Origin of the sequence: Streptomyces sp. NPDC029526, from assembly GCF_040637405.1 — a bacterium.
Taxonomy (GTDB): Bacteria; Actinomycetota; Actinomycetes; order Streptomycetales; family Streptomycetaceae; genus Streptomyces.
In genome coordinates this window covers 273178-330848 of sequence record NZ_JBEZWE010000001.1, presented here as the reverse complement: position 1 = coordinate 330848, position 57671 = coordinate 273178, and the positions used below count along the sequence as shown (strand labels likewise).

The following is a 57671-nucleotide window of genomic DNA, read 5'->3' as shown; positions in this document are numbered from 1 at the left end:
CAGCACCAGCAGCACGGCGACGACGACCGCCATCGGGCCGCGCCGCAGCGCCGGAAGGCGCCGGGGCGACGGCGGAAGGGGAGGCGGTGCCTGGAGCCGGCTGGTGCGGTGGTCGGAGCCGGCCCCGCCGCCCTCGGCCCGCCCGTCGCCGTCGTCACCGTCGACCGGCAGCGGGCGCGGGATCGTCAGCGCGCGCGGGATGACACTCGTACGGTCCTCGGCGTTGTCGTGCTCCGCCGACACGGCCTGCGGGGGCACGGCGTCCAGCTGCTCCCCGGTGAGCGCGGCGCGCGCCTCGCGGGTGCGCGCGAGCAGCGCCACCGCGTCGTGCGGGCGGACGCCGGGGGTGCGGGCGGTCGCCGACGCGACCAGCTCGTCCAGCTCGTAGGCCATGCCGGGGACGGTGGCCGACGGCGGCGGCACGTCCTCGTGCAGGTGCTTGTAGAGGATCGTCGCGGGGGAGTCCCCGTCGTGCGGCTTCTCGCCGGTCAGCATCTCGTACAGCAGGATCCCGCACGCGTAGACGTCGACGCGCGGATCGGCGGTGCCGTGCTCGATCTGCTCCGGGGCCAGGTAGGACACCGTGCCGAGCACCGTGCCGGTGGTGTTGGTGACCGTGTCGACCGCCCGGACCAGCCCGAAGTCGGCGACCTTGACCCGGCCGTCGTCCCCGATCAGCACGTTCTCCGGCTTCATGTCCCGGTGCACGAACCCGGCCCGGTGCGCGGCGCCCAGCGCGGCCAGCACCGGCTCCAGGATGTCCAGCGCCGCCCGGGGCTGGAGCGCCCCGCGCTCGCGCAGCACGTCCCGCAGGGTGCAGCCCGCGATGTACTCCATCGCCAGGTAGACGTAGGCCCCGTCGGTGCCCTGGTCGAAGACCTGCACCACGTTCGGGTGGGCCAGCCGGGCGACGGACTTGGCCTCGCGGATGAACCGCTCGACGAAGGAGGCGTCGGCGGCGAGGGCCGGGTGCATCACCTTGAGCGCGAGGACGCGGTCCAGCCGGGTGTCCACGGCCCGGTAGACCGTGGCCATACCGCCGACCGCGATCCGCGCCTCCACGCGATACCGGCCGTCGAGCACCTGCCCGACCAGAGGGTCCTGAAGGGTCGTGTCCACGCAGGTGAGTCTACGAGCCGCCGCCGACACCCCCGCCCGGTCGGCCCCCGATCGGGGCGGGACTGCAGCCGACCTGTGACGCAACGCACGAGAGGGGGCGCGGGCGGGCGGGACCCGGCCGGCCGGACGGCGCCCGTCCGGCTGCGGATGCGGCTGCGGCTGTGGCTGCGGATGCGACGGATACGACGACGGTGACGGCAGCGGCGACGGTGCGTCGGGGCGGGCCGGTGACGGCGGCGGCGACGGTGCGTCGGGGCGGGCCGGTGACGGCGGCGGCGCGTCGGGGCGGGGCGGTGCCGGACGCGCCGGTCGGAACGCGCCGGTCAGAACGCGGGCCGCTCCGGGTCCAGGGCGGCCCGGCCCTCCGTGGGCGAGGACGCCTCCGCGAAGTGACGCCGCGGGATGCGCCCCGCCAGCCGGGCCAGCCGCCCCGCGTCGACCGCGTACCGCATCGCGGCGGCCATCCGCACCGGCTCCTGCGCGCGGGTCACGGCCGAGGCCAGCATCACCCCCGCGCACCCCAGCTCCATCGCCAGCGCCGCGTCGGAGGCCGTCCCCGCCCCCGCGTCCAGGATCACCGGCACGCCCGCCTGCTCCACGATGAGCTGGAAGTTGTGCGGGTTGCGGATGCCCAGACCGGAGCCGATGGGGGAGCCGAGCGGCATGACCGCCGCACAGCCGACGTCCTCCAGCTTCCGCGCCAGCACGGGGTCGTCGTTGGTGTACGGCAGCACCGTGAAACCGTCGTCGACCAGGATCTCCGCCGCGTCCAGCAGCTCGACCGGGTCCGGCAGCAGGGTCCGCTCGTCGGCGATGACCTCCAGCTTGACCAGGTCGGTGCCCAGCGCCTCCCGCGCGAGCCGCGCCGTCAGCACGGCCTCGCCCGCGGTGAAGCAGCCGGCCGTGTTCGGCAGCACCCGGATGCCGAGGCGCTCCAGGACGGACAGCACCGAGCCGTGCACCGAGGGGTCCACCCGGCGCATCGCCACGGTCGTCAGCTCGGTGCCGGAGGCCGTCAGGGCCCGCTCCAGCACGTCGAGGCTGGGAGCCCCTCCGGTGCCCATGATCAGCCGGGAGGTGAGGGTGAGGTCCCCCAGGACGAACGGGTCGTCGGCCATGCTCAGCCTCCCTGCACCGCGGTGAGGACCTCCACCCGGTCCCCCTCCGCGAGGGGGGTGGACGGCCACTGCGCGCGCGGGACGACGGTCTCGTTGACGGCGGCGGCCACCCCGGAGGGCGCCGCGGTGAGCGACCGCACGACGTGGTCGAGCACCGTACCGGGCTCGACCGCGAGGGGGTCGCCGTTGACCGAGATGGTGAGCGGAGGGTTCATGCGGACTGCTCCAGGAGTGCGCCGGCGGCGAACCGCCGGGGGGTGAACGGACGTGCTTCCTCGGGGAGTTCACCGGTGGTCAGGGCGTGCGCGAGGACGTCGCCGGTGATCGGCGTGAGCAGCACCCCGTTGCGGTGGTGGCCGGTGGCCAGCAGCAGGCCGGCCAGGCCGGTCGGGCCGAGGAGCGGCGCGTTGTCGGGGGAGCCGGGGCGCAGCCCGGCCCGTGTCTCGGTGAGCGGCAACTCGGTGATGCCGGGGACCAGTTCGTGCGCGTCGCGCAGCAACTGGTACACCCCGCCCGCGGTGACCGTGGTGTCCCAGCCCACCTCCTCGCTGGTCGCCCCGATCACCAGCTCACCGCTCTCCCGCGGCACCAGGTAGACGTGGCTGCCGCGCACCACGGCGCGGACCGTCCGGTTCAGGAACGGCATGCGCCGCGCGGGCACCGTCAGCCGCAGCACCTCGCCCTTGACGGGCCGGACGGGGGGCCGCACCTCCTCCGGGACCCCCGCGAGCCGGCCGCTGAGGCTGCCCGCCGCGAGCACCACCTGACCGGCGGTCAGCTCCGTGCCGTCGGCGGTGACCACCCCCGTCGCCCGGTCCCGCACCACGGTCAACCGCTCCGCCCACGCGCGGTGCAGCACCACCCCGGCCCGCTCGCACGCGGTCACCAGGGCCGCCGCCAGCAGCCGCGGGTCGATGCCGTGGTCGCCGTCCACCCGCAGCCCGCCCCGCACCCCGGGTGCGAGCATCGGCTCCAGGCGCCGGCACTCCCGTCCGGTCAGCCACTGCGAGTCCAGGCCCGACCGCTCGTGCAGGGCGTGCAGTTCCCGCAGGTGCGCGCGGTCGTCGGCGTCGAGGGCGACCGCCAGGGTGCCGCACCTGCGGTAGCCGAGGTCCTGGCCGGTGGCCTCGGTGAGCTCGGCCGCGAAGTCGGGGTAGCGGTCCGCCGAGGCGAGGTTCAGCCCGAGCAGGGTCTGCTCGCCGTAGTGGAGTTCGGTGACGGCGGCCAGCATGCCGGCGGCCACCCGGGCCGCGCCGCCGCCGGGTTCGGGGTCCACCACGGTCGTGGTCAGCCCGCGCTGCGCGGCCCGCCAGGCAGTCACCAGGCCGATGATGCCGCCGCCGACGACGAGGACGTCGGAGGCCGGTGGGGTGCCCGAGGCGGTCGGTGCGGTCCCCGGGGTGTGTGTGGGCGGCATGGGCGTCCAGCCCCTCCCTTCGCCGGCATGACCCGGATCAGGTACGTACGGTCGGAGGCCGCCAGCCTCCCTCTCAGCCCGGTGCGTCCGGACTCCCGCGAGTGCTTACGGCGGCCACCCTAGTCCCCGGGCCGGCACACCGGCAGGGGGGCCGGTGCGGCGGGCCCGGCGGACGCACGGTCCGCGCTGTGCGGCGGTTCACGGCGCGACCGGACTGACCCGCGCGCCGACCGGTGCCTAAGGTGATCGGGTGAGCGAGCAGACGCAGGAATCCGCACCGTCCGACGCGCGCCGGGTGGTGGTGGCGGGCGCCGGCATGGCGGGGGTGCAGACCGCGGTCGCCCTGCGCGAGCAGGGCTTCACCGGCCCGGTGACCCTGATCGGCGCCGAACCCCACCAGCCGTACGACCGGCCGCCGTTGTCCAAGGCGGTGCTGCTCGGCAAGGCCGAGGACTCCGCCTTCGACGTCGACTTCGAGGACCTGGACATCGGACTGCGGCTCGGCTGCGAGGTCCTCGGCCTGCGCCCCGCCGACCGGGTGCTCGACACGGAGGCCGGGCCCGTCCCCTACGACGTCCTGGTGGTCGCCACCGGGGCCGAACCGGTCCGGCTGCCCGGCACCGAGGGCGTGCCCGGCGTCCATCTGCTGCGCACCCTGGACGACGCCGCCCGGCTCCGGCCGCTGCTGGCCGAGAAGCACGACGTGGTGGTGGTCGGCGCGGGCTGGATCGGCGCCGAGTTCGCCACCGCCGCCCGTGAGGCGGGCTGCGCGGTCACCGTCGTCGAGGCGGCCGGCCTGCCCCTCGCGGACGCCCTTCCGGCCGAGGTGGCCGCGCCGATGGCCGCCTGGTACGCCGACGCCGGCGTGGAGCTGCGGACGCGCACCCGGGTGCGGGGCGCCGAGCCGGGGGCCGTCCTGCTCGACGACGGCACACGGCTGCCCGCGGGCGCGGTGGTCGTCGGCATCGGCGCCCGCCCGGCCACCGGCTGGCTGACCGGCACGGGGGTCGAACTGGGAGAGCACGGCGAGGTCGTCGCCGACCGCCACCTGCGGACGTCCGCGCCGTCCGTGTACGCCGTCGGGGACTGCGCGTCCTTCCCCTCGGGGCGGTACGGCGGGCGCCTGCTGGTGCACCACTGGGACAACGCCCTCCAGGGGCCGCGCACGGTGGCCGCGAACATCCTCCGGGAGGCGACCGGCGGGGAGCCCGCCGTCTACGACCCGGTGCCGTACTTCTGGTCCGAGCAGTTCGGACGCTTCGTCCAATATGCGGGACACCACGCGGACGCCGACCGGACCGTCTGGCGTGGCGACCCCGCCGACCCGGCCTGGACCGTCTGCTGGCTGCGGGACGGGCGCCTGGTCGCGCTGCTGGCGGTGGGACGCCCGCGCGACCTCGCCCAGGGGCGCAGGCTGATCGAGGCGGGCACCCCGGTCGACCCTGACCTGCTGGCCGACCCGGCGCGCCCGCTGAAGTCGGCGACGCGGTGACGGGAGGGCGCGCGGGGGGCGGGCGGATCCGGGTGCGGGGGAGCGGGCGCCGGGGGCGGTCCGGCCGGGGTGTGACGGTGACGTGACGGACGTTGGACGGCCGCTGGACGGGAGCCGGTGCGGCCGGTGTGGCACGTGCGGCCGGTGTGACACGTGCTGCGGGTGGGGCAGTGGGGCGGGTACTGCGGGCGGGGTGCCCGGGCGGCGTGCGGGGCGGCGCCCGGTTGCCGGTGCGCGCGCCGGTGCCCGTGCCGGGGGCCGTGCCCGGCGGGGTTCCACGCGCCGGGCGGGCGCGCGGGCGGGCCGGGGCGCGACGCGCCCGTCGGCCCAGGTGGGCGGGCCCGGCTTCCGACTGTCGGTGCCGGGTGGCACGCTTGTACCGTGACCGAGATTGACGCAAACATCGATGCTCTCGTCCCCGCCTGGCTCACCCTCCCCGACATCGCCGAGAAGCTCGGCGTCGAGGTGACGCGCGTCCGGCAGCTGGTCAAGGAGGGCCAGCTCATCGCCGTCCGCCGTGGTGAGAACCGCGCGCTGCACGTCCCCGCCGCCTTCATCGACGGGGACAAGGTCGTCAAGGGCCTCGTCGGCACCCTGACGCTCCTGCGGGACGACGGTTTCACGGTCGAAGAGATGCTGGAGTGGCTCTTCACCCCCGACCCCAGCCTGCCGGGCACGCCCGCGCAGGCGCTGAGCGAGAACCGCGGCACGGAGGTGAAGCGCCGCGCCCAGGCGCTCGCCGTCTGACCCACCCGCACCGTCCGCCGGCCGGGCCGTCCCGGCCGGCGCCCGGCGAGCCGCCCGGAGCGGCCCGCCGGGACCCGGCACCGGCCCCGCGCCGGGCGGGCCCCTGCGGCACCGGCCTTCTGCCCCGCACCGGCCCCCCGCCACGCGCCGGGTGACGGGCCCGTACGGCCGCGGCACCGCGCGGCCGGGCCGGCACGCGCCGGGGCGCGGCGCCACGGTGGCGCCGCCGCACCACCACACCGCCACGCCCTGCACCGCCGCCGCACCCGACACCCGCTGATACCGCAGACACCGAGGCCCGCCGCCCGGGCCCTGGGGGGAGCACCACATGCCCGACGCCACCGCCGACTCCGCTCCGGCCGCCGCCGCCACCGCCCGGAGGCGTCTCGCCGACGCCCGCCTGTACCTGTGCACCGACGCCCGCACGCGACAGGGGGACCTCCCGCAGTTCCTGGACGCCGTCCTGGCGGGTGGCGTCGACATCGTGCAGCTGCGGGACAAGGGGATGGAGGCGGCCGAGGAGCTGGAGCACCTCGCCGTCCTCGCCGAGGCGTGCGCGCGGCACGGCAAGCTGCTCGCGGTGAACGACCGCGCCGACGTGGCCCACGCCGCCGGTGCCGACGTCCTCCACCTCGGCCAGGGCGACCTCCCGGTGCCCGCCGCCCGCGCGATCCTCGGGCCGGACACCCTGATCGGCCGCTCCACCCACGCCCCGTCCGAGGCCGCCGCGGCGGCCGTCCAGCAGGGCGTGGACTACTTCTGCACCGGCCCCTGCTGGCCCACCCCGACCAAGCCGGGCCGCCACGCCCCCGGTCTCGACCTGGTCCGCTACGCGGCCGGCCTCGGCGCGGAGCGCCCCTGGTTCGCCATCGGCGGCATCGACCTCGACAACCTCGACGAGGTCCTGGACGCGGGGGCCCGCCGGGTCGTCGTGGTCCGCGCGCTCACCGAGGCGGACGACCCGGGCGCGGCGGCGGCCGAGTTCGCGAAGCGGCTCCGGCAGGCGTCGGCCGGAGACTGAGCGGCGCACCGGGTCGACGTCGGCCGCAACCGGGGGCGGCGGGAACCGCTGGTCGCACACGGCCGATGAGACGGACACGGCGGATGAGACGGACACGGCGGATGAGACGGACACGGCGGATGAGACGGACACGCCGGATGCAGCGGATGCCACGGATGTAGCGGACGTGACGGGCAAGGCGGGCGCAAGGGTGCGAAGCAGGCGGCGCGCACGGCGCGCACGGCGCCGGTCGGCGTGCCGTCCCGGGCGCGGAATGACCCCGTTTCGTCTCAGGGGTGTCCAAAAGGCGGACAGCAAGGCGGCAATTCCGGCAAATCTCCCCCATCCGGTTGGGGGAGAGACGGGCCCTGGCTAACCTGCCGGTATGGCCCTCGGAACCGCATCCACCAGGACCGACCGCGCACGCACCGTGCGTGACATGCTCGCCGGTGGCAAGACCACGTACTCCTTCGAGTTCTCGGCGCCGAAAACCCCCAAGGGCCAGCGGAACCTCTGGAGCGCGCTGCGCCGCGTCGAGGCCGTCGCCCCCGACTTCGTGTCCGTGACCTACGGCGCCGGCGGCTCCACCCGCGCGGGCACCGTGCACGAGACCGAGCAGATCGTCGCCGACACCACCCTCACCCCCGTCGCCCACCTGACCGCCGTCGACCACTCCGTCGCCGAGCTGCGCAACATCATCGGCCAGTACGCCGACGCCGGGATCCGCAACATGCTCGCGGTGCGCGGCGACCCGCCCGGGGATCCGATGGGCGACTGGATCCCGCACCCGCAGGGCCTGACCTACGCCGCCGAACTCGTCCGGCTCATCAAGGAGTCGGGCGACTTCTGCGTGGGCGTCGCCGCCTTCCCGGAGATGCACCCGCGCTCGGCCGACTGGGACACCGACGTCGCGCACTTCGTCGACAAGTGCCGGGCCGGCGCCGACTACGCGATCACGCAGATGTTCTTCCAGCCGGAGTCCTATCTGCGGCTGCGTGACCGAGTCGACGCCGCGGGCTGTGAGACCCCGGTGATTCCCGAGGTCATGCCGGTGACCAGCGTGAAGATGCTGGAACGGTTGCCGAAGCTCAGCAACGCCGTGTTCCCCGAGGCCCTGAAAGAGCGCATCCTCACAGCCAAGGACGATCCGGCGGCGGTACGCTCCATTGGCATCGAGTACGCCACGGAGTTCTGCGCGCGCCTTCTGGCCGAGGGAGTGCCCGGACTGCACTTCATCACGCTCAACAACTCCACGGCGACGCTGGAAATCTACGAGAACCTGGGCCTGCACCACGCACCGCGGGCCTGGACCGGCCGCACCGGTGTACGACACACTGCGTAGCGGCCACTGGGAGAGGGGCGTACATGGGCTGGACGGTCCTCTACATCGCGTTCGGCATCGTCGCGCTGTGGTTGCTCGGCGAGGTGCTGCTGCAGTACAAGGCGCGACTGCGCTGGCGGCTGCTCGCCTTCGGCGGGTTCCTCGGCGTGGTCGTCGGTGTGCTGATCCCGTCGGTGGTCGTCATCGGCCTGGGCGCCGCCGCCTTCGCGATCGGGCAGACCTACGTCACGCTGTCCTTCCGCCGCGGCTTCGCGGAGGGCTGGGCGGTCAACGCGCCGGGGCTGGCCGCCGTCAAGGGCCGCCGCGGTGACCGCGAGGAGCCGACCCTGGAGGTCTCCGACCTCGACGAGACGTCCGAGGCGTCCGAGACCTCCGAGCCGGCGTACCCCGACGCGTCCGCCGACCGCCGCCGGGACGATGCCTACGGTCATGACGACGCCTACGGCCAGGACGACGACTACGGCCGCGACGACGTGTTCACCCCCGCCCGCCCCTCGGCCGCCGAGACCACCACGGTCTACGAGCCGCAGCCCATGCCCGACGACACCGGCTCCTACGGCACCTACGGCGACACCGGCGGGTACGCCGTGCCCCACCAGGACTCCTCCCAGGACCCCTACCAGGACCAGTACGCGACCGCGGCCCAGGGCTACTCCTACGACTACTCGGGCTACGGCCAGCAGCAGGGCTACGACACCACCGGGCAGCAGCAGTACGCCGCCTACTCCGACCCGTACATCGGCAACGCGAGCTACGGCGGGACCTCCTACGACACCGGCTACACCGAGGCCCAGAACTACGGCCAGCAGGGCTACGGCCAGGACGCCTACGCGGCCGGCTACGGCGGCGAGACCCCGGCCGGCGGGCTCTGGGTGCCGCAGCAGCGCACCGACGACACCTACGGCGGCGATCTCCCGCCCGAGCAGTCCTACCCCTACCAGGGCGACCAGCAGGTCCCCGGCAACGGCCAGGGCAACGGCTACGACGAGCAGTATCGTTACTGAGACGAGCAGTATCGTTACCGAGCGGAGGCCCGCGTGACGGCCACCGCATGAGGGCCACCGCGTGACGGGCCCCGCGTGACGGCCTCCCGTGATCAGGCGATCAGGCCCGCATGAGCGCCCGGTCCGCCGCGTGGCGCCCCCGGGCGCGGGCCAGGTGGCACCCCGGGCTCGGCGCCGCCCGGTGCGGGCGGGGCACCCGGAGCCCCGAGCCCGGCGGTCACTGCGATCCGCGGAAGTCCGGGCCCTCCACGATCAGCCCGGCGACCAGGGCGCCCGACATCCCGGCGTGCGGCAGACCGCCCCCCGGGTGGGACCAGCCGCCGACCGTGAACAAGCCCGGCAGACGCGTGGTGTTGGGCGCGTGCAGCAGCCGCCCGCCGGCCGCCGCCAGGGCGGGCACCGGCACCGCTCCGCCCTCCGCCCCTGTCTCCGCCTCGACGTCGGCCGGAGTGCGCACCTCGTGCCACAGCAGGCGGTCGCGGAGCCCGGGAACGGCCCGCTCCGCGGCCTCGATCAGCCGCCCGGCCCCCGCGGCGACGTCCTGCGCGTCCTCTCCGCGCCACCCGTCGGGCGGCACCGGCACGACCGCGGACACCGTGACCGCCTCGTGGTCCGCGTCCGGGACGAGGGCGGGGTCGTCCGGCCGCAGCACGGTGACCGTCGGGCGGGCGGGCAGCCGGGGCCGGTCCCCGAACAGGGCCGCGGCCTCCGCCTCGCGGTCCTCCGCGTGCACGACCGTGCGGTGCGCGGTGCCCTCCGGGCGCCCGCCGCGCAAGGCCAGCAGCACCGTGAGCCGGCTCGCCGCCGTGCGCAGGGCCGGGGGCTCGCCGTCCCCGCGCACCGCGGTGTCCCCGCACAGCCGGTCCAGCACGCCGGGGGCCGTACCGGCGACCACGAACTCCGCGTCCTCGGCGCTGCCGTCGGCGAGCTCCACGCCCGCGGCCCGGCCGTCCTTCTCCCGCACCCGGGCCACCTCGGAGCCGAAGCGGAACTCCACCCCGCGCGCCCGGCACCGTTCGTGCACCGCGCGGGCCAGCTCCCGCAGCCCGCCCCGCACGTACCACATGCCGAAGGCGTGCTCCATGTACGGCAGCACCGCCGCGTTGGCCGGGGTGGTCCGCGGGTCCAGGCCGAGGGCGAGCACATGGCTCTCCAGCAGGGCGACCAGCCGGGGGTCGCGCAGCTCCCAGGCGCCGACCTCGGCGAGGGTGCGCGCGGTGCGGGTGCGCAGCAGCCGGCGGTGCGGCACGGCCGGGTAGGGCTCACGCTCGGCCAGTACCTGCCAGTTCGGCCACAGGGGCTCCTCCAGCAGCGGGCGCCGGGTCCGGTCCCACGCCTCCCGGGCCCGCACCAGGAAGTCGCCCCAGCGCCGGCTCGCGGTCGGGCCGAGGGCGCCGTCCAGAGCGGCGACCACGCCCGCGCGCGAGGCGTTGGGCAGCGCGACGACCGTGCCGTCCGCGAACACGTGCCGGGACGAGGGGTCGACCTGCACCAGTTCGACGCACTCCTCCAACGGCTCCCGGCCCGTCTTCAGGAACAGGTCGCGGTACACCGCGGGCAGCGGGAGCAGACCGGGCCCGGTGTCGAAGCGGAACCCGTCCCGCTCCCGGCTGCGCAGCGCGCCGCCATAGGTCTCCGTCCGCTCGTACACCGTCACCTGGTGGCCCGCCACGGCCAGCCGGGCGGCAGCCCCCATCGCGCCCATCCCGGCGCCGATCACCGCAATCCGTGCCATGGCAGGGACTGTATCCGGCGGCACCGGCCGGGCCCGGCCCGAGTACCGGCACTCCGGGCCACCCGCCACCCGGCGGCCGGCCCGGGGGGTGCGGGCGCGGTGGCCCAGCGGTGAGTACCCGTACTCAGGCGCCCGGATGAGTACCCGCGCGGATGGGCCCGGACCCCCGTGGACGGCAGAGTGGGGGTCACGGAGAGGGGGGCGCGGCTCCGGCACCGGCGACACGGGGCGCCGGAACGGAGGCGGCCCCCGGTCCGCTCCTTCCGCCGGCGGACGTCGGCGGGAGCGAGGCACGGGGGAGCCCGGGGGAGCGCCGCACGGGGCTCCGACGGGGGGACGCACGGGGGAGCAGGGAAGGCGCCGGTCAACGGCGGTGGCCCGCGGGGGACGCGGCCACCGCCGGACCGGCGCCTTCGTTCACGTGCGCCTTCGTTCACGTGCGCCTTCGTTCACGTGCGCCTTCGTTCACGGGCCGCCGCCGGGTCGGCGGCGCCGCTCACCGGCAGCCGCTCACCCGGCCCTGGAGCAGCCGGGACAGCGCGGCGTGCACGTCGTCCAGGGAGCGCTCGGCCTGGAAGGACTTCCAGTCCAGCGCGGCCACCAGCACCATCCCGACCAGTGCCGCCGCCGTCAGCGGGACGTCGATCTCCTCGCTCAGCTCGCCGCGTTCCACGCCCTCCCGCAGCACCCCCTCGACGACCGCGACGGCCTGCTGGCGCACCACCATCAGCGTGGACTGCCACGCCCGGTTGGTGCGCCACAGCTCCGCCACGTACAGCTGGGTGAAGGCCGGGTAGCGGTCGATGAAGACCAGTCCCGCGCGGACCATGGCGTCCAGGGCGTCGACCGCGGAGCCGCCCGCCCCGGCCGTGCGCTCGGCCGCCTCCCTCAGCGAGGCGGTCAGGAGACCCACCCCGTGCCGCAACAGTTCCTCGAACAGGACCGACTTGCTGGCGAAGTTGTAGTACACCGTGCCCTTGGCCACCCCCGCCCGCTCGGCGATCTCGTCCACGGTGGTGGCGGAGAAGCCCTGTTCGGCGATGAGGGTGACGGCCGCCTCGTAGAGTCTCTGCCGGGTGGCCTCGCGCCGGGCGCTGCCGCCCGTCGCGGCGCTGCTGCTTTCCATGGCCCCGATTGTCACAGCACCGCCCGCCCGCCCGGTCACAGGCTCAGCTCCGGGTGCAGCTTGTCCAGGGTCCACACCTGGCGGCGACGGGCCGACAGGGCGGTCAGCGCCAGCGCGCCGAGGGTGAACGCCGCCAGCACCGCGCACGCCTGCCACACCGGCCCGAGACCGCCGCCGGTGATGAGCCGCCGCAGCGCCTCCACGACGTAGCTCATCGGCAGGAACGGGTGCAGCGCCTCGAAGAAGCCGGGACTGGTCTGCACGGGGTACGTGCCGCCCGCCGACGTCAGCTGGAGCATCAGCAGTGCCAGCACCAGGATCCGGCCGGCCGCGCCGAACCGGGCGTTCAGCCACTGCACGATCGCCGCGAAGCACGCCGTCACCAGGCACAGGAAGGCCACCGTCCCGGCCGCCCGGACCATCTGCAGCCCGATCGCCCAGTGCAGCACCGCCATCAGCGCTCCCGTCTGGAGCACCCCGACGGCCACCACCGGCAGCCAGCCCGCCAGCGCGATCCGCCACGCGGAGGCACCCGCCGCCAGCGCCCGCCGGTTCATCGGCGCGATCAGCATGTACGCCACCATCGCGCCCACCCACAGCGACAGCGGGATGAAGTAGGGGGCGAAACCGGTGCCGTAGTTGGGCGCCTTGTGCAGGTCGCGGGAGACCAGCTTCACCGGGTCGGCCATCACCTCGGTGCGCAGGTCGCGCTCCTCGGCGTCGTAGTCCGGGATGCGTTCGGCACCGTCGTGCAGCCCGCCCGCCAGTTCGCCGGAGCCGTCGACCAGCTTGTAGATGCCGCCGTTCAGGTCGTCGGCGCCGGTGCCGAGCTTGCCGATGCCCTTGTCGAGCCCCGTCGCGCCCGTCCCGGCCCGGCCCAGCGCCTCGTGCAGCTTCTTCAGGCCGGACGCCACCTTCCCGGCGCCCTCGTCCAGGGCGTTGACCCGGGTGACCGCGTCGTCCAGGTCCTCGGACAGGTTCGGCGCGCGCTCGGCGAGCGTCCCGGCCTGCTTCTCCAGGGTGCCCAGCTTCGTGTCCAGCTTCTTCAGTTCCTCGCGGTTGCCGGTGACGAGCGCGCCGACGTCCTCGGCGACACCGGCCGCGTCCGCCGCCGCGTCCTTCGCCTTCCCCAGGTCGGCGCAGGCGGCGTCCGGTTCCTCCGCCTCCTCGCAGCGGGTGCGGTGCACGCCGTCGAGGGCGGTGGAGGCGGTGCGGGCCTCCTCGGCGGCCCCCGGGGCGCGCTTCTGGAGGGCGTCGAGGTCGTCCCGGAGCTTGCCGGCCGACTCCGCGACCAGCCGCGCCGTGGCCCCGATGGCCTTCTCGTTCTTCTCCAGGACCGGCCCCACCGTGGTCTCCATCGCGTTCACCCGGTCGGACAGGGCCCCCGTGCCGTCGGCGACCTTGCGGGAGCCGTCCTTGAGGCGGCCCGCGGCCTTGTCGAGGTCCTCCAGGCCCTTGGCCAGCTTGCCGCTGACCCCCTTGGCGTCGGTGAGACCGTCCGCGAGGTCCTTGGAACCCTTCTCCGCCTTGCCGATGCCGCCCTTCAGCTCGTCGGCACCCTTGGCGGCCTCCTCCGTGCGGCCGTGGATGTCGGAGAACGAGACGAAGATCTTGTCCAGGAAGGAGCGGGAGGTCTTCGTCGACGCGGCCTGGCGGACCTCGCCGAACACCGTGCGGGAGATCTGCCCGACGATGTAGTTGTTGGCGTCGTTGGTGCGCACCTGGAGGGCGCCGGTCTCCGGCGTGTCTCCCGAACTGGAGGCGATGCGGCGGCTGAAGTCCGCGGGCATGGTCAACGACAGGTAGTACGTGCCGTCCTCGACACCGCGGCGCGCCTCCTCGGCGCTCACCTCGCGCCAGTCGAAGGTGCCGCTGTCGTGCAGCCCGTCCGCGATGTCGTCGCCCGCGGTGATCCGCTTCCCGTCCGCCGTCGCCCCCTCGTCGTCGTTGACCAGCGCCACCGGGATGCGGTCCAGACGGTCGTACGGGTCCCAGAACGACCACAGGTACAGGGCGCCGTAGAGCAACGGCAGCACCATCAGGGCGACCAGCGCGGCCCGCGGCAGCTTGCCCCGGCCGAACCGCCGGAGCTCAAGAGCGGCCAGTTTCGGCGAACGCATCGGTCGCCCCCTCCTTCGTGTCGTGGTGCGCGGCGGGCGTCTCCCGCGCCGTCCGCGCGCGCTCCGCGGAGCGTCCGTTCCGCGCCCCGGACCGGCGGCCCGGCCGTCCCGCGTCCCGTTCGCGGTCCGGCAGCGCCTCCGCGCGGCCCGTGCCGACCGCGCGGCCCGTACCGACCGTGCGGCTGGCGCGGCCCGCGGGCGCCGCGGGTACGGACCCGTCGTCGCCGGTGACCGGGGCGGAGGCGGAGCCGACCGCGGAACCTTCCTCGTCGGCCGCGGAATCGGCGTCCGCCGCGGAACCTCCCCCGGCGGCCCCGGTGCCGGCCCCGGGCTCGTGGTCCGAAGTGCTCGCGGGCTCGTCCGCAGTGCTCCCGGGCTCGTCGTCCGCGGTGCTCGCGGGCTCGTCGTCCGAAGCGGCCCTCGAACCGTCGTCCGCAGTGGCGTCGGACCCGCCGGCCGGAGTGGACCCCGATCCGGACCCCGACGCGGCCTCGGCCTCGGCTACGGGCTCGTCCTGCGGGACGGCGGCGCCGGACCGTGCGTCGTCCACGGCGGCGCCGGACCCGGTGTCGACGCCGGCGTCCGTCCGGACGCGGACCGCGTCGTCGGGGGACTCGCTGCACACCGCCACGACTGTGGTGCCGGAGGCGGTGAGCGACCTGAACAGGTCCCAGACCTCCGCCCGTTCGGCGGACGACAGCTTCAGGTCGACGTCGTCCACGGCGAGCAGCGCCGGCCCGCCGAGCAGTGCCAGGGCCACGGAGAGGCGCAGCGCCTCCACCCGCTCCAGGTCCCGTACGGCCGTCCGGAGGCCCTTGGGAAGGGCGTCCACGTCCAGCCCGGCCGATTCCAGCGCGGCGGCGACCCGCCGCTTCTCCTCCCCGGCCCGTGCGCCGCGCGGACGCAGCCACGCCGACAGCGCGTCGCCGAAGCGGCGCTGGAGCAGGGCCCGTTCCCGCAGGTGCTCCCCGACGGTCAGCGCCGGGTCGAGGTCCGTCACACCCGTGACGTGCGCGAGCGCGCTGATCCGGCGCACCGCGGCCATCCGCTTCGGCAGGTCGAACCCGCCGACGGCCGCCCGGCCCGCCGAAGGCCGCATCCGCCCGGTGAGCGCCAGCAGCAGGCAGGTGCGCCCCGAACCGGACGGTCCCTCCACCGCGATCAGCGAACCCGGTTCCGCGTCGACCGAGACACCGCGGAACGCCCAGCCCCGCGGTCCCTTCAGGCCGAAGTCGCGGGCCGCCACGGCGGCTCCGCCCTGACCGTCCACTCATGCCCCCACGTTTTGAACTGACTGGTCAGTGCAAAAACTAGCCCGAACGCTCGCTCGAAGCAAAACCGCAGGTCAGAACGGATTGTCAGTGCCATACCTCACGATGTGTCATACGGCGTCCCGTCTCGGGGCGTGCCGTCATGAAGACGACAGGAGGTTCGTCATGGCCCACTCGTCCGCAGCAGCCGCCCGTCGGCGCCGCGCAGCCGGCCCTGCACCCTCACTGACCGGCCCGGCGAGCGACGTCCACCCCGTGCTGCGCCGCGCCGCGGCCCCGCCCGCCGCCCTCGATCTGCTCGCCCAGGCCCGTGCCGGACTCGACGAGGCCACCGCCCTGGAGACCCCCAACGAGCGCTACGCGACGGCCCACCTCGCCGCCCTCCGCACCGCCGCCGCCGTGCTCGCCGCCCGGGGCCGGCCGGAGACCTCGCCCCGGGCGCGGGCGAAGATCAGGAGCGCCTGGGAAGTGCTCCCCGAGATAGCGCCGGAACTCACCGAGTGGAGCGCGCTGTTCGCGTCCGGGGCCCGGCGCCGCGCCCGGGCCGAGGCGGGCATCAGGGGTGCGGCGACCGACCGGGACGCCGACGACCTCATACGGGACGCGACGGCGTTCCTGCGCCTGGTGGAGCGGATGCTCGTCCTGCAGCCGGTCCTGCCGCAGCCCCGCCCCGACGCCGACCGGACCGGCACGGATGTTCAGCGCGCCGGCCGCCCGCAGGGCCCGGACCCGGGCGGCGACGCCGACCGGGACCTGCCCGATGCCGGCTGACCACCACGGCGGCGACCGACCGCCGGCCGTCGAGGGGTCGGTCGGCCGGTAGGGGGGGCGACTGAGCCCCACGGGGCCGGCCGGCAGCTGACCGCCACGGGGGCGGTGGACCGTCACGGGGGTGGTTGACCGTCAGGGGTCGGCCGGTGTGAGCCATCGGGCCGGCTGATCCGCAGCGGGACCGGACGGCCGGCGGGAACGGCACCCCGTCCTGCCCGCCCCGCCGCCGCTGCCGCACCGCTGCCGTTCCCGCCCTCCCGTCCTGCCACCCTGCCGCCCCGCCACGCGTCCCGCCCCGCTGCTCCGTCCCGCGCCGCCCGCCGTCACGGTCCCGCTCGGACGGGACCGTGACGGCGCTGGCAGGTGACCGGATCCCGTGGTCGAGGCAATAGGGTGGAAGGCGCCTGAACCCCGCCCGCCCCGATGTCCCGGGCCGGGCGGCCGTCCGATCCGCCCCGCCCGAGGATGAAGGCGGTGCCGCGCCGAGGAGCAACTGCCGTGCCGGACCCGATGCGCCCGTCCGCCCCCCACTCCCACCCGCAGACGACGTCGCCGCGCCCGGAACCCTCCCGGTCCCGTGCCGCCCTGCGGACCGCCGTGGTCTGGGAGGTCCTCCAGGAGGCCCTCCAGGCCCGGGTGAAGGCGACCGGCCGGCCGGTCCTGGACGTCCTCGACGCCGGCGGCGGCAGCGGTAATTTCGCCGTCCCCCTGGCCCGCCTCGGTCACCGGGTGACCGTCGTCGACCCCAGCCCCAACGCCCTGTTCGCCCTGGAACGCCGCGCCGCCGAGGCCGACGTAGCCGACCGGGTCCAGGGCCGTCAGGGCGACGCCCACGGCCTCTTCGACGTGGCCGAGCGCGGCGGTTACGACGTGGTGCTCTGTCACGGAGTCCTGGAGTACGTCGACGACCCCGCCCACGGCCTGCGCAACGCGGTGGCCGCGCTGCGCCCCGGCGGCGTGCTCAGCCTGCTCGCCGCAGGGCTCGGCGGTGCCGTCATCGCCCGCGCCCTGGCCGGGCACTTCTCGGAGGCCCACCAGGCCCTCGGCGACCCCGACGGCCGGTGGGGCGACGGCGACCCCATGCCCCGCCGCTTCACCGCCGCCCAGCTCACCGCGCTCGCCGAGGGCGCCGGGCTGCGGGTCGCCGCCGTGCACGGCGTGCGCGTCTTCGGCGACCTCGTCCCCGGCGCGCTCGTGGACACCGAGCCCGGCGCGCTGGACGCGCTGCTCCGGCTGGAGGCCGCGGCGGCTGAGCTGGCCGCCTTCCACGCCGTGGCCACCCAGCTCCACGTGCTGGGCGAGGCGGACGGGGGCAACGGGACGGCGGGGGACACCGGGGCCACCGGGGCTGCGGGGGACACGGGGGCCGACGGGGCCACGGAGGCTCGTGCGGCCACCGAGGCCACCGGGGACTGAGTCGTCCGGGGTGACGAGCCGCTGATCAGGGGCTCGTAGGAAACCCCGCGCGCGCATGGAGTGCGCCACAGGCCCCCCGAATGGCGGCTGGGCGCCGTATGATCGAAGGAGACCGCCCCGGCATGACGGGACGGCCGCCGGGGAATAGGAGCCTCAGCGAGCCGGGACGTTCATGGCGGGTTCCGGTTGGCCCATTGGCGTAGAGGGGCGGGTTTCACGGGGGCGATTCCCTGCCTATCCTGTAGGGACCCCCCGGGTCGCCCCCGGCGACTGCACGATGAGGAGGACTCCGTGCCGCTCTCGGAGCACGAGCAGCGCATGCTCGAGCAGATGGAGCGAGCGCTGTACGCCGAAGATCCCAAGTTCGCGTCGGCGCTCGAGGGAAGCGGGCTGCGTACGTACACCCGGCGGCGGGTCTACCAGGCGGTCGTGGGCTTCCTCGTGGGTATTGCGCTCCTCATGGCCGGTATGGTCGCCCAGCAGGTCTGGCTCAGTGTGGTGGGGTTCCTCGTCATGCTGGGCTGCGCGGTTCTCGCCGTGACCGGCTGGCGCAAGGCGCCCAAGCCCGGCGAGCAACAGACCGCCGGCGCGCCGGGCGTCCCGCAGGCGGGCCGTCAAGGCCGGCAGCGACGCTCGATGATGAACCGGATTGAGGAGCGCTGGCAGCGCCGCCGTGACGAACAGGGTGGCCAGTAGGCCAGGCCGCCCGGATGTTCCACCGGCATCGCGCAGCCGCCGGCCCGAACAGCTGAAGACAGCGAGCAGGGGGTGACCGCCCGGACGGCGGCCACCCCCTGCCGCACGCCCTGACCCCGCAGGCTCCCTCACCGAGCCCGCGGGGTCTTCCGACGCCCGGCCCCGCCCACCCCGCCCTGTCGTGCCCACACGCCCCGTCATGCCCTGTCTGCTCCGTCAATCAGTGTCGTCCCGCCCGGTCCGCAGACGGCCACAGCGGTCACAGCGGCCCGTCCGGCTCAGGGGACCCGGCCGGCTCTCAGGGACCCGGTAGGCCATGCCGCCTCACTGGTCCCCCGCCTCACCGGTTCCGCCTCCTGCTCACCGCCCCGGTGCACGCGGTCGTGGGGTGTCGGGTCGGGTGGGCTCGACGGCGGGTCTCGGGGGACCTCTGGCAGGGCGGGCCCACCCCACCGGCCTTGGGTGGGGCGGTCCGGTCGGGAAGCGGCCGGGAGGCGGTCAGGCTGAGCGGATCCCACCGTGACTGCCACGGTGAGCGCACCCTGGGGGACCACGGTGCGCGGGGTGGCAGTCCGGCGGGGCGGCGGGCACGAGTGGGATGGCCCGGACGGCTCGAACGCCGTGCTGGTGCTGCACGCCCTCACCGGTGACAGCCACGCGGCCGGACCCGCCGGGCCCGGTCATCCCTCGCCGGGCCGGTGGGCCGGCCTGATCGGGCCGGGACGGGCGCTCGACACGGACCGCTGGTTCGTGGTCGCCCCGAACGTGCTGAGCGGGTGCCAGGGCGGCACCGGACCGGCCTCGCCGCGCCCGGCGGGGAGCGCCCCTGGGGCGGCGCGTTGCCGCGTTCCCCTACCTGACCGTGCGGGACCAGAACGCCGCCGAGGCGTCGCCGGCCGACGGACCCCGCGCCGCAGGGCAGCTACCGCGAGGCCGCCGCGGATGGGGCACCCCAGCCGTCGGCGCCCGACACCCGGCCCCCGACACCCGAAGTCCGGCCCCCGACACCCGCCCCGTGACGCCGACCGCCCCATGACGCCGAAAAGGGGCGGGCCCGGCCAAAGCCGCCCCCGCCCCCGACCCGGGCCCGAGCCCGGGGAAGTCCGCCCCGCCCCTCATCCGTGCGGTCAGCCCTGCTGGCGTGAGGGCCGGCGCCACGACGGTCGCCACGTCGGCCGCAGTGCCGCGGCGCGGGCGCGGACCCCGGCCCACCACGCCGACGCCCGCCACACCACCCGCACGGCCGAACGCGGAGCGAACCGAGCGCGCAGCCGCGTACCGCGTCCCGACGCGGCCCCCAGGCCGATGATCACGCGCCGGACGTCGTCCGCCAGACCGGCCGCGGGACGGGGACGCGGTGCGTAGAGCACCTGCTCCACGGCGTCCGCCACCCGGTGCACCGAGGCCGCGGCCTCGTCGTCGAGCCGGCCCAGCCGGACGATCCGGGCAGCCGCCTTGCGGGGGGTCAGGGAATCGTCGGGGGAGACCCCGTGGTCCCACGCCGAGTCCGTCAGCTCGTCCCAGACGGCCAGGACGTACGGGGCCGCGTCGGCCTCCGAGCGGCCGTGGCCGCCCAGCCGCGCCGCACGGGTCCGCAGCCGCCACAGCATCGGCGAGAGCGGCACCAGCAGCACCGCGAGCCCGCCCAGGGCCCACAGCAGCATCGCGTACCACGGCGGGCCGTCGTCACCGGCGGCCACCACGGCGTCGGCCGACTCGCTCGGGCAGGCGCCGTCCAGCCGGATCCGCTCCAGGGTGCAGCCGTCGGTCGCCGACGGTGCCGCCGACGGGGCCGACGAGGTCTCCTCCGACGGCGCGGCCGGGTCCGGGATCGCGTCCTCGGTGGTGTCGGGCTGGGTGTAGGACGGGATCGAGCCCCGCGTGGGCGTCGGCTCGAAGCGCGTCCAGCCGACGCCCTCGAAGTACAGCTCGGGCCAGGCGTGCGCGTCCCGCAGCCCCACCGACACCGTGCCGTTCGCCTGCGGCGTGCCGGGCGCGAACCCGACCGCGACCCGGGCCGGTATCCCGAGGGAGCGGGCCATCGAGGCCATCGCGAACGAGTAGTGGACACAGAAGCCCTGCTTGTCGCGCAGGAAGCGGGCGATCCCCCGGGAGCCGCTGCCGACGTCCACCTCGGTGTCGTACTCGAAGCCGCCGCTCACGGCGAAGTAGTCCTGGAGCAGCACCGCGCGGTCGTAGTCGCTCGCCGCGCCCTCGGTGACCTCACGGGCCGTCCGGTGCACCACCTCCGGCAGCGAATCGGGCAGCTGCGTGAACTCCCGCTTCAGTACGGCCAACGGTTCCGGCGCTTCGGCCAGCTGCTCCGCCGTGGGCCGGACGTCGAGGCTGCGCACCTCGTAGGTCAGGCCCCGGGTGCTCTGGCCGTGGTCGCCCACCAGCGTCATCCCGACCGGTTCGTAGCGCCAGTCGCCCCGGATGCTCACCCCGCTCGGCGGATACGGCATCGGCAGCCAGTCCTGGGCGTACCAGTCGGCGGCGGAGATGGTCGTGCCGACCTCGGTGCGCTCGATCTCCGGGCTCAGGCCCGCCGGGGTCGGGAAGGTGCCGTCGGGCACCGTGGTGATGGACCGCTTGGACGGCTTCCAGGTCGTGCCGTCGAAGTCGTCCAGGGAGACGATCCGCAGGTACAGGTCGGAGGTGTCCTCCAGTTCGGTGCGCACCGACATCACCTGGCGGTCCTCCTTCACGTTCAGCGAGTCGCGCAGCGACACCAGCGGGTTCACCGCCGAGATCGTGCCGCCGCCCCCGCTGCCGCGTCCGACGCCCGAACCGGCCGGGTCCAGCAGGCCGCCGTCCATCGCGGGCAGCGCCAGCGGCACCACCAGGGCGATGCCGAGCGCCACCACGCCGATCCGCCGTCCCGTGCGCACCGGGGACGCGCCGGACGACTCGCCGTCCATGCCGCGTGGGGCGCCGCCGAAGACCCGCCCCCACTGGGAGAGCCGGTCGCGGCCCTCGGCGAGCAGCAGCATCAGATAGCCCGCCGCGGCCAGCAGGAACCACAGCCAGTCGCTGCCGCCGTCGGCGAGGCCCGCCGCCACCGAGTACAGGGCGAGCAGCGGGAGTCCGGCCGGGGCGGCGCTGCGGAACGTCACCGCCAGCGCGTCCACCAGCAGACCGATGATCAGGACCCCGCCGACCAGCATCAGCCGGATGCCGTCGGACAGGGGAGCCGGTATCGCGTACCGGTTGACGTCGTTGCCGCCGCTCTCCAGCAGCTCGGCGAAGAACCGGATCGCCTCCGGTCCCGGGATCACACCGGCGAAGGCGTGCTCCCTGGCGAAGACCAGGGTCAGCAGGAACAGGCTGACGAGCAGCTGGGCCGCCACCGTCACCGGCCGGGCGAGCGGCACCCTCCGGGCCGCCGCCCCCACGCCCGCCTGCACGGCGAGCAGGAACGCCGCCTGCATCAGCCAGGTCGCCGGCCTGACCAGGGGCAGCAGGGCGCTCGCCGCGAGCAGCGTGGCTCCCCACGCGGCCAGCGTCAGCCGTATCCGCCCGCTCATCACGGTCCCTCCCCGCCGTTCGCCGCGGCCAGGCCGGAACGCTCCCGCTCCGCCAGCCGCCACAGCCCTTCCAGCGCGGCACCGCGGGGTACGCCGACCGCCGTCCAGCCCGCCTCGCGCAGCATCCGCAGGGTGTCCCCGCTCCCGCTCAACGAACCGGACCCGGCGGCCGGTTCCCGCCGCCAGGTTCCCCGGTTCAGCACGAAGGCCAGGGCGCCGCCGCTGCGCTGCCGCATCCGGGCGCACACGGCCGCCTGCTCCTCGTCCAGGTCACCGAGGAAGGCCACCAGCAGCCCCTCGTTCCCGCCGCGCAGCACGTCGTACGCGCGGGACAGGCCCGCGCCGTCGGAGTGGCCGACCACGGCGAGGGTGTCCATCATCAGACCGGCCGCGTCCGCCGACTCCTGGCCGGCCCCGGCGAACCCGTCGGACCCGGCCTCGCCCGGCACCACGGTGCCCGTGTCGGTCAGCAGCCGCACCGAGAAGCCCCGCTCCAGCATGTGGACCAGCACGGAGGCGGCGCCCGACACCGCCCACTCGAACGCCGAGTCGGGTCCCGCGCCCTCGAAGGCGATGGCCCGGGTGTCCAGCAGGACGGTGCAGCGGGCCCGCTGCGGCTGCTCCTCGCGGCGCACCATCAGCTCGCCGTAGCGGGCCGTGGAGCGCCAGTGCACCCGGCGCAGGTCGTCGCCGTAGCGGTAGCCGCGCGGGATCACGTCGTCCTCGCCCGCCAGGGCCAGGGCCCGCAGCCGCCCGTCGCCGTAGCCCTTGGCCTCGCCGCCGAGCCGCACCGGTGGCAGTGCTTCCACCCGGGGGACGACGGTGAGCGTGTCGTGCGTGGAGAACGACCGGGTCAGCTCGCACATGCCGAACGGGTCCGACAGGCGCAGCTGGAGGGGCCCCAGCGGGTACCGGCCGCGCAGGTCGGAGCGGACCCGGTAGGACACCTCGCGGCGCCCGCCCGCCTCCACCCGGTCCAGGACGAAGCGCGGGCGCGGGCCGAGGACGTAGGGCACCCGGTCCTGGAGCATCAGCAGGCCGGTGGGCAGCCGGGAGACGTTGTCCATCCGCAGGTGGACGCGGGCCTCCGACCCGGCCGGCACGCGCGCGGGGGCGAGCCGCCGGCTGGCGGCGACCCGGTACCGGGTGCGGTACAGCACGGCCGCGCACACCAGGGGCAGCACCGACAGCAGCAGCCCGACCCGCAGCAGGTCGCTCTGGCCGAGCACGTACGCGCAGATCGCGGCGGCCACCCCGGCGGCCAGGAAGGAGCGCCCGCGGGTGGTGAGCCCGGCCAGGGCGGTGCGCACGCCGCCCTTCCCGCCGCTGTCGCCCTCCGCCCGGACCGCCCCCGCGGCGGACATCACAGCCTCCGCGGCGGGTGCTGGCCGTAACCCGGCACGCTGGGGACCGGGCCGAACCCGGACTGCTGGGGCGCGGCCGCCGGCACCGGGGTGCTCTGCAGGATCTCCTGCACGACCTGCTCGGCGGTGCGGCGGTTGAGCTGTGCCTGGGCGGTGGGCAGCAGGCGGTGGGCGAGCACCGCCACCGCGAGGGCCTGCACGTCGTCCGGCAGCGCGTACTCCCGGCCGTTGAGGGCGGCCGCCGCCTTGGCCGCGCGCAGCAGGTGCAGCGTCGCGCGCGGTGAGGCGCCGAGCCGGAGGTCCGGGTGCGTGCGCGTGGCCCCGACCAGGTCGACCGCGTACCGGCGGACCGGCTCGGCGACGTGCACGCCGCGCACCGCCTCGATCAGCTTCAGGATCTCGTGGGCGTGCGCCACCGGCTGGAGGTCCTCCAGCGGGGAGACGCCGCCGTGCACGTCCAGCATCTGCAGTTCGGCCTCCGCGCTCGGGTAGCCGACCGAGACGCGGGCCATGAAGCGGTCGCGCTGGGCCTCCGGCAGCGGGTAGGTGCCCTCCATCTCGACCGGGTTCTGCGTCGCCACCACCATGAAGGGGCTGGGCAGCTCGTAGGTCTTGCCGTCGATGGTGACCTGGCGCTCCTCCATCGACTCCAGGAGCGCGGACTGCGTCTTGGGCGAGGCACGGTTGATCTCGTCGCCGATCACCACCTGGGCGAAGATGGCGCCCGGCTTGAACTCGAAGTCGCGGCGCTGCTGGTCCCAGATGGACACACCCGTGATGTCCGACGGCAGCAGGTCCGGCGTGAACTGGATCCGCCGCACCGAACAGTCGATGGACCGCGCCAGTGCCTTGGCCAGCATCGTCTTGCCGACTCCCGGGACGTCCTCGATGAGCAGGTGTCCCTCGGCGAGCAGCACGGTCAGTGAGAGCCGTACGACCTCGGGCTTGCCCTCGATCACGCCTTCCACCGAACCCCGCACGCGCTCCACCACGGCGGTCAAATCGTCCCCCACCCTCGCATACGCTCGGTCGGGGGCGCCCCCATGGCTCGCTCGATCGTCAAAGGTCGGCACCCGGCCCTCCTCGGCCTTTCCCCACGCTCCCGGCGGGAGCGCGGGGCACATGTCTCCGGGCCGACGCCTTGCTGTGCGGACCGGCCCACCCCGAATCACGGATGCCACGCGGGAAAAGTTCCGCGCGACACCCCTCCCGCATTCTTGCCGCCGTTACCGATTCGTGTCACTCGCCTGTGGACAACCGGCGGGGATATGTCAGGTCGTACGACCTTTGTACGTCCTGGGGCCTCCGGGGCGCGAACGGGCGGGCGGCAGGTCAGGTGGGGTCGATCTCCCGCAGCAGGCCGCTCTTGACGTCGAAGACGAAGCCGCGCACGTCCCCGGTGTGCAGCAGGAACGGCGAGGTGCGCACCCGCTGCATCGACTGCCGCACGTCCTGGTCGACGTCCCGGAAGGCCTCCACGGCCCAGGCCGGGCGCTGGCCGACCTCCATCTCCAGGTCGTGCCGGAACTCCTCGGTGATCGACTCCAGGCCGCAGTTGGTGTGGTGGATCAGCACCACGCTGCGCGTGCCCAGGGCGCGCTGGCTGATGGTCAGCGAGCGGATCACGTCGTCCGTGACGACGCCGCCGGCGTTGCGGATGGTGTGGCAGTCGCCCAGTTCGAGGCCGAGCGCCGCGTGCAGGTCGAGGCGGGCGTCCATGCAGGCCACGACCGCGACCCGCAGGACGGGGCGGGCGTCCATACCGGGGTCGGTGAAGGCCGCGGCGTACTGGTGGTTGGCGTCGACCAGGCGGTCGGTGACCGTCTCCTCGCCGAGTGCCGCGCCACCTGAGCCTGCGGGGACCGATGCAGAAGTCGTCATACTCATGACGGTAATGCTCACGACCCGCCGGGGCGCGTCATGAGACGGGACAAAGAACCGCATCGGGTTTTGTTGTGAGGTATTCCACAGAGGCGATGTGATCTGCCTCCTATGGGTGAATTGTCCCCCCACCGGGGCTTGTCCCGTACCCGGACGGGCGACGCGCAGGCCGGTTGATTGACCGGGCGACACCGTGGACTAAAGTGACGCGAAGCGGGAGGCGAGGCCCTCCCGCCGGACTGTTTTTCCAGGGAGACCCGGGCCCGCCCGGAGATCTCCTCGCGTGCGCGGCGCGTACGCACGGCTCGGCCTCCTCCCGCTCCCGGCCTCCTCCCGCTTCCGGCGCCGACAGGCCGCCCCCTCACCGGGTCAGGGGCGGGGACCCGGCGGTGCGTCACGGCCGGGCCGGATGTGAGAGGGCCCAGAGTGACAGGGCGCGAAGCGCTTGAGAACACCGGTGACGGCGAGCGAGGGGCGGGGGAGGCCCGGCACGTCCCGGTCATGCTCGACCGCTGCCTGGACCTGCTCGCCCCCGCCCTGGAGCGGCCCGGAGCGGTGGTCGTCGACTGCACCCTCGGCCTCGGCGGTCACAGCGAGGCCCTGTTGCGGCGCTTCCCCGAGGCCCGGCTCGTCGCCCTGGACCGGGACAAGGAGGCCCTGCGCCTGTCCGGCGAACGGCTCGCCCCGTTCGGGGAGCGGGCCACCCTGGTGCACGCCGTCTACGACGAGCTGCCCGAGGTCCTCGACCGGCTCGGGCTGCCGCGCGTGCAGGGAGTGCTGTTCGACCTCGGCGTGTCCTCCATGCAGCTCGACGAGGCCGACCGCGGCTTCGCCTACGCCCAGGACGCCCCGCTCGACATGCGCATGGACCAGACGACCGGCGTGAGCGCCGCCGAGGTCCTCAACACCTACCCGCCCGGCGACCTAGTGCGCATCCTGCGGACCTACGGCGAGGAGAAGCAGGCCAAGCGGATCGTCGCCGCCGTCGTCCGGGAGCGCCAGAAGGAGCCGTTCACCCGCAGCGCGCGCCTGGTGGAGCTGATCCGGGACGCCCTGCCCCAGGCCGCCAAGCGCACCGGCGGCAACCCGGCCAAGCGCACCTTCCAGGCCCTGCGCATCGAGGTCAACGGCGAGCTGGCCGTGCTGGAACGGGCGATCCCCGCCGCGGTGCGGGCGCTCGACGTGGGCGGACGCATCGCCGTGCTGTCCTACCACTCCCTGGAGGACCGGCTGGTCAAGCAGGTGTTCGCGGCCGGAGCCGCCACCACCGCGCCGCCCGGACTGCCCGTCGTCCCCGAGCGCTACCAGCCCCGGCTCAAGCTGCTCACCCGAGGTGCCGAACTCCCCACCGAGGAGGAGATCGCCGAGAACCGGCGCGCGGCCCCCGCACGGCTGCGCGGCGCCCAGCGCATCAGGGAGCACCTGGAGTAGCGGCGCCCGGCGAGGGGACGTGCACACGGGCAGGAAGAACGAACCCAGGGGAGCGTGAGTGAGCAGGAAACCCGAACTGAAGGGGAGGGCGGCCCGACTCGCGCGGCTCCTCCCCGCCGGACGGGCCCGCGCGGCCCGCACACCCTTCGTCCTCCTCGTCGTCCTCCTCCTCGGCGGCGGACTGATCGGCCTTCTGGTGCTGAACTCCGCGCTCAGCGAGGGATCCTTCGAGCTCGACGACCTCAAACGGGACACCAAGAACCTCACCGACGAGGAACAGGCGCTCCAGCGGGACATCGACGCCCACTCCGCGCCCGACGCCCTCCAGCGCCGCGCCCGCGACCTCGGCATGGTCCCCGGCGGCGACCCCGCCTTCCTGGCGCCCGACGGCAGCGTCAAGGGCGTCCCCGGACCCGCCGCCTCCTCCGGCGCGCCCCGCGTCCCGGCGCCCGAGGCGATGGCCACCGCGACGGTCCCGCTGCCCAGCGCCGCCGCGTCGGTCCCCACGGGCGCCCCCGCCCCGGCTGCCGCCCCCACGCCCGCCCCCTCGACGAACCCCGGCAGGTGACGGAAGTGTCCGACAGGCAACCGCCGCGCCGCCGCGTCCCCGGCCCCGCCAGGTCCGCCGGCCGGCCGGACGCGCGCCGCCGGCCCGCGCCGGGTGCCCGGCCCGCCCGCCGCCCGGGACCCGCCCGCCCGGCCCCCAAGGCCATCCGGCTGGGCAGCCCGCGCCCCCGGCTGCGCCTGGTCGGCCTGGCACTGACCCTGGTCCTCCTGGCCTTCGTCGTGCGCCTGGTGCAGGTGCAGGCCGTCGACGCGAGCACCTACGCCTCCAAGGCCGAACAGAACCGCTACGTCGGCCAGGTGCTGGCCGCCGAGCGCGGCGAGATCACCGACCGCCACGGAGTCGCCCTCGCCACCAGCGAGGACGCCTACGACATCACCGCCGACCCGACGATGTTCGCGCCCGACGAGCTGGAGATCGCCGACGGACCCGAACAGGCGGCGGCCCTCCTCGCGCCGATCCTCGGCCAGAGCCAGGAGAAGCTGGTCGGCAAGCTGCGACCGGAGAACGAGAAGCTGCGCTACGTGAAGCTGGCCGGCCGGCAGACACCGCAGGTGTGGAAGCAGATCAAGGACCTGAAGTCCGCCCTGGCGAAGAAGACCGCGAGCGACGACGCGGCCGTCAACGTCCTGGCCGGCGTTTTCTCCGTGCCCACCAGCAAGCGGGTGTACCCCAACAACGAGCTGGCCGCCGGGATACTGGGCTGGGTCAACGCCTCCGGCCAGGGCGGCGGCGGCGTCGAGCTCCAGCTGAACGAGCAGCTGGCCGGCAAGGACGGCAAGATCCGCTACGCCCAGTCCGGCGGGCGCCTGGTCCCCACGGCCGGGTCCACCGAGACCCCGGCGGTGCCCGGCAGCGACATCGAGCTGACCATCGACCGCGACATCCAGTGGGCCGCGCAGAACGCGATCAGCAAGCAGGTCGAGAAGTCCCGGGCCGACCGGGGCTACGTCATCGTCCAGGACACCCGCACCGGTGAGGTCCTGGCGATGGCCAACGCCCCCGGGTTCGACCCCAACGACCTCTCCGACGCCGACCCCGCCACGCTCGGCAACGCCGCCCTCCAGGACGCCTTCGAACCCGGCTCCACCGCCAAGGTGATGTCGATGGCGGCCGTCCTGGAGGAGAACGCCGCCACCCCGGACACCCACGTCGTGGTCCCCAACCGGCTGCACCGCGGCGACCGGCTGTTCAAGGACGACGTCGACCACCCCACCTGGTACCTGACGCTCAACGGCGTCCTCGCCAAGTCCAGCAACATCGGGACCATCCTGGCCACCGGACAGCTCGGCAAGACCCAGTCCGCCGCCAACAAGGTGCTCTACGACTACCTGCGCAAGTTCGGCCTCGGCAGCCACACCGGACTCGGCTTCCCCGGCGAGACCAAGGGCATCCTCGCGCCGCCCGACCAGTGGTCGACCTCCCAGCAGTACACGATTCCTTTCGGCCAGGGCGTCTCCGTCAACGCCATGCAGGCGGCGTCGGTCTACTCCACCATCGCCAACGGCGGCGTGCGCATCGAGCCCACGCTGGTGCGCGGCAGCAGGGGCCCCGACGGGCGGTTCACCCCCGCGCCGAAGCCCGACGAGCGGCGCGTGGTCAGCAAGAAGACCGCCACCACCCTGGCCCGGATGCTGGAGTCGGTGGTCGACGACGAGGAGGGCACCGGCACCAAGGCCCGCATCCCCGGCTACCGCGTCGCGGGCAAGACCGGCACGGCCAACCGCGTGGATCCGGCCACCGGCAAGTACCACGGCTACACCTCCTCCTTCGCCGGCTTCGCGCCCGCCGACAAGCCCCGGGTCACCGTCTCCTGCGTCATCCAGAACGCCACCCGCGGCAGCTACTTCGGCGGGCAGATCTGCGGCCCGGTCTACAAGCAGGTCATGGAGTTCGCCCTGAAGTCGCTCCAGGTCCCGCCGACCGGCGCCGAACCCGCCAGACTGCCGGTCACCTTCACCCCCTGACCGCCGCCGCGCCCTCCGCCCGGCCCCCGTCCCGGGCCGGGCACCCCCGGCCGTACGCCCGCGTACGCCGGCCGTCCCCCGCCCGTCCCGAGCCCCCGTGTCCCGCACACCGAGCCACCAGGAACCACCCCGTGACCACGAACCACCCGGACTCCGGGACCCCGCACCTCCCGTCCACCCCGGCCGGCCCTCCGGCGCCCCCGCCCGCCCGCGACGGAGGTGAGCCGGGGCCCCGCTTTGGCTCCGACGCGGGCGGGCCCGGTACGCTCACCGCCGTGCCACACCCTGATCAGTCCCGAACCACCCAGAAGGGCCACCCCGTGACATATCCGGGACCGCCCCGGCCGGTGCAGCTGTCCGCCACACCCCTGGCGGAGCTCGCCGATCAGCTGGGTGCCCCCGCGCCGGAACACGACCCCGAGGTCACGGGCATCACCCACGACTCGCGGGCCGTCCGGCCCGGTGACCTGTACGCCGCCCTCCCGGGCGCCCGGGCGCACGGCGCCGACTTCGTGACCCAGGCCGCGAGCCTCGGCGCGGTCGCCGTGCTCACCGACCCCGCCGGGGCCGAGCGCGTCGCCGCGACCGGGCTCCCGGCGCTGGTGGTCGACGACCCGCGGGCGCGGATGGGCGAGCTGGCCGCCACCCTCTACGGCCACCCGGGCCGCGACCTGCTGCAGATCGGCATCACCGGCACCTCCGGCAAGACCACCACCGCCTACCTCGTCGAGGGCGGACTGCGCACCGTCCGCAGCACCGGGCTCATCGGCACCGTCGAGATGCGCATCGGCGACGAGCGCATCAAGTCCGAGCGCACCACGCCCGAGGCCACCGACCTCCAGGCGCTGTTCGCCGTCATGCGCGAACGCGGCACCGAGGCGGTCGCCATGGAGGTCTCCAGCCACGCCCTGGTGCTCGGCCGGGTGGACGGCTGCGTCTTCGACATCGCGGTCTTCACCAACCTCAGCCCGGAGCACATGGAGTTCCACTCCGGCATGGAGGACTACTTCCAGGCCAAGGCGCAGCTGTTCACCCCGGCCCGCAGCCGCTTCGGCGTGGTCAACGTCGACGACGAGTACGGCCGCCGGCTGGCCAAGGAGTCCGGGGTCCCCGTGGTCACCTACTCCGCCGAGGGCCACCCCGACGCCGACTGGCGGGCGGAGGACGTCACGGTGGGCCCGCTGGACTCCACGTTCACCGTGGTCGGCCCGAAGGACGAGCGGATCTCGGCCACCTCCCCGCTGCCCGGCCCGTTCAACGTGGCCAACACCCTCGCCGCGATCGTCGCCCTGGCCGCCGCCGGGCTCGACCCGCAGGCCGCCGCCGACGGCATCGCCGCCGTGCCGGGCGTGCCGGGCCGCCTGGAGCGGGTGGACGAGGGGCAGCCGTACCTCGCGGTGGTGGACTACGCCCACAAGACCGACGCGGTCGAGTCGGTGCTGCGCGCCCTGCGCCGCATCACCGAGGGCAAGGTGCACGTCGTCCTCGGCTGCGGCGGCGACCGCGACCGCAGCAAACGGGAGCCGATGGGCGCCGCCGCGGCCCGCCTCGCCGACACCGCCGTGCTGACCTCCGACAACCCCCGCTCCGAGGACCCCCTGGCGATCCTCGCGACCATGCTCCAGGGCGCCGCCTCCGTACCCGCGCACGAGCGCGGCGAGGTGCAGGTCTTCGAGGACCGGGCCGCCGCCATCGCCGCCGCCGTCGCCCGCGCGGAGCCCGGCGACACCGTGCTGGTCGCCGGCAAGGGCCACGAGCAGGGCCAGGACATCGCCGGGGTGGTGCGTCCGTTCGACGACCGCCAGGTGCTGCGCGAAGCCATCAAGAAGACCCAGGGATGAACTTGTGATCGCCCTCTCCCTCGCCGAGATCGCAGAAGTCGTCGGCGGGCAGACGCACGACATACCGGATCCGTCCGTCCAGGTCACCGGACCGGTCGTCCGGGACTCACGGGAGGCGGGCCCCGGCAGCCTCTTCGTCGCCTTCGTCGGGGAACGCGTCGACGGCCACGACTTCGCCGCGGCGGTCGTCGAGGCGGGTGCGGCGGCCGTGCTCGCCTCCCGCCCGGTCGGCGTGCCCGCCATCGTCGTCGACGACGTCCAGGCCGCCCTCGGCGCCCTCGCCCGGCACGTCGTACGGCGCCTCGGCGCCACCCTCGTCGCCCTCACCGGCTCCGCCGGCAAGACCAGCACCAAGGACCTCATCGCCCAGGTGCTCCGGCAGAAGGCGCCGACCGTCTTCACCCCCGGCTCGCTCAACAACGAGATCGGGCTGCCGCTGACCGCGCTCACCGCCACCGAGGAGACCCGGTTCCTGGTCCTGGAGATGGGCGCGCGCGGCATCGGCCACATCCGCTACCTCACCGGTCTGACGCCCCCGCGGATCGGACTCGTCCTGAACGTCGGCTCCGCGCACATCGGGGAGTTCGGCGGGCGCGAGCAGATCGCCGAGGCCAAGGGCGAACTCGTGGAGTCCCTGCCTGCGGACGGCACCGCGATCCTCAACGCGGACGACCCCCTGGTGCGCGCCATGGCCTCCCGAACGAAGGCGAAGGTGCTCCTTTTCGGAGAGTCCGGCGAAGCGGACGTACGCGCCGAGAACGTGCGACTCACGGACAGTGGGCAGCCCTCCTTCAGGCTTCACACACCCTCCGGTGCAAGTGATGTGACCATGCGCCTGTACGGTGAGCACCACGTGTCGAACGCGCTCGCCGCGGCCGCCGTCGCCCACGAGTTGGGCATGTCCGCAGACGAGATCGCCCGTGCGCTCTCCGAGGCGGGCTCCCTCTCCCGCTGGCGCATGGAGGTCACCGAGCGACCGGACGGCGTGACGGTCGTCAACGACGCCTACAACGCGAACCCCGAGTCCATGCGGGCCGCCCTGCGCGCCCTGGCAGCCATGGGCAGGGCCTCCCGGGCCGCAGGGGGACGCACGTGGGCGGTGCTCGGCAAGATGGCCGAGCTCGGGGACGAGGCGCTCGCCGAGCACGACGCGGTCGGACGGCTCGCCGTCCGGCTCAACGTCAACAAGCTCGTCGCGGTCGGGGGCAGGGAAGCCGCCTGGCTGCAACTGGGCGCATATAACGAGGGTTCGTGGGGTGAGGAGTCGGTGCACGTGTCCGACGCACAGGCGGCGGTCGACCTGTTGCGCAGTCAATTGCGCCCGGGAGACGTCGTACTCGTGAAGGCGTCCCGTTCGGTCGGGCTCGAGAGCGTGGCGCAGGCGCTCGTCGGGACCGGTGCCGAGGGTGAGGTTGCCGCCCGATGATGAAGCAGATCCTGTTCGCGGGAGTCATTGGCCTCTTCCTGACGCTGGTCGGCACCCCGCTGCTGATCAAGCTCCTGGCCCGCAAGGGCTACGGCCAGTACATCCGCGACGACGGCCCGCGCGAGCACGCCAGCAAGCGCGGTACGCCCACCATGGGCGGCATCGCCTTCATCCTGGCGACGGTCATCGCGTACTTCCTGGCCAAGATGATCACCGGCTACCTGGACGAGGACGTCGACGCCGGGCCGACGTTCTCCGGCCTGCTGGTGCTGGGCCTGATGGTCGGCATGGGCCTGGTCGGCTTCCTCGACGACTACATCAAGATCGTCAAACGGCGCTCGCTCGGCCTGCGGGCCAAGGCGAAGATGGCCGGCCAGCTGATCGTCGGCATCGCCTTCGCGGTCCTGGCGCTGCAGTTCGCCGACAACCGCGGCAACACCCCGGCGTCCACCAAGCTGTCGTTCATCACCGACTTCGGCTGGAGCATCGGCCCGGTGCTGTTCGTGGTGTGGGCGCTGTTCATGATCCTCGCCATGTCCAACGGCGTGAACCTCACCGACGGTCTGGACGGCCTCGCCACCGGCGCCTCCGTCCTGGTCTTCGGCGCCTACACCTTCATCGGCGTCTGGCAGTTCCAGGAGTCCTGCGCCAACGCGCAGACCCTCACCAACCCGGGCGCCTGCTACGAGGTGCGCGACCCCCTCGACCTGGCGGTCGTCTCCGCCGCCCTGATGGGCGCCTGCCTGGGCTTCCTGTGGTGGAACACCTCGCCGGCCAAGATCTTCATGGGCGACACCGGTTCGCTGGCGCTCGGCGGCGTGCTCGCGGGTCTCGCGATCTGCTCCCGCACCGAGCTGCTGCTCGCCATCCTCGGCGGCCTGTTCGTCCTCATCACCATGTCGGTGGTCATCCAGGTCGGTTCGTTCAAGCTCACCGGCAAGCGGGTCTTCCGCATGGCGCCACTCCAGCACCACTTCGAACTCAAAGGCTGGTCCGAGGTCCTGGTGGTGGTCCGCTTCTGGATCATCCAGGGCATCTGTGTGATCGTCGGACTCGGCCTCTTCTACGCGGGATGGGCAGCGGACAAGTGACCTCCTCGGGGCCTACCGACTTCCAGGGCCGGCGGATCACCGTCGCCGGGCTCGGCGTCTCCGGCGTCCCGGCGGCGAAGGTGCTGCACGGCCTGGGCGCCCACGTCACCGTCGTCAACGACGGCGACGACGAGCGCGCCCGGGCCCAGGCGGCCGAACTGGAGCAGCTCGGCGTCACCGTCCGCCTCGGCGACGGCGACACCCTGCCCGAGGGCACCGACCTCGTCGTCACCGCGCCCGGCTGGCAGCCGGACAAGCCGCTGTTCGCCGCCGCCGAGCAGGCAGGCGTCCCCGTATGGGGCGACGTCGAACTGGCCTGGCGGCTGCGCGGCCCGGACGCCGCGCCCTGGCTCGCGGTCACCGGCACCAACGGCAAGACCACCACCGTGCGCATGCTCGCCGCCATCCTCCGGGCGGCGGGCCTGCGCACGGCCGCCGTCGGCAACATCGGCGTCTCGCTGCTCGACGCGGTGACCGGCGAGGAGCAGTACGACGTCCTGGCGGTCGAGCTGTCCAGCTACCAGCTGCACTGGGCGCCCTCGCTGCGCGCCCACTCCGCCGCCGTGCTCAACCTCGCCCCGGACCACCTCGACTGGCACGGCTCCATGGAGGCGTACGCCGCCGACAAGGGCCGCGTCTACGAGGGCAACCGGGTCGCCTGCGTCTACAACGCGGACGCCACCGGCAAGCCGTCCACCGAGGACCTGGTCCGCGAGGCCGACGTCGAGGAGGGCTGCCGCGCCGTCGGCTTCACCCTCGGCACGCCCGCGCCCTCCCAACTCGGCGTCGTCGAGGGCATCCTCGTCGACCGGGCCTTCGTCGAGGACCGGCACCGCAGCGCCCAGGAACTCGCCGAGGTCTCCGACGTCCGCCCGCCCGCCCCGCACAACATCGCCAACGCCCTCGCGGCGGCGGCCCTCGCCCGCGCCTACGGCGTCCCGGCGAGCGCGGTGCGCGACGGACTGCGGGCCTTCACACCGGACGCCCACCGCATCGCGCACGTGGCCGACGTGGACGGCGTCGCCTACGTCGACGACTCCAAGGCCACCAACACCCACGCGGCCGAAGCCTCGTTGGCGTCCTACGACCCGATCGTGTGGATCGCCGGCGGCCTCGCGAAGGGCGCCACCTTCGACGAACTGGTCGCGGGCGCCGCCCGGCGGCTGCGCGGCGTCGTCCTGATCGGCGCGGACCGCGCCCTGATCCGACAAGCCCTGGCGCGACACGCCCCCGAGGTACCCGTGGTCGACCTCGACCGGACCGACACTGGGGCCATGCTCCAGGCCGTCCAGGAGGCGCGGCGGCTCGCACGGCCCGGCGACACGGTGCTGCTGGCCCCGGCCTGCGCCTCGATGGACATGTTCGCCAACTACATCCGGCGCGGTGAGGCGTTCGCCCAGGCGGTGCGCGAACTCGGCGCCTGACCCGGCCGCCTGCGCCGGGCGACCTTGGGAGGGACGCGTGGGACCGTCGAGGGCCTGTTGTGCGGATCCGGCCGGCTCCGGCCGTCGCCGCCCCGCGACCGGGCCGGGAGGCCGGTGCCGCGTCCGCCCGCCGGGCGGCCGGGCGGCGGAGGCCGGCCGTCCGGGACACCACGGGGGCCGCGATGCCCGGTAGCCGCACCGGCGGGCCCCCCGTGGCCCGCCCCCGCCCCGCCGAGGCGGGCCGCCCCCGGCGCGAGAACCCGGTGCTCGCCCTCCACCAGCGCGCCCGGCGTGCCTGGGACCGTCCGCTGACCGCCTACTACCTCATCCTGGGCGGCAGCTCGCTGATCACCGTGCTCGGTCTGGTGATGGTCTACTCGGCCTCCCAGATCACCGCGCTGCAGATGTCGCTGCCCGGCTCGTACTTCTTCCGCAAGCAGCTGCTGGCCGCCGCGATCGGGACGGTGCTGCTGCTCGTGGCGTCCCGGATGCCGGTACGGCTGCACCGCGCGCTGGCCTACCCCATCCTCGCGGGCGCGGTCTTCCTGATGGTGCTGGTCCAGGTGCCCGGGATAGGGGTCGCGGTCAAGGGCAACCAGAACTGGATCGCCCTCGGCGGCTCCTTCCAGATCCAGCCCAGCGAGTTCGGTAAGCTCGCCCTGGTGCTGTGGGGCGCGGACCTGCTCGCCCGCAAGCACGACAAGCGGCTGCTGACCCAGTGGAAGCACATGCTGGTGCCGCTCGTCCCGGCCGCGTTCGTGCTGCTCGGGCTGATCATGATCGGCGGCGACATGGGCACCGCGATCATCCTCACCGCCATCCTCTTCGGCCTGCTGTGGCTGGCCGGCGCCCCCACCCGGCTGTTCGTCGGCGTCCTGTCGGTCGCCGCGCTGATCGGCGCGGTCCTCATCCGGACCAGCCCCAACCGCATGGCCCGCCTCGCCTGCCTCGGCGCCACCGAGCCCCAGGCAGGGCCGGTGGACTGCTGGCAGGCGGTGCACGGGATCTACGCCCTGGCATCCGGCGGGATCTTCGGCTCCGGGCTGGGCGCGAGTGTGGAGAAATGGGGACAACTGCCAGAAGCCCACACCGACTTCATCTTCGCCGTCACCGGTGAGGAACTGGGCCTGGCGGGGACGCTGTCGGTGCTCGCCCTGTTCGCCGCTCTAGGCTATGCGGGTATCCGCGTGGCCGGACGCACGGAGGACCCCTTCGTGAGGTATGCCGCGGGAGGCGTGACCACCTGGATCACGGCCCAGGCCGTGATCAACCTCGGTGCGGTCCTCGGGCTGCTGCCGATCGCCGGCGTCCCCCTCCCGCTGTTCTCCTACGGGGGGTCCGCCCTGCTGCCGGCCATGTTCGCCATCGGGTTGCTGATCGCCTTCGCGCGCGACGAGCCCGCTGCGCGGGCGGCGCTTGCGATGCGGCAACCCCGCTTTGGTAGAAAGCGGGCCGGGGGTACTCAGCGCCCCCGGAGATGGAACACGATGCGACGGCGTGCCCCGGGGGCGCGTCCGTCCGGAGAGCGGTGAATTTCGGTGCATGTCGTACTCGCCGGCGGAGGAACCGCGGGCCACATCGAGCCCGCGCTCGCCCTCGCGGACGCCCTGCGCAGGCAGGATCCGAGCGTGGGCATCACGGCCCTGGGCACGGAGCGCGGCCTGGAGACCCGCCTGGTACCCGAGCGCGGGTACGAACTGGCGTTGATCCCGGCCGTTCCGCTGCCGCGCAAGCCCACGCCCGAGCTGATCACCGTGCCGGGCCGGCTGCGCGGCACCATCAAGGCCACCGAGCAGATCCTGGAGCGCACCAAGGCCGACGCCGTGGTCGGCTTCGGCGGCTACGTGGCGCTGCCCGGTTACCTGGCGGCCAAGCGGCTCGGCGTGCCGATCGTCGTCCACGAGGCCAACGCGCGCCCGGGACTGGCCAACAAGATCGGCTCGCGGTACGCGGCCCAGGTCGCGGTGTCCACGCCCGACAGCAAGCTGCGCAACGCCCGCTACATCGGCATCCCGCTGCGCCGTGCCGTCGCGACCCTGGACCGGGCGGCCGTCCGGCCCGAGGCCCGGGCCGCCTTCGGGCTGGACCCCAACCTGCCCACGCTGCTGGTCTCCGGCGGCTCGCAGGGCGCCCGCCGGCTCAACGAGGTCGTCCAGCAGGTCGCCCCCTGGCTCCAGCAGGCCGGGATCCAGATCCTGCACGCGGTCGGCCCGAAGAACGAACTGCCGCAGGTGCAGCAGATGCCGGGGATGCCCCCGTACATCCCGGTAAGTTACCTGGACCGGATGGACCTCGCGTACGCCGCGGCCGACATGATGCTCTGCCGCGCGGGCGCGATGACCGTCGCCGAACTCTCCGCCGTCGGACTCCCGGCCGCCTACGTCCCGCTGCCCATCGGCAACGGCGAACAGCGGCTGAACGCCCAGCCGGTGGTCAAGGCGGGCGGCGGACTGCTGGTCGACGACGCGGAGCTGACCCCCGAGTGGGTGCAGCAGAACGTGCTGCCCGTGCTGGCCGACCCGCACCGGCTGTACGAGATGTCCCGCGCCGCCGCCGAGTTCGGCCGCCGGGACGCCGACGACCTGCTCGTCGGCATGGTGTACGAGGCGATCGCCGCCCGTGCGCCCCGTTAGACGCGTATGACGGAAGGCAGGCAGCGTGGCCGGATCGACGACCGCCGAGCGCGGTGAACGCCAGCGGGAGTCGTCCGGCCCGCCGCCCGTACGGCGCCTCGGCCTGAGGCGCCTGCGTCTGCTCGTCCTGCTCGGCATCGCCCTCACGTTCCTCGGCAGCGGCAGCTTCTGGCTGCTGTACGGATCCGATCTGGCGCGGCTGGAGAAGGTGTCCGTCACCGGCACCCGGGTCCTGACGCCGAAGCAGGTGCGCGAGGCGGCCGACGTCCCCCTCGGCGGGCCGCTGATCTCCGTGGACACCGGGGCGGTCGAGGCCCGCCTGACCCGTGAACTGCCCCGGATCGACACCGTGGACGTGGTGCGCTCCTGGCCGCACGGCCTGCAGCTGAGGGTGACCGAACGCACCCCCGTCCTGCTGGTGCACCAGGGCGGGAAGTTCGTCGAAGTGGACGACGAGGGCGTCCGGTTCGCCACGGTGAGCAAGGCCCCCCGCGGTGTCCCGGAGCTCGACCTGGACCTTCCCCGGCGCGGCAACGCGGCCGCGAGCCTGCGCCGCTTCGGCGAGGACCGGCTGGTGCGGGAGGCGGTCCGGGTGGCCCGCGACCTGCCCGCGTCGGTGGCCCGCGACACCCGGACGGTCAAGGTCCGTTCCTACGACGCCGTCTCGCTGGAGCTGAAGGACGGGCGGACGGTCGCCTGGGGGAGCAGCGAGAAGGGGCCCGACAAGGCCCGCACGCTCACCGCTCTCATGAAAGCCGTCCCGGACGCACGGCACTTCGACGTGAGTGTCCCCACCGCTCCGGCGTCATCAGGGAGTTGACGGGTATCCGTGCAGGCCAGCACCCTGGTTGGGCAGCGCTACGCCTGATCACATAGGGTGAAAAGAAAAACGGGAGGTTCGGCGTGTTCGTTGAACGTGCGCCACTTGTCGACTTAGTGTCCTGTTCAGAAGACTCCAGGGAACAGACACACTGGTAACCCTAAACTTCAACGTTAGGGTTCGGGTCGGCGATACGGACCGTCCCCATCGGCATCAGTCGTCGGATCGCGGCAAGGCCGTGAGGCGGCGACACGTAACTCGAGGCGAGAGGCCTTCGACGTGGCAGCACCGCAGAACTACCTCGCAGTCATCAAAGTCATCGGTGTCGGCGGCGGTGGTGTCAATGCCATCAACCGGATGATCGAGGTCGGTCTCAAGGGCGTCGAGTTCATCGCCATCAACACCGACGCGCAAGCTCTGTTGATGAGCGACGCCGACGTCAAGCTGGACGTCGGCCGCGAACTCACCCGCGGACTCGGCGCCGGAGCCAACCCGGCTGTCGGCCGCAAGGCCGCCGAGGACCACCGAGAGGAGATCGAGGAGGTCCTCAAGGGGGCCGACATGGTCTTCGTGACAGCCGGCGAAGGCGGCGGCACCGGCACCGGCGGCGCACCCGTCGTCGCCAACATCGCACGCTCGCTCGGCGCCCTCACCATCGGCGTGGTCACGCGCCCGTTCACCTTCGAGGGGCGGCGGCGCGCGAACCAGGCCGAGGACGGCATCGCCGAACTCCGCGAAGAGGTCGACACCCTCATCGTCATCCCCAACGACCGGCTGCTGTCCATCTCGGACCGCCAGGTCTCGGTGCTCGACGCCTTCAAGTCGGCGGACCAGGTCCTGCTCTCCGGCGTCCAGGGCATCACCGACCTCATCACCACCCCCGGCCTGATCAACCTCGACTTCGCCGACGTCAAGTCGGTCATGTCCGAGGCCGGTTCGGCCCTCATGGGCATCGGCTCGGCCCGCGGCGACGACCGCGCGGTGGCCGCGGCCGAGATGGCGATCTCCTCCCCGCTGCTGGAGGCGTCCATCGACGGCGCCCGGGGCGTGCTGCTGTCGATCTCCGGCGGATCGGACCTCGGTCTGTTCGAGATCAACGAGGCCGCCCAGCTGGTGAGCGAGGCCGCCCACCCCGAGGCCAACATCATCTTCGGTGCCGTGATCGACGACGCCCTCGGCGACGAGGTCCGGGTCACCGTGATCGCGGCGGGCTTCGACGGCGGTCAGCCGCCGGCCAAGCGGGACAACGTCCTCGGCTCGACCTCGGCCAAGCGCGAGGAGCCCGCCCCGGCCGGCCGGCCCGAGAGCCGCCCGTCCTTCGGCTCCCTCGGCAGCGTCACGCCGAAGGAGGACCCGGAGCCGGTCGCTCCGGAACCGGTCACCGACCTGCCGATCGCCCAGCCGCCGGTGCCCCCGTCCCGGACCTACGCCGACAGCGCGGCCGAGGAGCTGGACGTACCGGACTTCCTGAAGTGATAGGTCCGCGCGAGAGCGTGAGCGGCGCGCACTTCGCCTTCACCGACCGGTGGGGCGGGGTGAGCGCCGCTCCGTATGAGGAGCTCAACCTCGGCGGTGCGGTCGGCGACGACCCCGGCGCCGTCCGCGCCAACCGGGAGGCGGTCGCGAAGCGGCTGGACCTGGACCCGGCCCGCGTGGTCTGGATGAACCAGGTGCACGGGGCCGGCACGGCCGTCGTCGACGAGCCCTGGGGCGACCGCCCGGTCCCCGAGGTCGACGCGGTCGTCACCGTACGGCGGGGCCTCGCCCTCGCCGTGCTCACCGCCGACTGCGTACCGGTGCTGCTCGCCGACCCGGTGGCCGGTGTCGTCGCGGCGGCCCACGCGGGGCGGCCCGGCCTGGTCGCCGGGGTGGTCCCGGCCGCCGTGCGGGCCATGACCCGACTCGGCGCCGACCCGGCCCGGATCGTCGCCCGCACCGGGCCGGCCGTGTGCGGCCGGTGCTACGAGGTTCCCGGGCCGATGCGCGACGAGGTCGCCGCGGTCGAGCCCTCGGCGTACGCCGAGACGAGTTGGGGCACGCCGGCGGTCGACGTGGGCGCGGGCGTGCACGCGCAGCTCGAACGGCTCGGGGTGCGCGAGCGAGAGCAGTCCCCGGTGTGCACGCTGGAGTCGGATGATCACTTCTCGTACCGCCGCGACCGCACCACGGGTCGGCTCGCGGGCTATGTGTGGCTGGACTGATGGGGCATGACGGACCGTAAGCAGGAAATCGCCGCCAACCTGGCGGATGTGGAGAAGCGGATCGCTGCCGCGTGCGCCGCCGTCGGACGTGCGCGCGACGAGGTCACCCTCATCGTCGTCACCAAGACCTTCCCCGCGAGCGATGTGCGGATCCTGTCGGAACTCGGTGTGCGGCACGTGGCCGAGAACCGGGACCAGGATGCCGCCCCCAAGGCCGCCGCGTGCGCGGACCTGCCGCTGACGTGGCACTTCGTCGGTCAGTTGCAGACCAACAAGGTCCGCTCGGTGGTCGGTTACGCACAGATGGTGCAGTCCGTCGACCGGGCCAGGCTGGTGACCGCGCTCTCCAAGGAGGCGGTGCGCTCCGGGCGTGAGGTCGGGTGCCTGATCCAGGTCGCGCTGGACGCGGGCGAGGCCGCCCGGGGCGAGCGCGGCGGGGTCGCCCCCGGCGGGATCGCGGAGCTGGCCGACCTGGTCGCGGGGGCCGAAGGGCTGCGGCTCGACGGCCTGATGACCGTCGCCCCGCTCACCGGCGAGTACGCCGGGCGTCAACAGGCGGCGTTCGATCGGTTGATGGATTTGTCGACGGACCTGCGCACGGCCCATCCGGCTGCCACCATGGTCTCCGCGGGGATGAGCTCGGACCTCGAACAGGCCGTGGCCGCCGGGGCGACACATGTACGCGTCGGCAGTGCGGTACTCGGAGTCCGCCCCGCGCTCGGGTAACGTCGCCAAGAAGTCGGACCACAGCAGAAAATATGGTCAATACCGCCGGACAGCGGGGGTAAAAGACCTCGTGGATCGCGGGCACTTGGCGGTCGTCAGCGGATCCACCACAGAGCGGAGGACTCGAAGCATGGCCGGCGCGATGCGCAAGATGGCGGTCTACCTCGGCCTCGTGGAGGACGATGGGTACGACGGCCGCGGATTCGACCCAGACGACGACTTTGAACCCGAACTCGACCCGGAACCCGAGCGGGACCGCCGACGGCACGAGCCGTCGCACGCGTCACACGGCTCACTTCAGCCCCAAAGGGACGAAGAGGTACGAGTCGTGCAGCCGCCCGCCCCCCGTGAACCGGTCGCCCGTGCCGCTTCGCTGCCCGCGGAATCGGCACGCCCGGCGCGCATCGCGCCCGTGGCATCCATCACACAAGAACGCGCCAGCCTGGAGAAGAACGCACCGGTGATCATGCCCAAGGTCGTGTCGGAACGAGAGCCTTACCGGATCACCACACTTCACCCCCGGACCTACAACGAGGCCCGTACCATCGGGGAACACTTCCGTGAGGGCACTCCGGTGATCATGAATCTCACTGAGATGGATGACACAGACGCGAAGCGACTTGTCGACTTTGCGGCCGGTTTGGTGTTTGGTCTTCACGGCAGCATCGAGCGGGTGACGCAGAAGGTGTTCCTGTTGTCGCCTGCTAACGTCGATGTCACGGCGGAGGACAAGGCCCGCATCGCAGAGGGCGGGTTCTTCAACCAGAGCTGAGACGTGAGACCGGACAAGCGGGACACAGGGGAGAGGGAACAGACAGGCCATGAGCGTGTTCTTGCAGGTGATCTACATCGCGCTGATGGTGTTCCTGATCGTCCTCATCTTCCGTCTGGTCATGGACTACGTCTTCCAGTTCGCCCGCTCATGGCAACCCGGCAAGGCGATGGTGGTCGTCCTGGAGGCCACCTACACTGTCACCGATCCACCGCTGAAGCTGTTGCGGCGGTTCATCCCGCCGCTGCGTCTCGGGGGCGTGGCGCTCGACCTGTCCTTCTTCGTATTGATGATCATCGTCTACATCCTGATCACCATCGTGGGCAATGCACTGAGGTGACTGTGGACGACATGGGCCTGCCGACTGCCGATGACTACGCTGAGGTGAAGAGATGCCGTTGACCCCCGAGGACGTGCGGAACAAGCAGTTCACGACCGTCCGCCTCCGAGAAGGCTATGACGAGGACGAGGTCGATGCCTTCCTCGACGAGGTCGAAGCCGAACTGACGCGCCTGCTGCGCGAGAACGAGGACCTGCGCGCCAAGCTGGCCGCGGCCACGCGCGCCGCCGCGCAGAACCAGCAGAACATGCGCAAACCACCGGAGCAGGACCAGCAGGGGCCACCCCAGGGTCCGCCCCAGGGCATGCCCCAGCAGGGCATGCGAGGTCCCGGCGCACCGGTGCCCGCCGGCATATCGGGCCCGCCGCAGCAGCAGATGGGCGGCCCCATGGGGGGCCCGCCGCAGCTGCCCAGCGGCGCTCCGCAGCTGCCCGCCGGCCCCGGCGGTCAGGGCGGTCCGCAGGGTCCCGGCCCGATGGGTCAGGGTCCCGGACCGATGGGCCAGGGCGGCCCGATGCAGGGGCAGATGGGCCACGGCGGCCCGATGGGCGGCCCCATGGGCGGTCCTCCCGGTCTCCCGCAGCAGGGCGGCCCCGGCGGCGACAGCGCCGCGCGCGTGCTGTCGCTGGCGCAGCAGACCGCCGACCAGGCGATCGCGGAGGCCCGCAGTGAGGCCAACAAGATCGTGGGCGAGGCGCGTTCGCGTGCCGAGGGCCTGGAGCGGGACGCCCGTGCCAAGGCCGACGCCCTGGAGCGGGACGCGCAGGAGAAGCACCGCGTCGCGATGGGCTCCCTGGAGTCCGCCCGCGCCACGCTGGAGCGCAAGGTCGAGGACCTGCGCGGCTTCGAGCGCGAGTACCGCACCCGGCTGAAGTCCTACCTGGAGTCGCAGCTGCGCCAGTTGGAGACCCAGGCGGACGACTCGCTCGCCCCGCCGCGTCAGCCCGCGAGCGCCGCTCCGTCGCTGCCGCCGTCCCCGGCGCCCTCGATGGCCCCGGCCGGCGCCGGTGCGCCGTCCTACGGCGGCAACCAGCCCATGGGCGGTCCCGGCCAGTCCGGTGGCCCGTCCTACGGCGGCGGCCAGCAGCAGATGCAGCCGGCGATGACCCAGCCGATGGCGCCGGTGCGTCCGCAGGGTCCGGGCCCGATGGGCCAGGCTCCCTCGCCGATGCGCGGCTTCCTCATCGACGAGGACGACAACTGACGGCCCCTGTGGCCATGAGTACGGCGTAGCGCTCGGCAGCGTTCAGGGCGGGGCCCCGGTCTTCACCGACCGGGGCCCCGCCCTCGTGCTGCGCGGTCCACGGGTCCGCGCGACGTGTGTTCGGGTGCGGACTCCGTGTCCGACGTACGCAACGCCGAAGGGCGGGACCCGGGTGATTCCGGGGCCCGCCCTTCGGTGTTCGTGTGCCGTGCCGTCTGTGCCGTCTGTGCCGTCCGTGCCGTCCGTGCGGGGTGGCCGGGGGTTCGTGAGGTGCCCGGCGGTCCGGCGATGCGCTCCGGTCCGGCGGCGCCCGGCGGTCCGGCCGAGCCCCGTGGTCGTGGTCCGGGTGCCCGGTGGTCCGGCGGTGCGCGCACCGGCCGTCGGCCGGTCCGGTCCGCGCACGGGGGGACGCGTCCCGCACCCTCGGCGCGGGACGCGTCCGGTGGATCACACCCGGCGCAGGCGGAACGTCAGGGCCAGGCCCTCGTCGGTGAACGGCGTGCCGAACGTGTCGTCCGCCTCACCTCGCGCGAAGTCCGTCGCCAGGACCTCGTCGGCGATGAGGGTCGCGTGCTCCTCCAGCGCGGCGACCGTCGAGGGGTCCTCGGCCGTCCAGCGGAGCGCGATGCGGTCGGCGACGTCCAGGCCGCTGTTCTTGCGGGCCTCCTGGATCAGCCGGATCGCGTCCCGGGCCAGGCCCGCCCGGCGCAGCTCCTCGGTGATCTCCAGGTCCAGGGCGACCGTGGCACCCGCGTCGGAGGCCACCGACCAGCCCTCGCGCGGGGTCTCGGTGATGATCACCTCGTCCGGCGCGAGGGTGACGGTCTCCCCGTCCACCTCCACCGAGGCGGTGCCCTCGCGCAGCGCCCGGGACAGCGCGGCGGCGTCCGTGGCCGCGATCGACTTGGCGACGTCCTGGACGCGCTTGCCGAACCGCTTGCCGAGCGCGCGGAAGTTGGCCTTGGCCGTGGTGTCCACCAGCGAGCCGCCCACCTCGGACAGCGACGCCAGCGACTGGACGTTCAGCTCCTCGGTGATCTGCGCGTGCAGTTCGGGGGAGAGCGCGGCGAAGCCGGACGCGGCCACCAGGGCGCGGCCGAGCGGCTGACGCGTCTTCACCCCCGACTCGGCACGCGTCGCCCGCCCCAGCTCCACCAGGCGGCGCACCAGCACCATCTGCCGCGACAGCTCGGGGTCGACCGCGGCCGGGTCCGCCTCGGGCCAGGACGACAGGTGCACCGACTCCGGGGCGCCCGGGGTGACCGGGACCACCAGGTCCTGCCAGACCCGCTCGGTGATGAACGGGGTGAGCGGGGCCATCAGCTGGGTGACCGTCGTCACCACCTCGTGCAGCGTGCGCAGCGCGGCCTTGTCGCCCTGCCAGAAGCGGCGGCGCGAGCGGCGCACGTACCAGTTGGACAGGTCGTCGACGAACGCCGAGAGCAGCTTGCCGGCGCGCTGGGTGTCGTACCCCTCCAGCGCCTCGGTCACCTGGCCGGTGAGCGCGTGGAGTTCGGAGAGCAGCCAGCGGTCCAGCACCGGGCGGTCGGCGGGCGCCGGGTCGGCCTCGGACGGCGCCCAGCCGGACGTACGGGCGTACAGGGCCTGGAAGGCGACCGTGTTCCAGTACGTGAGCAGGGTCTTGCGGACGACCTCCTGGATGGTGCCGTGGCCCACCCGGCGGGCCGCCCAGGGGGAGCCGCCGGCCGCCATGAACCAGCGCACCGCGTCCGCGCCGTGCTGGTCCATCAGCGGGATCGGCTGCAGGATGTTGCCCAGGTGCTTGGACATCTTGCGGCCGTCCTCGGCGAGGATGTGCCCGAGGCAGACGACGTTCTCGTAGGAGGACTTGTCGAAGACCAGGGTGCCGACCGCCATCAGCGTGTAGAACCAGCCGCGGGTCTGGTCGATGGCCTCGCAGATGAACTGCGCCGGGTAGCGGGACTCGAACAGTTCCTTGTTCTTGTACGGGTAGCCCCACTGCGCGAACGGCATCGAGCCCGAGTCGTACCAGGCGTCGATGACCTCCGGCACGCGGGTGGCCGTGCCGCCGCAGCCGTCCTCGGGGCAGGCGAAGGTGACCTCGTCGATGTACGGGCGGTGCGGGTCGAGGCCCGACTGGTCCCGCCCGGTCAGCTCGGTCAGCTCGGCGAGCGAGCCGACGCAGGTGAGGTGGTCCTCGGCGCAGCGCCAGATGGGCAGCGGGGTGCCCCAGTAGCGGTTGCGGGACAGCGCCCAGTCGATGTTGTTGGTCAGCCAGTCCCCGTACCGGCCGTGCTTGACGGAGTCGGGGAACCAGTTGGTCTTCTCGTTCTCCTCCAGCAGCCGGTCCTTGATCGCCGTGGTGCGGATGTACCAGGACGGCTGCGCGTAGTAGAGCAGTGCGGTGTGGCAGCGCCAGCAGTGCGGGTAGCTGTGCTCGTACGGGGTGTGCCGGAAGAGCAGGCCGCGGGCGTCGAGGTCCTCGGTGAGCTTCTCGTCGGCCTTCTTGAAGAAGACGCCGCCGACCAGCGGCAGGTCCTCCTCGAAGGTGCCGTCGGGACGGACCGGGTTCACCACGGGCAGGCCGTAGGAGCGGCAGACCCTGAGGTCGTCCTCACCGAAGGCGGGGGACTGGTGGACCAGACCGGTGCCGTCCTCGGTGGTGACGTAGTCGGCGTTCACGACGTAGTGCGCGGGCTGGGAGCCCTGCCCGTCGGTTCCCTCGCCGCTCGGGAACTCCACCAGCTCGAAGGGGCGCCGGTAGGTCCAGCGCTCCATGTCGGCGCCGGTGAAGCTCTCGCCGGTCGGCTCCCAGCCCTCGCCGAGCGCCTTGGCGACCAGCGGCTCGGCGACGACCAGCTTCTCCTCACCGTTCGTGGCGACGACGTAGGTGACCTCGGGGTGGGCGGCGACGGCGGTGTTCGACACCAGCGTCCACGGCGTGGTCGTCCACACCAGCAGTGCGGCCTCGCCGGCCAGCGGGCCGGAGGTGAGCGGGAAGCGGACGTAGACGGACGGGTCGACGACCGTCTCGTAGCCCTGGGCCAGCTCGTGGTCGGACAGGCCGGTGCCGCAGCGCGGGCACCAGGGGGCCACGCGGTGGTCCTGTACCAGCAGGCCCTTGCCGAAGATCTCCTTCAGCGACCACCAGACGGACTCGACGTACTCGGGGTCCATGGTGCGGTAGGCGTCGTCCAGGTCGACCCAGTAGCCCATGCGGTGGGTCAGCTCGCTGAAGGCGTCCGTGTGCCGGGTCACCGACTCGCGGCACTTGGCGTTGAACTCGGCGATGCCGAACGCCTCGATGTCCTGCTTCCCGGAGAAGCCCAGCTCCTTCTCCACCGCCAGCTCGACCGGCAGGCCGTGGCAGTCCCAGCCCGCCTTGCGGCCGACGTGGTAGCCGCGCATGGTGCGGAAGCGCGGGAAGACGTCCTTGAAGACGCGGGCCTCGATGTGGTGGGCGCCGGGCATGCCGTTGGCGGTGGGCGGGCCCTCGTAGAACACCCACTCGGGGCGGCCCTGGGACTGCTCCAGGCTCTTGGCGAAGATCTTCTGCTCGCGCCAGAAGTCGAGCACCGCGTGTTCGAGCGCGGGCAGGTCGACCTGGGCGGGTACCGGGCGGTACGTCGGCGTTGTCATCAGCGGGCTTCCTCCGGCGGACTTGCTGCCTTCCGTCCGGAGGGACGAGAGCCGTGTCTCTGCGCCGTCGGCGCGCTCCCGCGGTACCACCCTCCTTGGCCCCCCGGTGCGTCGTGTGCGCCGGTGAGCCCCCTCATTGGGGTCGCGATGCCGGGTCTACTCGCCGCGGCTGCTCGCTGCGGCTTTCTTCCGGCGGCTCCGGGGTGATCTTCACGTCGCGCTCGCCCCCGGGCTCACACCGTCCCCGGGTCGCTCTGGGCTGCCTACGCCGCTACTCGTCCCCATCCACGCTTTTCGCTGCGCCCAGTGTACGGCGCCCGGTGGACGGCGGCCGACCGGTTTCTCCGCGACCGTGACGTCCGGCATGCCCCGAATGGCGACCCGTGCCGTCCGGGATCCCGGGAGGCGGGTCCGGGCGGCATACCCGGCGGGGAGCTGGGCACAACGCATGCAGGCTCGCCGCGCGGTGTCGGCGGGGCGGGGGAATCGGGCGGTGCGCCCCGTTGCCGCGGGAGGCGGGTCGATTTATCGTCCCAGCACGATTTGCGCGCAAGATCACAAAATGTGAAGGGGCCGCGGCCATGGTGGCGAAGAAGACCGCCGTACAGCAGTCGGCGTCCGGCGACGCCGGGCACGCTGCCGACGGTGGAGCCGGGCGGAAGCGGGCGGCGGCACGGGCGACGGACCCGGCGCGGAAGACGGCGGCGCGGACCGCCCGCGGGTCGGCTGCGGGCCGGGCGGCCGGGAGGAGCGCCGGGGCCGGCGCCCGTGCGCCGGACGCGGGCGGGGGGACGGAGGCGGACGTGGACGCCGGGACGGCGAAGGGAGCCGGGGCGGCGGCCGAGGGCGCCGGGGCGAAGGCCTCCGGGGCGGCGAAGGGCCGGGGGAAGGCGAAGGACACCGGAGCTGCGAAGGACCCGGAGCAGGCCGGGGGAACGGGGCCGGCGGGACGGAAGGCGGCCGGTGGGGCGCGGACCGCCGCGGGCGCGAAGGCGACCGCGGGGAGGAAGGCGGGCGAGCGGAAGGCGACCGCCGGGAAGAAGGCGGCGGGTGGGAAGGCGTCCCCCGGATCCGGGGCACCCGCGGGAAGCACGGGCGCGAACGGCACATCGGCCGCGGACGGCGGGAGGGCCGCGGGCGGGAAGGCAGGCACGGGCATGAAGGCGACAGCGGGCACCGGTGAGGCCGGCGCCGACACCGCGACGGAAGCGGGCGGGAAGCCGGCCGGAAAGCGGTCGGCCACGGGCAGGCGGGGGACCTCCGGCCGGAAGGCCGCGGGCGCCGGGGACGGCACCGCCGCCCGCAAGGGCAAGGGCAAGGGCGAGGACGCCACCCGCAAGGGCAAGGGCGAGGACGCCACCCGCAAGGGCAAGGGCGAGGACGCCACCGGGGACGGCGGGGGCACACACGACACGGCCGGGCGCGGCACGGCCACTGACGCGGACGCGGACGGAACCGCACCGCAGACGGGAGCGACGACGGTGGGCGCTAAGAAGACTCCTGGCACGGCCACGGCGGCCACGACCGCCGTACCCAAGGCACGGATCGGCGCGGCGGAGCCCGGCGATCTCGCGGTGCGCCCAGGCGAGGAGCCCTGGACGCCGGAGGAGGTCGAGGAGGCACGGGCCGGGCTGATGTCCGAGGTGCTGCGGCTGCGCGAGGAGATCTCCTCCTCGGAGCGGTCCCTGGCCGGCCTGATGCGGGACTCCGGGGACGGCGCGGGCGACGACCAGGCCGACACCGGCACCAAGAACATCACGCGGGAGCACGAGCTGGCGCTGGCGGCCAACGCGCGCGAGATGCTGACCCAGTCCGAGCACGCCCTGCAGCGCCTGGACACCGGCACCTACGGCCTGTGCGAGAACTGCGGCAACCCCATCGGCAAGGCCCGCATGCAGGCGTTCCCGCGGGCCACCCTGTGCGTGGAGTGCAAGCAGAAGCAGGAGCGGCGCTTCTGACCGCGGGCCGGGCGGCGGCCGGCCGGACCGCGGGCCGCGAACGGCCGGAGAGCGGGCGGAGGCCGGCCGGGCCCCGGATGCCGACTGAGCAGGTGGCCCGCGCACGGCGTGTCGTACCCTCGTCCTCAGTCAGGTACCTAGGTTGAGGGACTCACGTGGCAGAGGCGGAGCGCATCATCGGTACGCCGGAATCCCCGGACGCCGGCCGGGACGGGCAGGAGCGGGCCGATGCCCGGGACGCCGAGGCGCCGGAGGAGGCCCACGCCGGGCAGGAACGGGCCGATGCCCGGGACGCCGAGGCGCCGGAGGAGGCCGGGCGTCCCCGGGGCAGGCGGCGGGTGATGGTGCTGTTCGCCGTCGCCGCCTTCGCCTACGCCCTCGACCTGATCAGCAAGATGATCGTGGTCGCGAAGCTGGAGCACCACGAGCCGATCGAGATCGTCGGGGACTGGCTGAGGTTCGAGGCGATCCGCAACGCGGGCGCCGCCTTCGGCTTCGGCGAGGCCTTCACCGTGATCTTCACGGCGATCGCCGCCGTGGTGATCGTGGTGATCATCCGGCTGGCCCGGAAGCTGTACAGCCTCCCCTGGGCGATCGCGCTCGGCCTGCTGCTCGGCGGTGCCCTCGGCAACCTCACGGACCGGATCTTCCGCTCCCCGGGGGTCTTCCAGGGCGCGGTCGTCGACTTCATCGCGCCGAAGCACTTCGCCGTGTTCAACCTGGCCGATTCGGCGATCGTGTGCGGCGGCATCCTGATCGTGCTGCTGTCGTTCCGGGGCCTCGACCCGGACGGCACCGTCCACAAGGACTGAACGCGCGTACGGGCCGGGCGCCCGGGTCCGGCATACTCGACGCGTGAGCACGCTTCCCGAGATCCGTACCCTGCCCGTGCCCGACGGCCTGGAGGGCGAGCGCGTCGACGCCGCCATCTCCCGCATGTTCGGCTTCTCCCGGACCAAGGCGGCCGAACTCGCCGCCGCGGGGAAGGTCACGGTCGACGGATCGGTGGTCGGCAAGTCGGAGCGGGTCAGCGGCGGCGCCTGGCTCGAGGTCGAGATGCCCGCGGCCCCCGCGCCGGTGCAGGTCGTCGCCGAGCCCGTGGAGGGCATGGTGATCGTCCACGACGACGACGACGTGGTGGTGATCGCCAAGCCGGTCGGGGTCGCCGCGCACCCCTCGCCGGGGTGGACGGGGCCGACGGTGATCGGCGGCCTCGCCGCCGCCGGGTACCGCATCTCGACGTCCGGCGCCGCCGAGCGCCAGGGCATCGTCCACCGCCTGGACGTCGGCACCTCCGGCCTCATGGTCGTCGCCAAGTCGGAGTACGCCTACACGTCGCTCAAGCGCCAGTTCAAGGAGCGCACGGTCGACAAGCGCTACCACACGCTCGTCCAGGGCCACCCCGACCCGACCAGCGGCACCATCGACGCCCCGATCGGCCGGCACCCGCACCACGACTACAAGTGGGCGGTCACCGCCGAGGGCAAGGCGTCCGTCACGCACTACGACCTGATCGAGGCGTTCCGCGCCGCCTCCCTGCTCGACGTGAAGCTGGAGACCGGGCGCACCCACCAGATCCGCGTGCACATGGCGGCCCACCGCCACCCCTGCGTCGGCGACCTGACGTACGGAGCCGACCCCACCCTCGCCAAGCGGCTCGGACTGACCCGCCAGTGGCTGCACGCGGTGCGGCTCGGCTTCGAGCACCCCGGTGACGGGCAGTGGGTGGAGTACGCCAGCGACTACCCGGACGACCTCCAGCAGGCGCTGGACAAGGTCCGGGAGGAGACCTACGCGTGACGGGCACGACCGCGGGCACCACGGTCCGCGAGGCGGTGGACGACGCCGACCGGGAGGCGTGCTTCGCGGTGCGCAAGGAGGTCTTCGTCGCCGAGCAGGGCGTCCCCGAGGACATCGAGTACGACGCCCACGACGCCGGTGCCGTGCACGTGCTGGCGGTCGGCGCGGACGGCCGGCCGCTGGGCACCGGCCGGCTGCTGCACGGCCCGGCCGCCGCGGAGCGCACCGGCGGCGGCCCGGAGGTCGGCTCGCTCGGCCGGCTGGCGGTGCTCCGCGAGGCGCGCGGCCTGGGCGTGGGGGCCGCCCTGGTGCGCGCCCTGGAGGACGCGGCCCGTGCCCGCGAGCTGACCGCCGTCGACCTGCACGCCCAGACGCACGCCCTGCGTTTCTACCGGCGACTGGGGTACGAGGCGTACGGACCGGAGTTCGCGGACGCGGGGATGCCGCACCGGGCCATGCGGCGCGCCCTGTAGGGAGTCCGGCGCAGCCGGGGCCCGCGGGCGGCGACGTGGCAGGGTGGTGACCTGCTCGCGCTCGTGCCGGACAGCCCAGACCGTCGACCCGCCCCGGAGCAGTGACCGTGGATCAGCTGGCCCTGTTGTTCGCCCTGTTGCTCGCGGCCGTGGTGAGCGTCCCGGTGGCGGACCGGCTGGGACTGCCCTCGCCGGTGCTGATGACGGTCTTCGGCATCGTCCTGGCCCTGCTGCCCTTCGTCCCGAACGTGGACGTCCCGCCCGACCTGATCCTGCCGCTGCTGCTGCCGCCCCTGCTGTACGCGGCCGTGCGCCGCACCTCCTGGCGGCAGTTCGCGGCCAACGTCCGGCCCATCCTGCTGCTCGCGGTGGCGCTCGTCTTCGTCACCACCTTCTTCGTGGCCGCCGTGGCGCACACCATCGTGCCGGGCCTGCCGATCGCCGCCGCGGTCGCGCTCGGCGCGCTGGTGGCACCGCCCGACCCCATCGCGGCGACCGCCGTCGCCGGCAAGCTCGGCCTGCCCCGCCGCCTGGTGTCGATCCTGGAGGGCGAGGGCCTGTTCAACGACGTGACCGCCATCGTGCTCTACCACGTGGCGATCGCCGCCGCCGTCACCGGTTCCTTCTCGGTCTGGGAGGCCGGGCTGGACCTCGTCCTGTCCGCGGTGGTGGCGGTCGCGGTCGGACTGGCGCTGGGCTGGGCCGCCAACCGGCTGATGGACCGGCTCGGCGACGCCACCCTGCAGATCGCCCTGAGCCTGCTGGTGCCCTTCGCCGCCTACGTCCTCGCCGAGGAGATGCACGGTTCCGGGGTGCTCGCGGTGCTCACCGCCGCCCTGTTCCTGGTGGAGTACGCCACCGACGCCGACGCCGTGATGACCCGGCTCGCCGGGCACGCCTTCTGGAACGTCGTCGACACCCTCGTCACCGGCATCGCCTTCGGTCTGGTCGGCCTCGAACTCCACAACGCCGTCGACACCGCGGACGGCCACTGGGGCGAACTGCTCGGCTGGGCCGGAGCCGTGGTGGCCGTCGTGGTCCTGGTCCGCCTCGCCTGGCTGCTGCCGGCGACCTGGCTGACGAAACGGCTGCACGCCGCCCGCGACACCGGTGAGGAGATCCCCCTCGGCTGGCGGGAGACCGTGGTCATGTGGTGGTCGGGCATGCGCGGCGTGGCCTCCGTCGCCCTGGCGCTCGCCATCCCGTTGGAGACGGAGTCCGGGGAGCCGTTCCCCGGACGCAGCGAGATCATCTTCATCGCGTTCGGCGTGATCATGGCGACGCTGCTGCTCCAGGGGGTGACCCTGCCCTGGCTGGTCCGCCGGCTGGACGTCAGGGCCGACACCGCACGGGAGCAGGCCTACGAGCGCGAACTCGCCGTCCGGGCGGCCAAGGCGGCCAAGCAGCGGCTGCGGGAACTGGAGGAGTCCGAGGAGCTGACGGAGGAGCTGTCCGAGCAGATGCAGCGCACCGCGTTCGACATCGGGGTGCGCATCAGCCCGGACCTGGCCGACGAGGAACGGCGCGAGGCGCACCGGCAGCGCGCCCGCCGGGCCAAGCGGATCCGGCGCATCCAGCAGGAACTGCTCAGCGCCGCCCGGCACGAGGTGCTGGCCGCGCGCAGCGAGGCGGGCGCCCACCCGGAGGTCGTCGACCGCGTCCTGCGCCACCTGGACGTGCGCAGCCTGCGGTGAGCCGCGCACCGGCGGGCGTGTCCCGTGCGGCGCGCCGACGCCGGGGCCCGTTCCGTTCGTAGGGTCGGGGCATGACGCGCAACGTGGTGATCAGCGGGGGCGGTACGGGGATCGGGCTGGCGGCGGCACGGGCGTTCGCCGCGGACGGGGACCGGGTGCTGCTGCTCGGGCGGCGCGGTGACGTGCTGGAGCGGGCGGGGGTGCCGGGCGCCCTGACCCACGCGGCCGATCTGGCCGACCCGGAGGCGGTGCGGGGCGTGGCCGGTTTCGTGGGCCGGGAGTTCGGCGCCGTGGACGTCCTGATCCACAGCGCTGGCGGGAACGGGCTGCTCGAACCGCGGGCCGACGACGACGACCCGCTGGACGCCGTCGCCCGCCACTGGACGGTCAACTTCCGCCTCAACCTGCTCACCGCCGTCCTGCTCACCGAGGCGCTGCGGGACCGGCTCGCCGAGCCCGGCGGGCGGGTCCTGTTCCTCAGCTCCATCGCCGCCTACCGCGGTTCCGGCCAGGTCGCCTACGCGGCGGCCAAGGCGGGACTGCACCCCTACGCGCACGACCTGGCCCGGCGGCTCGGCCCGCACGGCATCACCGTGAACGTGGTCGCGCCCGGCTACGTCGAGGACACCGCCTTCTTCGGCGACGGCATCGACGAGGAGCACCGGGCCCGGCTGGCGGCCGAGACGTCCACCGGGCGGGTCGGCACGCCCGGGGACGTGGCCGCGACGCTGCACTGGCTCGCCTCCCCGGGCGCCGGGCACATCACCTCGCAGATCATCCAGGTCAACGGCGGCGCCGAACGCGGCCACTGAGCGGGGCCGTCACCTCCCCGCCCACGTCCTCACCCGTCCTTCCTGGACAGGCGCGGGCGCCGTGCGGCCGGCACCCGGGCCGTGCCGCGGTGGCCGTCCGCGCCGGTCTCCGGAACCTCCGGGGCGCCCGCCGTGGTCACCCGCGGCAGGGCGTAGGGGTGTTCGGCGGCCAGCCAGCGGATCATCTGCTCGCGGACCGTGACGCGGACCGTCCAGATGTCGTCGGCGTCCTTGGCGGTGACCAGGGCCCGCACCTCCATGGTGGTGGGCGTGGTGTCCGTCACGGTCAGGTTGTAGGCCCGGCCGTCCCAGGCCGGGCACTCCCGCAGGATGTCGCGCAGCTGCTCGCGCATCGCCTCCAGCGGGGCCCGGTGATCGAAGTGCCAGTACACGGTGCCGGTCATCTGCGGTGTGCCGCGCGACCAGTTCTCGAACGGCTTCGACGTGAAGTAGGACACGGGCATGGTGATCCGGCGCTCGTCCCAGGTGCGCACGGTCAGGAAGGTGAGGGTGATCTCCTCGACCGTGCCCCACTCGCCGTCGACCACCACCGTGTCACCGATGCGCACCATGTCGCCGAACGCGATCTGCAGCCCGGCGAACATGTTGCCCAGCGTGGACTGCGCGGCGACACCGGCGACGATGCCGAGGATTCCGGCCGAGGCCAGCAGCGAGGCGCCGGCGGCGCGCATCGCGGGGAAGGTCAGCAGCATCGCGGCCACCGCCACCACCCCGACCACCGCCGACACCACCCGCCGGATCAGGGTGACCTGGGTCCGCACCCGGCGCACCCGGGCCGGATCGCGGTGGTACTGCGCGTTGGCGTAGCGGGTGTAGGTGGTCTCCACGACCGCCGCCGCGATCCTGATCACCAGATAGGCGGTCGATCCGATGAGGACCAGGGTCAGGATCCTGCCGACGCTCTCCCGGTGATCGGGGAACACCCGCGCCTCGACGTAGGACGCTCTGAGCAGGGCGGCACACAGCACCAGTTGCCAGGGAACGCGGGCACGGCGCAGCAGCCCCCACAACGGAGTGTCGTGGTGGCGTTCGTCGGCCTTGCGCAGCAGACGGTCGGTCGCCCAGCCGAGCAGCAGCGTCAGCAGGACCGAACCGCCGACCACGATCAGCGGGCGGAGCACGTCATCCATGTCTGCGAACCTAACCGGCCCGGGCCCGCGTGAACCTGTGACATACGTCCGGTTCCGCGTCCCGCCGGGCACCGCCGCGGTCGGACCGGCTGGCACCATGGCCCCATGAACATCATGCTCTTTCACTCGACCTACGGCCTGAGGCCCGCCGTGCGGCAAGCCGCGGACCGGCTGCGCGCGGCGGGACACGAGGTGTGGACGCCGGACCTCTTCGAGGGCCGCACGTTCGAGACGGTCGAGGAGGGCACGGCCCACAAGGAGGAGGTCGGCAAGGACGAGCTGCTCAAGCGGGCGGTCCTGGCCGCCGCCCCCTACTCCGAGCGCGGCCTGGTCTACGCCGGGTTCTCCTTCGGCGCCTCCGTGGCGCAGACCCTCGCCCTGGGCGACGACAAGGCCCGCGGGCTGCTGCTCCTGCACGGCACCTCGGACATCGCCGCGAACGCCTCGGTGGACGAGCTGCCGGTGCAGCTGCACGTCGCCGAGCCCGACCCGTTCGAGACCGACGACTGGCTCAGCGCCTGGTACCTCCAGCTGGGCCGGGCCGGCGCCGACATCGAGGTGTACCGCTATCCCGGCGCGGGCCACCTCTACACCGACCCGGACCTGCCGGACCACGACGCGGAGGCCGCCGAGGCCACCTGGCGGGTGGCGCTCGGCTTCCTCGACACGCTCCAGGACTGAACCCGGCCGGGTACCCCGGCCGGGGCCGGTCAGACCGGGGTGTGGACGCGTTCGACCTTCTGCGTGCCGGTGAGCGTGCGGTACGAGCGGACCCACGTCGAGGTGGTGTTCCGGTCGGCGCGGTCGGCCAGCACGTAGTAGTCCATCTGCGCGCGCTGGGCCGTGAGGTCCAGCACGCCGTAGCCGTGGCGGTCGGTGTCGACCCAGCGCACGTGCCGGTTGGCGGCGCGGATCAGCGGGGAGGCGACGGCGGAGACGGTGCCCTCGGACACCCTGACGATGTCGTCGAGGTTGTCGGAGGTGACCGAGGTGACCACGAACTCCGTGGCGGCGGACGGGGAGGCGGGGTAGGTTCCCGCGTTCACCGGCACGTCGTTGGCCCATGCCATGTGGATGTCGCCGGTGAGGAAGACGGTGTTGCGGATGCCGTTCGTCCGCAGGTGGGCGAGGAGTTCCCGGCGGTCGTCGGTGTAGCCGTCCCACTGGTCGGTGTTGAGGGCGATGCCCTCCTGCGGCAGGCCCAGCAGCTTGGCGAGCGGCTTCAGCAGGCTCGCGGGCAGCGCCCCGACGGCGAACGGCGAGATCATGACCGAGGTGCCGACCAGCCGCCAGGCGGTGTCCGACGCGCTCAGGCCCGCCTTCAGCCAGTCCAGCTGGGCCCGGCCGGTGAGGGTGCGGTCGGGGTCGTCGACCTCGCCCTTGCCGACGGAGACCTGCTGGTCCCGGAACGAGCGCAGGTCCAGCAGCGACAGATCGGCGAGCTTGCCGAAGCGCAGCCGCCGGTAGGTCGTGCCGGCCAGCGCGGGACGTACCGGCATCCACTCGAAGTACGCCTGCTTCGCGGCGGCCTGACGTGCGGCCCAGGCGCCCTCGGGCCCCTCGGTGTGGTTCTCGGCGCCGCCGGACCAGGTGTCGTTGGCGAACTCGTGGTCGTCCCAGATCGCCACCACCGGTGCCGCCGCGTGCAGCGCCTGGAGGTCCGGGTCGGTCTTGTAGTGGGCGTGCCGCACCCGGTAGTCGGCGAGGGTGACGATCTCGTGGGCGGGGGCCTGCGTACGGACGGCCCGGCCGCGGGAGCCGTACTCGCCGGTGCCGTACTCGTAGATGTAGTCGCCGAGGTGCAGCCAGGCGTCGAGGTCGCCGCGGGCCGCGAGGTGGCGGTAGGCGGCGAAGTGACCGGCCTCGTAGTTGGAGCAGGAGACCACGCCGAAGCGCAGCCCGCCCACGGCGGCGTCGGCGGCGGGCGCGGTGCGGGTGCGGGCGGCGGGGGAGTCGGTCCCGCCGGCGGAGAAGCGGAACCAGTAGTCGGTGGCGGGCGACAGGCCGCGGATGTCCGCCTTCACGGTGTGGTCGGAAGTGGCGGTGGCGAGGGTGGTGCCGCGCGCGACGACGTCGGTGAACGCCCGGTCCCGGGCGACGGTCCAGCTGACCTCGGTGTCCGGCCCGGCACCGGAGCCGGGTATCGCCTCGGGCGTCGGGGTCACCCGCGTCCAGAGCAGCACGCCGTCCGGCAGCGGGTCGCCGGAGGCCACGCCGTGCAGGAACGCGGGCGCCTCGGCGGTCGCGGCCCGCGCCGGCAGCGCCCCGGCCAGCGGCGCGGCGAGCACCGCGGTGGCGGCGGCCGCCTTCACCACCGTACGTCGGCGCGGGGAGAGGGAAGTGGCGCCGACGGTGGCCGGGACGCCGTTCTCGGATGATCTGTATCGACTGGTCACAGCCGATCAGGTTACTGACAGGTACACGCCCGAGTGGGCGAACTGGCCAAAGTTCGCCCGGTGTTCAGCGGGCGGTAGGCGCCGGTCGGGGGGGGGGGGGGGGCCCGGGGGGCCGGCCCCCCCCCCCCCCGCCCCCCCCCCCCCCCCCCCCCCCCCCCGGGGTGGGGGGGTGGCCCCCC

General features: G+C 73.9%; 45 protein-coding genes, 2 pseudogenes and 1 riboswitch (1 of these 48 running past the window's edge). Of the genes and pseudogenes, 32 read left to right on the top strand and 15 right to left on the bottom strand.

Going from position 1 to position 57671, the window contains the following annotated elements:
• The 4 genes from pknB to thiO all read right to left on the bottom strand — a co-directional run.
• On the bottom strand, positions 1–1119 hold the 5' portion of the coding sequence (gene pknB, locus AB0F01_RS01480; protein ID WP_362089067.1) for a Stk1 family PASTA domain-containing Ser/Thr kinase. It extends 837 nt beyond the left edge of the window; the window shows 1119 of its 1956 coding nt (coding positions 1–1119); its start codon is at positions 1117–1119; its stop codon lies beyond the left edge, outside the window.
• 323 nt (positions 1120–1442) lie between these two features.
• Entirely contained in the window at positions 1443–2237 is a 795-nt protein-coding gene (locus AB0F01_RS01475; protein WP_362089066.1) for a thiazole synthase, read from the bottom strand.
• A 2-nt stretch (positions 2238–2239) separates the two neighbouring features.
• Entirely contained in the window at positions 2240–2452 is a 213-nt protein-coding gene (thiS, locus tag AB0F01_RS01470) for a sulfur carrier protein ThiS (RefSeq protein WP_362089065.1), read from the bottom strand.
• Positions 2449–3654 (bottom strand): glycine oxidase ThiO, encoded by a 1206-nt coding sequence (gene thiO, locus AB0F01_RS01465; protein WP_362089064.1) that lies wholly within the window; start codon positions 3652–3654, stop codon positions 2449–2451. Before thiO ends, thiS begins: the two co-directional genes overlap by 4 nt.
• Positions 3652–3763, bottom strand: a riboswitch (TPP riboswitch). Its footprint overlaps the gene before it by 3 nt.
• A gap of 141 nt (positions 3764–3904) precedes the next feature.
• Here thiO and AB0F01_RS01460 point away from each other — a divergent pair.
• The 5 genes from AB0F01_RS01460 to AB0F01_RS01440 all read left to right on the top strand — a co-directional run bounded on the left by AB0F01_RS01460 (position 3905) and on the right by AB0F01_RS01440 (position 9239).
• Positions 3905–5146, top strand: a complete 1242-nt coding sequence (locus AB0F01_RS01460) for an FAD-dependent oxidoreductase (RefSeq protein WP_362089063.1) — start codon at positions 3905–3907, stop codon at positions 5144–5146.
• Between the two features lie 381 nt (positions 5147–5527).
• A complete protein-coding gene (locus tag AB0F01_RS01455) occupies positions 5528–5893 on the top strand; it encodes an Rv2175c family DNA-binding protein (protein ID WP_164332751.1) in 366 nt (121 codons plus the stop codon).
• A gap of 328 nt (positions 5894–6221) precedes the next feature.
• Positions 6222–6914 carry a thiamine phosphate synthase gene (gene thiE, locus AB0F01_RS01450; protein ID WP_362089062.1) on the top strand — a complete coding sequence of 231 codons (693 nt, stop codon included), beginning with the start codon at positions 6222–6224 and terminating at the stop codon, positions 6912–6914.
• Positions 6915–7278: 364 nt separating this feature from the next.
• The gene (gene metF, locus AB0F01_RS01445; protein WP_362089061.1) at positions 7279–8235 is read left to right on the top strand and encodes a methylenetetrahydrofolate reductase [NAD(P)H]; all 957 of its coding nucleotides are present in this window, start codon (positions 7279–7281) and stop codon (positions 8233–8235) included.
• Between the two features lie 23 nt (positions 8236–8258).
• Positions 8259–9239 carry a hypothetical protein gene (locus AB0F01_RS01440; RefSeq protein WP_362089060.1) on the top strand — a complete coding sequence of 327 codons (981 nt, stop codon included), beginning with the start codon at positions 8259–8261 and terminating at the stop codon, positions 9237–9239.
• A 217-nt stretch (positions 9240–9456) separates the two neighbouring features.
• On the opposite strand, the gene AB0F01_RS01435 is transcribed toward AB0F01_RS01440, so the two are convergent.
• From AB0F01_RS01435 to AB0F01_RS01420, 4 genes and pseudogenes are all read right to left on the bottom strand, one after another.
• On the bottom strand, positions 9457–10974 hold the full coding sequence (locus AB0F01_RS01435; protein WP_362089059.1) for an NAD(P)/FAD-dependent oxidoreductase: 1518 nt from the start codon (positions 10972–10974) through the stop codon (positions 9457–9459).
• A 496-nt stretch (positions 10975–11470) separates the two neighbouring features.
• The gene (locus tag AB0F01_RS01430) at positions 11471–12100 is read right to left on the bottom strand and encodes a TetR/AcrR family transcriptional regulator (protein WP_362089058.1); all 630 of its coding nucleotides are present in this window, start codon (positions 12098–12100) and stop codon (positions 11471–11473) included.
• A 35-nt stretch (positions 12101–12135) separates the two neighbouring features.
• On the bottom strand, positions 12136–14220 hold the full coding sequence (locus AB0F01_RS01425) for a YhgE/Pip domain-containing protein (RefSeq protein ID WP_362089057.1): 2085 nt from the start codon (positions 14218–14220) through the stop codon (positions 12136–12138).
• Positions 14221–14803: 583 nt separating this feature from the next.
• A pseudogene (locus AB0F01_RS01420) lies at positions 14804–15490 on the bottom strand (ATP-binding cassette domain-containing protein); the annotation flags it as partial.
• Positions 15491–15656: 166 nt separating this feature from the next.
• On the opposite strand from AB0F01_RS01420, the gene AB0F01_RS01415 reads away from it, so the two are divergent.
• The 4 genes and pseudogenes from AB0F01_RS01415 to AB0F01_RS01400 all read left to right on the top strand — a co-directional run.
• Complete coding sequence (locus AB0F01_RS01415; protein WP_362089056.1) at positions 15657–16262, top strand: SAV_6107 family HEPN domain-containing protein; 606 nt, start codon at positions 15657–15659, stop codon at positions 16260–16262.
• A 498-nt stretch (positions 16263–16760) separates the two neighbouring features.
• On the top strand, positions 16761–17678 hold the full coding sequence (locus AB0F01_RS01410; RefSeq protein WP_362089055.1) for a methyltransferase: 918 nt from the start codon (positions 16761–16763) through the stop codon (positions 17676–17678).
• A 291-nt stretch (positions 17679–17969) separates the two neighbouring features.
• Positions 17970–18374 (top strand): DUF3040 domain-containing protein, encoded by a 405-nt coding sequence (locus AB0F01_RS01405; RefSeq protein WP_362089054.1) that lies wholly within the window; start codon positions 17970–17972, stop codon positions 18372–18374.
• Positions 18375–18977: 603 nt separating this feature from the next.
• Positions 18978–19275: pseudogene (locus AB0F01_RS01400) on the top strand (homoserine O-acetyltransferase); the annotation flags it as partial.
• A gap of 226 nt (positions 19276–19501) precedes the next feature.
• On the opposite strand, the gene AB0F01_RS01395 reads toward AB0F01_RS01400, so the two are convergent.
• From AB0F01_RS01395 to AB0F01_RS01380, 4 genes are all read right to left on the bottom strand, one after another.
• On the bottom strand, positions 19502–21901 hold the full coding sequence (locus AB0F01_RS01395; RefSeq protein WP_362089053.1) for a DUF3488 and transglutaminase-like domain-containing protein: 2400 nt from the start codon (positions 21899–21901) through the stop codon (positions 19502–19504).
• On the bottom strand, positions 21901–23265 hold the full coding sequence (locus tag AB0F01_RS01390; protein WP_362089052.1) for a DUF58 domain-containing protein: 1365 nt from the start codon (positions 23263–23265) through the stop codon (positions 21901–21903). Before AB0F01_RS01390 ends, AB0F01_RS01395 begins: the two co-directional genes overlap by 1 nt.
• A complete protein-coding gene (locus AB0F01_RS01385) occupies positions 23265–24278 on the bottom strand; it encodes a MoxR family ATPase (protein ID WP_362089051.1) in 1014 nt (337 codons plus the stop codon). Before AB0F01_RS01385 ends, AB0F01_RS01390 begins: the two co-directional genes overlap by 1 nt.
• A gap of 319 nt (positions 24279–24597) precedes the next feature.
• Entirely contained in the window at positions 24598–25146 is a 549-nt protein-coding gene (locus tag AB0F01_RS01380) for a carbonic anhydrase (RefSeq protein ID WP_362089050.1), read from the bottom strand.
• A gap of 426 nt (positions 25147–25572) precedes the next feature.
• Here AB0F01_RS01380 and rsmH point away from each other — a divergent pair, with 426 nt between their 5' ends.
• From rsmH to AB0F01_RS01300, 16 genes are all read left to right on the top strand, one after another.
• Entirely contained in the window at positions 25573–26577 is a 1005-nt protein-coding gene (rsmH, locus tag AB0F01_RS01375) for a 16S rRNA (cytosine(1402)-N(4))-methyltransferase RsmH (protein ID WP_362089049.1), read from the top strand.
• 58 nt (positions 26578–26635) lie between these two features.
• Complete coding sequence (locus tag AB0F01_RS01370; protein WP_362089048.1) at positions 26636–27145, top strand: hypothetical protein; 510 nt, start codon at positions 26636–26638, stop codon at positions 27143–27145.
• Positions 27146–27150: 5 nt separating this feature from the next.
• A complete protein-coding gene (locus AB0F01_RS01365) occupies positions 27151–29109 on the top strand; it encodes a penicillin-binding protein 2 (RefSeq protein WP_362089047.1) in 1959 nt (652 codons plus the stop codon).
• A 320-nt stretch (positions 29110–29429) separates the two neighbouring features.
• Positions 29430–30950, top strand: coding sequence for a UDP-N-acetylmuramoyl-L-alanyl-D-glutamate--2,6-diaminopimelate ligase (locus tag AB0F01_RS01360; RefSeq protein WP_362089046.1), 1521 nt, complete (start codon positions 29430–29432; stop codon positions 30948–30950).
• Positions 30951–30954: 4 nt separating this feature from the next.
• Complete coding sequence (gene murF, locus AB0F01_RS01355; protein ID WP_362089045.1) at positions 30955–32376, top strand: UDP-N-acetylmuramoyl-tripeptide--D-alanyl-D-alanine ligase; 1422 nt, start codon at positions 30955–30957, stop codon at positions 32374–32376.
• Positions 32376–33467: a phospho-N-acetylmuramoyl-pentapeptide-transferase gene (mraY, locus tag AB0F01_RS01350; RefSeq protein WP_362090170.1), complete on the top strand. Its 1092-nt coding sequence runs from the start codon at positions 32376–32378 to the stop codon at positions 33465–33467. The genes murF and mraY overlap by 1 nt, the downstream gene beginning before the upstream one ends.
• Positions 33449–34891, top strand: a complete 1443-nt coding sequence (gene murD / locus AB0F01_RS01345) for a UDP-N-acetylmuramoyl-L-alanine--D-glutamate ligase (protein WP_362089044.1) — start codon at positions 33449–33451, stop codon at positions 34889–34891. The genes mraY and murD overlap by 19 nt, the downstream gene beginning before the upstream one ends.
• Positions 34892–35073: 182 nt before the next feature.
• A complete protein-coding gene (ftsW, locus tag AB0F01_RS01340; protein ID WP_362089043.1) occupies positions 35074–36423 on the top strand; it encodes a putative lipid II flippase FtsW in 1350 nt (449 codons plus the stop codon).
• Between the two features lie 6 nt (positions 36424–36429).
• Complete coding sequence (gene murG / locus AB0F01_RS01335; RefSeq protein WP_362089042.1) at positions 36430–37524, top strand: undecaprenyldiphospho-muramoylpentapeptide beta-N-acetylglucosaminyltransferase; 1095 nt, start codon at positions 36430–36432, stop codon at positions 37522–37524.
• Between the two features lie 25 nt (positions 37525–37549).
• On the top strand, positions 37550–38344 hold the full coding sequence (locus tag AB0F01_RS01330) for an FtsQ-type POTRA domain-containing protein (protein ID WP_362089041.1): 795 nt from the start codon (positions 37550–37552) through the stop codon (positions 38342–38344).
• A 279-nt stretch (positions 38345–38623) separates the two neighbouring features.
• Positions 38624–39820 carry a cell division protein FtsZ gene (gene ftsZ, locus AB0F01_RS01325; RefSeq protein ID WP_362089040.1) on the top strand — a complete coding sequence of 399 codons (1197 nt, stop codon included), beginning with the start codon at positions 38624–38626 and terminating at the stop codon, positions 39818–39820.
• The gene (gene pgeF, locus AB0F01_RS01320; RefSeq protein WP_362089039.1) at positions 39817–40545 is read left to right on the top strand and encodes a peptidoglycan editing factor PgeF; all 729 of its coding nucleotides are present in this window, start codon (positions 39817–39819) and stop codon (positions 40543–40545) included. The genes ftsZ and pgeF overlap by 4 nt, the downstream gene beginning before the upstream one ends.
• Before the next feature lie 6 nt (positions 40546–40551).
• Positions 40552–41271, top strand: coding sequence for a YggS family pyridoxal phosphate-dependent enzyme (locus AB0F01_RS01315; protein ID WP_362089038.1), 720 nt, complete (start codon positions 40552–40554; stop codon positions 41269–41271).
• Positions 41272–41401: 130 nt separating this feature from the next.
• The gene (sepF, locus tag AB0F01_RS01310; protein ID WP_362089037.1) at positions 41402–42043 is read left to right on the top strand and encodes a cell division protein SepF; all 642 of its coding nucleotides are present in this window, start codon (positions 41402–41404) and stop codon (positions 42041–42043) included.
• Positions 42044–42092: 49 nt separating this feature from the next.
• Positions 42093–42383 carry a YggT family protein gene (locus AB0F01_RS01305; protein WP_362089036.1) on the top strand — a complete coding sequence of 97 codons (291 nt, stop codon included), beginning with the start codon at positions 42093–42095 and terminating at the stop codon, positions 42381–42383.
• Between the two features lie 52 nt (positions 42384–42435).
• Positions 42436–43587, top strand: coding sequence for a DivIVA domain-containing protein (locus tag AB0F01_RS01300; protein ID WP_362089035.1), 1152 nt, complete (start codon positions 42436–42438; stop codon positions 43585–43587).
• Between the two features lie 447 nt (positions 43588–44034).
• On the opposite strand, the gene ileS is transcribed toward AB0F01_RS01300, so the two are convergent.
• Positions 44035–47208 (bottom strand): isoleucine--tRNA ligase, encoded by a 3174-nt coding sequence (gene ileS / locus AB0F01_RS01295; RefSeq protein WP_362089034.1) that lies wholly within the window; start codon positions 47206–47208, stop codon positions 44035–44037.
• A 1157-nt stretch (positions 47209–48365) separates the two neighbouring features.
• On the opposite strand from ileS, the gene AB0F01_RS01290 reads away from it, so the two are divergent.
• The 6 genes from AB0F01_RS01290 (at position 48366) to AB0F01_RS01265 (ending at position 53945) form a co-directional block, all read left to right on the top strand.
• Entirely contained in the window at positions 48366–49166 is an 801-nt protein-coding gene (locus tag AB0F01_RS01290) for a TraR/DksA family transcriptional regulator (RefSeq protein WP_362089033.1), read from the top strand.
• A gap of 155 nt (positions 49167–49321) precedes the next feature.
• Positions 49322–49978, top strand: coding sequence for a signal peptidase II (gene lspA / locus AB0F01_RS01285; protein ID WP_362089032.1), 657 nt, complete (start codon positions 49322–49324; stop codon positions 49976–49978).
• 43 nt (positions 49979–50021) lie between these two features.
• Positions 50022–50966, top strand: a complete 945-nt coding sequence (locus tag AB0F01_RS01280) for an RluA family pseudouridine synthase (RefSeq protein WP_362089031.1) — start codon at positions 50022–50024, stop codon at positions 50964–50966.
• Complete coding sequence (locus AB0F01_RS01275; protein ID WP_362089030.1) at positions 50963–51439, top strand: GNAT family N-acetyltransferase; 477 nt, start codon at positions 50963–50965, stop codon at positions 51437–51439. Before AB0F01_RS01280 ends, AB0F01_RS01275 begins: the two co-directional genes overlap by 4 nt.
• A gap of 107 nt (positions 51440–51546) precedes the next feature.
• Positions 51547–53133, top strand: coding sequence for a Na+/H+ antiporter (locus AB0F01_RS01270; protein WP_362089029.1), 1587 nt, complete (start codon positions 51547–51549; stop codon positions 53131–53133).
• A 71-nt stretch (positions 53134–53204) separates the two neighbouring features.
• A complete protein-coding gene (locus tag AB0F01_RS01265) occupies positions 53205–53945 on the top strand; it encodes an SDR family oxidoreductase (protein ID WP_362089028.1) in 741 nt (246 codons plus the stop codon).
• 29 nt (positions 53946–53974) lie between these two features.
• On the opposite strand, the gene AB0F01_RS01260 is transcribed toward AB0F01_RS01265, so the two are convergent.
• The gene (locus AB0F01_RS01260; RefSeq protein WP_362089027.1) at positions 53975–55096 is read right to left on the bottom strand and encodes a mechanosensitive ion channel domain-containing protein; all 1122 of its coding nucleotides are present in this window, start codon (positions 55094–55096) and stop codon (positions 53975–53977) included.
• 105 nt (positions 55097–55201) lie between these two features.
• Here AB0F01_RS01260 and AB0F01_RS01255 point away from each other — a divergent pair, with 105 nt between their 5' ends.
• Positions 55202–55777 (top strand): dienelactone hydrolase family protein, encoded by a 576-nt coding sequence (locus AB0F01_RS01255; protein ID WP_362089026.1) that lies wholly within the window; start codon positions 55202–55204, stop codon positions 55775–55777.
• Positions 55778–55806: 29 nt separating this feature from the next.
• Here AB0F01_RS01255 and AB0F01_RS01250 read toward each other — a convergent pair whose 3' ends face one another.
• Positions 55807–57492 carry an alkaline phosphatase D family protein gene (locus AB0F01_RS01250; RefSeq protein WP_362089025.1) on the bottom strand — a complete coding sequence of 562 codons (1686 nt, stop codon included), beginning with the start codon at positions 57490–57492 and terminating at the stop codon, positions 55807–55809.
• Between the last annotated feature and the right edge of the window lie 179 nt (positions 57493–57671).

Excerpts from the sequence above, each read along its gene's own strand:
- AB0F01_RS01475 (WP_362089066.1), bottom strand. The coding sequence starts at position 2,237 with ATGGCCGACGACCCGTTCGTCCTGGGGGACCTCACCCTCACCTCCCGG.
- thiS (WP_362089065.1), bottom strand. The coding sequence starts at position 2,452 with ATGAACCCTCCGCTCACCATCTCGGTCAACGGCGACCCCCTCGCGGTC.
- thiO (WP_362089064.1), bottom strand. The coding sequence starts at position 3,654 with ATGCCGCCCACACACACCCCGGGGACCGCACCGACCGCCTCGGGCACC.
- thiE (WP_362089062.1), top strand. The coding sequence starts at position 6,222 with ATGCCCGACGCCACCGCCGACTCCGCTCCGGCCGCCGCCGCCACCGCC.
- metF (WP_362089061.1), top strand. The coding sequence starts at position 7,279 with ATGGCCCTCGGAACCGCATCCACCAGGACCGACCGCGCACGCACCGTG.
- AB0F01_RS01440 (WP_362089060.1), top strand. The coding sequence starts at position 8,259 with ATGGGCTGGACGGTCCTCTACATCGCGTTCGGCATCGTCGCGCTGTGG.
- AB0F01_RS01435 (WP_362089059.1), bottom strand. The coding sequence starts at position 10,974 with ATGGCACGGATTGCGGTGATCGGCGCCGGGATGGGCGCGATGGGGGCT.
- AB0F01_RS01430 (WP_362089058.1), bottom strand. The coding sequence starts at position 12,100 with ATGGAAAGCAGCAGCGCCGCGACGGGCGGCAGCGCCCGGCGCGAGGCC.
- AB0F01_RS01425 (WP_362089057.1), bottom strand. The coding sequence starts at position 14,220 with ATGCGTTCGCCGAAACTGGCCGCTCTTGAGCTCCGGCGGTTCGGCCGG.
- AB0F01_RS01415 (WP_362089056.1), top strand. The coding sequence starts at position 15,657 with ATGGCCCACTCGTCCGCAGCAGCCGCCCGTCGGCGCCGCGCAGCCGGC.
- AB0F01_RS01395 (WP_362089053.1), bottom strand. The coding sequence starts at position 21,901 with ATGAGCGGGCGGATACGGCTGACGCTGGCCGCGTGGGGAGCCACGCTG.
- AB0F01_RS01390 (WP_362089052.1), bottom strand. The coding sequence starts at position 23,265 with ATGTCCGCCGCGGGGGCGGTCCGGGCGGAGGGCGACAGCGGCGGGAAG.
- AB0F01_RS01380 (WP_362089050.1), bottom strand. The coding sequence starts at position 25,146 with ATGACGACTTCTGCATCGGTCCCCGCAGGCTCAGGTGGCGCGGCACTC.
- mraY (WP_362090170.1), top strand. The coding sequence starts at position 32,376 with ATGAAGCAGATCCTGTTCGCGGGAGTCATTGGCCTCTTCCTGACGCTG.
- murD (WP_362089044.1), top strand. The coding sequence starts at position 33,449 with ATGGGCAGCGGACAAGTGACCTCCTCGGGGCCTACCGACTTCCAGGGC.
- ftsW (WP_362089043.1), top strand. The coding sequence starts at position 35,074 with ATGCCCGGTAGCCGCACCGGCGGGCCCCCCGTGGCCCGCCCCCGCCCC.
- AB0F01_RS01315 (WP_362089038.1), top strand. The coding sequence starts at position 40,552 with ATGACGGACCGTAAGCAGGAAATCGCCGCCAACCTGGCGGATGTGGAG.
- sepF (WP_362089037.1), top strand. The coding sequence starts at position 41,402 with ATGGCCGGCGCGATGCGCAAGATGGCGGTCTACCTCGGCCTCGTGGAG.
- AB0F01_RS01305 (WP_362089036.1), top strand. The coding sequence starts at position 42,093 with ATGAGCGTGTTCTTGCAGGTGATCTACATCGCGCTGATGGTGTTCCTG.
- AB0F01_RS01300 (WP_362089035.1), top strand. The coding sequence starts at position 42,436 with ATGCCGTTGACCCCCGAGGACGTGCGGAACAAGCAGTTCACGACCGTC.
- ileS (WP_362089034.1), bottom strand. The coding sequence starts at position 47,208 with ATGACAACGCCGACGTACCGCCCGGTACCCGCCCAGGTCGACCTGCCC.
- AB0F01_RS01290 (WP_362089033.1), top strand. The coding sequence starts at position 48,366 with ATGAAGGCGACAGCGGGCACCGGTGAGGCCGGCGCCGACACCGCGACG.
- AB0F01_RS01265 (WP_362089028.1), top strand. The coding sequence starts at position 53,205 with ATGACGCGCAACGTGGTGATCAGCGGGGGCGGTACGGGGATCGGGCTG.
- AB0F01_RS01260 (WP_362089027.1), bottom strand. The coding sequence starts at position 55,096 with ATGGATGACGTGCTCCGCCCGCTGATCGTGGTCGGCGGTTCGGTCCTG.
- AB0F01_RS01255 (WP_362089026.1), top strand. The coding sequence starts at position 55,202 with ATGAACATCATGCTCTTTCACTCGACCTACGGCCTGAGGCCCGCCGTG.